Source organism: Binatus sp. (SeqCode) (assembly GCF_050013435.1).
Classification (GTDB): Bacteria; Desulfobacterota; Binatia; order Binatales; family Binataceae; genus Binatus.
In genome coordinates this window covers 1-41,449 of record NZ_JBEKFG010000024.1, presented here as the reverse complement: position 1 = coordinate 41,449, position 41,449 = coordinate 1, and the positions used below count along the sequence as shown (strand labels likewise).

The following is a 41,449-nucleotide window of genomic DNA, read 5'->3' as shown; positions in this document are numbered from 1 at the left end:
GATGCCACCGTTGACTCTGCGTGAACAGAGAAATCCGGAGCTGATGCGCCGCGCGACCGAGTTGCGACAACACATGACTCCCGAAGAGCGCGTCATTTGGCAGGAGCTTCGCGGTAATCGGCTAGGAGCGCATTTCAGGAGACAGCAGGTGCTCGCGCCATACATCGTGGATTTTTATTGTCATGCTGCGCGGCTCGTGGTGGAGATCGATGGAAGCCCGCATCGCGAGCAACAAGGATACGACGCAATGCGCGATGACTATTTCAGGCGGCTCGGGATCCGGGTGCTGAGGCTGCCGAACGCATCGGTGCGGGATGATTTGGCGTCTGCGATCGCCGCGATTCGCGCGGCGCTGCGTGGACAGAACCCTAACCCCTAGCCCCTTCCCCAGGAAAAATGGGGAAGGGGAAGCAGAAAAGTTATGGAATCGCGCTGTCCTATCCCCCTAGCCCCCTTTCCGGGGCGGAAAGGGGGAACTGGAATTGTCGCCAACCCCGAGCCTCTTCCCCGGGGCGGAAAGGGGGAAGCGGAAATTACTCCCGAGGCCCTTTCCAGGATGGAAAGGGGGAACCGGAAATGCCCGGCTAGTTAGAGCCGGTTGAGCCGAGCAGGTTGCCGTCCGGCGGCGCACCTCTCCCTAACCCTCTCCTCGGACAAGGAGAGGGTATTGGCAGAACAAGGAGAGCGTGCCGCAATGCCGGCTAGGTCGAGCCCGCTTAGTTCGAGCCGGTCGAGCGTGGAACCTGACGTGCAGCGCGGCAGAAATTTGCGCCGCATAAGGTCCCCCACCCTTACCCTCCCCCGTCGAACGGGGGAGGGAATTCGGAATTCGGACAGAAGTTGCTCCCGCCAGGTCGAGTCGGCTAGTTCGAGGCGGCTAGTTCGAGCCGGTTGAGCCCAACAAATTCCCGCCCAGCGTTGCGTTGCCGACCCTCACGTCGCCGACCACGTTGATCAGCGCCGGCTTGCCCGACTTGAACGCGCGCTCGAGCGCCGGAATGATCTGCTCGGCGGTCTCGACCTGCTCGCCATGGCATCCCATCTCGGCGAAGATTTTGTCGTAGCGAATGTTGGGCAGCATGTTGAACGGATCGGTGTTGCCCGCCAGCCCCGGCATCTGATCGAAATTCGGCCCCCATGAGCTGTTGTTCCACAGCACCGTGATGACCGGCAGCTTGTAGCGCGCGGCGGTCTCCATATCCCATCCGCCGATTCCCAGTCCGCCGTCTCCGCTGATGACGACTATCTGTTGTCCCGGCCGCCCGAGCTGCGCGCCGATGCCCATCCCGACGCCGTGACCGACGGGCGCCAGCGGGCCCGCGTCAACGATCTGGCCCATGAAGCGGCAGGTGAACGCGCGGCTCATCCATCCGGAGAGCGTGAAGCTGTCGATGACGGTGGTGGCGTTTTTGTCGAGCACTTTGATCAGGTCTTCGCACAGCCGCGCCGGATGAATCGGCTGATTCTTCGCGACCTTGGCGTTTTGTTCCTTGATCTGATTGTCAAAGCGCTGGCGGGTTTCCCAGACCTGCTTGACCCAGGGCGAAGTCTTGTTCTTGGAGAAGTCCAGCTTGAGTTCCTTGATCCGATTGATCATCTGACGCAGCACGAGCTTGGGATCGCCGACCATCGGCAGGTCCGCATTGACCTGCCATCCGATTCGTGTCGCCGTGGGATCGACCTGGATGTACTTGGCCTTGTCGGTCCAGGTCGGCGGCTGCCCGAAATGCTCGCCGCTCCAGAAGCGGAAGCCGATTGCGAGCACCACGTCCGCGTTGCCGGTGAACGGCTTCTTGAACGGACCACGAATCGCCAGCGGATGCTCTTCGGAAACCGCACCCTGACCGGCGCGGCGCGCGTAGATGGGGATGCTGGTCAGCTCGACGAACTCGCGCATCTCGGCGCCCGCCTGCGACCAGAACAATCCGTCGCCGCCGGCAATCAGCGGGCGCTCGGCCGCCACCAGCATCTCGAGCGCGCGATCGATCTTGGCCGGATCGCCCGCGGATCGGACGTCGTCGACGTTAAACCCGCGCGCGCCCTTGCGCTGCCGCGACTCATCGTCGTGGTGATAGAGAATATTTTGTGGAACCTCGAACAACGCGACGCCCTGCGGCGGCGAAATCGCTTCGCGGAACGCAGAGCGCAGATCGAACTGAATCGAGGACCAGTCGGTCACGCGCTTGGTGAACTTGGAGAAACTGTCAACGACTTCGGAACCGTAGGCTTCCTGGAAGGAGCCGAGATGGTCTTCGTCGTTGGGATGCTGTCCCGAGATGCAAACCACGGCGCTGTTGGTCAAGCCCGCGACGCACAGGCCCGTCACCGCGTTGGTCAGGCCGCATCCCGCAGTGACCATGCATACGCCGACCTGTCCGGAGGTGCGGGCGTAGGCGTCGGCCGCGTAGGCGGCGGCCTGCTCGTGGCGCATGTGGATGAGCTTGATGTCGTGGCTGCGCAACTGGGCGAGGATCGGAAACAAATGACCGCCGTTGATCGCAAAGCAATACTTCACACCGTTCTCGCGCATCACGCGCGCGATTAATTCGCCGCCGTCAGCTTTCGCCATTACTGCACTCCTTGATTGTGGAAATTCTCCCGCTGGTTCCGAATCCTTGCACATTTACGGCGTCGCCGAAAAGCGCGCGCGCATTTGCGACGATTCGATTGCCGGGTTGCGCCGATGAACGGCGGATCGGGAGGGTTGATTACAAGCGCCAAGCCTGTCAATTTTGAGCATCGTTCGGCGGAGCCGGCTTGCGCGGGTCCGAGCACTTGGACTGCGGATGGTGGTGTGGCGGAAGAGTAGCCGAATGCCAATAGGCGAAGGTTAACCCCAGGATTTCACGATGCGGCGCGTTCTCGCCTCACTTATCTTAATTACGGCGCTGGTTGCCGCGGCGCCGACGGCGCACGCCGACCCGGTCTCGATGTCCGCGACTCCGGTGCCAACATCGTCGGTGCCGACCCAGTCGTCCCGATTTTCGCTGATGGACCCCGGCACCTGGAGCTGGCCGCAGTACGACTGGAGCGCATTGCGGCTCCAGGATCCCAACTCGTGGCCGTTCATCCCGGTGCCCGAAGTTGCCACCGATCCCAACGGCGGAGTCACTTACGGCGTTCTGCCGGTATGGCTGTTCACCGACAACAAGAACGAGATCAACAGCATCCTGGCTCCCGATATCAACGCCAACAGCACGCTTGGACCGGGTGGGAATTTTCGCTACCTGGGCTATCCCTCGGCGGATACACAATGGTACGTGGAAGCGGGCGGGCAAGAGATCATCGCGCGTAAGGTCGATCTCGATTACCAGACCGGGCGCGAGCATAAGGAGAAGTGGTTCTCGTTTGAAGGGCGCTTCTATTTCGAGCACGATCCGACCGAGCGCTTTTACGGATCGGGCAATGACTCCCACTACGGCAACCAGACCAACTACACCACTAAGCAGATTTACGGCGAGGCAATTCTCGGCTTGAACATCACCGAGAGGCTGCAGCTGTCGCTGATGGAGCGCCCGCGCTACGTGCGAATCGGGGTCGGCGGCTTCAACTCGGTGCCCGACATCAGCCAGCTGTTCCCGCATCAGAAGGGCATCGACGGCGGCACCGAAGTTCTTTCGCAGGCGATGCTTCAATACGACTCGCGAGACTCGGTGGATATCCCGCGCTCCGGCACACTGGGGCGGCTGTACTACGGAAATGCGGATCGCAGATTCGGCAGCTCGGTTTCGTACAACCGCTTCGGCGGAGAATTGCGCCAGTACTACACCGTCGGCGAGCGCATCACCTTTGCCGGTCATGTTTTCAACGAGTACGAGCCGGCGGGCAACGAGATGCCGTTTTGGTCGCAGGCGCGGCTTGGCGGCGACGAAAGCTTGCTCACCGATCAGGAAACGCTGCGCGGTTACGGCGCCGGCCGATACATCGATAACAATCTGTTCGTCGTGAACCTCGAGATGCGCACTCGGGTGTGGGAGAAGAACGTCTTCGGCACTCACGGGATACTCGAACTGGCGCCGTTTGCCGAGGCCGGCCGCGTTGGCCATGAAATGAGCTACAACCCATTCGAAGATATGCACCCGGTCGGCGGAATTGGATTCCGGGGAATCGCGGAGCCGTTTGTGGTCGGGTTCGTTGACCTCGGATGGGGTGGCGAAGGCGCCGCCATCTTTTCCGGCATCAACTATCCATTCTAGTATCAATAGCTAGTCGCGCGCCGATCGCTTCCCCCGTCAGTCGAGGGCTGTCAGACGATGCGCGATTCGTTTCGCGCGCAAATCACGATTGCGCTTCACTTCAGATGCGGCTTTCCGAACTAGACTACGACTTGCCCGCAGAACTGATCGCGCAGGCACCGCTTGCGCGCCGCGACGAAGTGCGCCTGCTCGTGCTCGATCGCAAATCCAAATCGCTCGAGCATTCCCGCTTTTACAAACTCGCCCGTCATCTGCGCGAAGGCGACCTGATCGTACTCAACGACACCCGCGTGCTGCCGGCGCGGCTGTTCGCGCAGAAGGAATCGGGCGGGCGCGTCGAGTTGCTGATGGTGCGGCGGGCAGGAGCGCTTGAAGGTCCCGCCGGCGCATGGATCGCGCTGATCCGGACGCATCGCGTGCTCAAAGACAACGCGCGGCTCATCCTGAGCGACGGTCATGCACTGAGAGTAACCGGCTATGCGCGGCCGGGGCGCCCGATCGTCGTGTCCGAGGGCGGAGTTTCGATCGAACAGATAATCGAGCGCGCCGGCACGCTCGCGCTGCCGCACTATATTCATCGGATCGCCGGTCCCGCCGACCTCGACGACTACCAGACGGTGTATGCCGCGCGGCCCGGCGCGATCGCGGCGCCCACCGCAGGGCTGCATTTCACCGCCGAGGTCTTCAAGGCGCTGGCCGACGCGGGCATCCGCACCGCAACGGTGACGCTGCATATCGGTCCCGGCACTTTCGCTCCGGTGCGCGCCGTCGAGATCGAGAGTCACACGATGGAGTCCGAGTGGTACACGATTGCGCCGGCGACCCAGGCCGCCATCGAACATACGCGGCGAATCGGCGGGCGTATCATTGCGGTCGGCACCAGCTCGACGCGGGCGCTGGAGTCGTGGGCGATCACCGGCGACGTCGAGGGATTCACCGGGCTCTTTATTCATCCTGGCTTTCGCTTCAAGCTGGCTGACGCGATGATCACGAACTTCCATATGCCCCGAACCACGGTGCTCGCGCTGGCGATGGCGTTTGCGGGGCGCGATCAGATTCTTGCCGCGTACCGCGAAGCGATTCGCCATCGCTACCGCTTTCTCAGCTACGGCGACGCGATGTTGATTCTGTGATGAACGGGCCAATCGAATTCAGCGTTACCGCCGTGGACCGCGGCAGCGACGCGCGCAGCGGGCGGCTGGTAACGCCGCACGGCGCGGTCGCGACGCCGGCCTTCATGCCGGTGGGCACGCGCGCCGCGGTCAAAGCGATGGCGCCCGACGAGTTGTGGTCGATGGGCTACACGATGGTGCTCGCCAACGCGTACCATCTCGCGATTCGCCCGGGCGCCGCATTGATCGGCGAGCTGGGCGGTATCGCGCGCTTCATGGGATTTCCCGGCGCGGTGCTGACCGACTCGGGCGGTTTCCAGGCGATGAGCCTGGCGAAGATCAATTCGATCAACGAAGAAGGAATCCGTTTTCGGTCTCATCTCGACGGCGCGCCTTTGACGCTGACGCCTGAAAGCGCGATCGAGATTCAGCAACAGCTCGGCGCCGATATCATGATGGCGCTGGACGAATGCACGCCTTACCCCGCCGAGCATCGTCGCGCGCTCATGTCGCTCGAGCTCACGGCGCGATGGGCCGAGCGCAGCCTGGCGGCGCGGATCAGCACGACGCAGGCGCTATTCGGAATTATCCAGGGCAGTATTTTCGAAGATTTGCGCAGGACCAGTGCGTCGCAGATAACCTCGATTGGGTTCGACGGATACGCGGCGGGCGGACTTTCGGTCGGCGAACCGAAGGCGGCGATGCTGGAAATGGCGGCGCTGTCGGCGTCGATGATGCCGGGCGGCAAGCCGCGCTACCTGATGGGCGTGGGTACGCCGGCGGATTTGCTCGCGGCGATCGCGATGGGCTTCGACCTGTTCGACTGCGTGATCCCGACGCGAAACGCGCGCAACGGGTGCGCCTTCACCAGCCAGGGGCGCGTCTCGATCAAGCAGGCCGCGCATGCGCGCGACTCGACGCCGCTCGATCCGGCCTGCGATTGCCGCCCGTGCCGGACCCATTCACGCGCCTACCTGCGTCATCTATATTTGTCGGGAGAGATACTCGCGGCGCGCGCGCTGACGGAGCATAATCTTCACTTCTACGCGAGCTTGATGCGCGATTGCCAGGCTGCTATCGCATCGGGGAATTTCAAAGCGTACGCGAAGGATGCGTCGGCCGGCTGGGGCATCGACAACGCCGCCGAACCGGTTGAAGAATGATTGATTTCAGGCGACTTGAAGTCTGACCGGTCGAAGTTTCGCGCGAAGTTTGAACGATTGAAGTTGGTGAGGACGTGATCTGATGTTTTTTGAAGGCACCGCATGGGCGCAGGCCGCCGCTGGTCAAGCCGCCGACGCTCCGTCGTTTGTCCAGCAGTTGCTGACGGGTCCGGGGCCAATCATGGCGCTGGTCGTCGCCGTCATGTACTTCATGGTCTTCCGGCCGCAGAACAAGAAGGCGCAGGAGCTGGCGAAATTGCTGTCGGCGCTCAAGCGCAACGACGAGGTCGTGACCACGGGCGGACTGATCGGGCGGATTCATGAGGTCGGCGACAAGGTGATCACGCTCGAAGTTGCACCCAACGTCAGGCTGAAAGTCGAGCGATCGCAAATCGCCTCGATGTCGAGCCACAAGGCGTCGGCGAAGAAAGACGACAAGTAGAGGCTTCATCATAGTGGAACAGACTCAAAGTTTCGGACCGATCCTGATTCTGCTCGTGCTGATCGTGTCGTTCCTTTACATGCATTTCACCAACGGCAGCGGGCTCACGCGCATATACCTGGCGGGCGGTATCGTGCTGGCGGCGATACTGATTCTGCTGCCGAGCCTCAACGTCGAGCTGCCCGATTGGTTCAGGGCCGGGTTCGGCGCGACCAAAATCCAGCTCGGCCTCGACCTGCAGGGCGGCACGCATCTGCTGATGGCCGTGAAGCTGGACGAGGCGGTGAAAACCCAGTTGCATCGCCGCGGCGATGACCTCAAGGGGGAACTCAAGGCCAACAAAATAGATTTCACCGATGTCTCGGTCGATGATTCCGGCAATCTGACCGTCAAGCTGAAGTCGAGCGCCGATCGCACGCCGTTCCTCGACCTCGTGGCGAAGTCGTTTTCGGATTTGACCGTAGCGAGCAACAGCGATTCGTCCGGCGCCGGTCCTTCGTATTCGATGGCCTACAAGCCGCGCGAGTTGCTGACGATTCGGTCCAACGCGATGGACCAGGCGCTGGAAACGATTCGCAATCGAATCGACCAGCTCGGGGTGCGCGAAACCACCGTCGCCAAAGAGGGCGAAAACGAAATTTTAGTGCAACTGCCCGGCATCCAGGACCCCGAGCGCGCCAAGGAACTGATCGGCAAGACGGCGGTGCTCGAATTCAAACTGGTTGACGACTCGAAAAACGTGCAGGACGCGATCAAGGACGGCCCGCCTCCCGGCGACGAAGTCCTCTATGGCACCTCGGAGCGCGGCGGCAAGGAACCGTACCTGGTCGAGTCCCCGGTGCTGATGACGGGCGACGTCGTTACCGACGCGCGGGTGCGTCCCGGCGCGCGGCTGGAAGGTCCGTACGTGGCGGTCGAGCTCGACGCGCGCGGCGCGGAAATCTTCGATGCGATGACGGCTGAAAACGTCGGGCGGCGCCTGGCGATCGTGCTGGATAGCACGGTTTACTCGGCGCCGGTTATCAAGGAGCGAATTCCCGGCGGTCACGTGCAGATCACCGGACGCTTCTCGATGGACGAGGCGCATGATCTCGCGATCGTATTGCGCTCGGGCGCGCTGCCGGCGTCGGTCGAAATCGAAGAGGAGCGCACCGTGGGCCCGTCGCTGGGCCGCGATTCGATTCGCCAGGGCGAGATGTCGTTCGTGATCGGCGCGGGCGCAGTGCTGATCTTCATGGCCGTGTACTACAGCGGCGCGGGTCTGCTCGCGGATTTCGGCCTGTCGTTGAATATCCTGCTGCTGATCTGCGTGATGGCGGCGCTGGGTGCGACGCTGACCTTGCCGGGTATCGCCGGGATCGTGCTGACGCTGGGCATGTCGGTCGACGCGAACGTGCTGGTCAACGAACGAATGCGCGAGGAGTTGCGCGCCGGCAAATCGCCGCGCGAGGCGGTGAAGCTCGGCTACGATCGCGCATGGTCGGCGATTCGGGACTCGAATATCTCGACGTTCGCGGCGGGGCTGATCCTTTTTCAATTCGGAACCGGACCGGTCAAAGGCTTCGCCGTCACTCTGTGCGTAGGAGTGCTGACCGGACTGTTTTCCTGTATTGTGGTTACGCGCGCGTGGTACGACTACCGGATTTCGATTCGGAAGCTCACCAGGATTAGCGTTTAATGATTGTTAATGATGCTAAAAGATGTTAATTAAATTTTGATGACCGAGCCGCTTGGGGACTGTGGGCAAATTTCACGTAGCGCGGGCCTTTTACCTTGACTTGGGCGACGGGCGCATACTACAAAATCGCGTCCTCACAAAATCTCCGAGGAAAGGCGTCTTGTTGGACTCGTATGGCCGATAAGGACGACATACTGCTGAATTCCCGCGAGGTCGCGTTCCTGCTCGACCTGAGCCCGGACACGGTGAACGAATTTGCCCGGCGCAATATTATTCCGGCCTTCAAGAAGGGCCGCCAATGGCGATTTCGCAAGCGCGATATAACTTCTGTCAAACGTCAGTTGCGAGGAATCAACGCGGCGGCCTGACGCCACGCGCGCGAGTCACGTCGAACTCGCGTCGCATGCAGCCAAAATCGCCACGCTATAAAAATCCCGCCTCGCGCTGATCTCCTGGTCCGCATCGACCCAACGGAGTTTTCCAATGTCACAACCGCATGAGAGCCGTGTCTATTCCGACCTGGCGCGTTTCTATGATTTTTTCTTCGGCCGGGTTTTTGTCGATCGCGAGCATGAGGTTATCGAAGGCCTGAATCTCAGGCCCGGTAACCGCGTGCTCGAGGTTGGCGTCGGCACCGGAATCGCGCTGGACGCATATCCGCCGTACGCGCACGTTGTCGCGATCGATCCGTCGGCCGACATGCTCGAGCGGGCAAAAAAGCGCGTGGCGGAAAACGGATGGGGACATATCGAGCTTAAGCAGGGCGACGCGCTCAACCTCGACTATCCCGACAACAGCTTCGACTACGTTACCTCATTTCACGTTCTGACCGTGGTTCCCGATCCGTACCGGATGATGTCGGAGATGGTGCGGGTGTGTAAGCCGGGCGGGGGGATCGCGCTCACGACGCATTTCCAGAGCGCGAACCCGGTGGTCGCGTTCCTCAACACAATCGTCAATCCGATCACGCGGCAACTGGGATGGACCACCAGATTGCGCAAGCAGGACGTGCTCAAGGGACACCCGATCATGCTGGAGCACAGCAAAAAGATCAGCCGGTGGTCGGTGCACTCGTTGATCATCGCGCGCAAAAACGCGTGAGCCGCCGCGAGTAGCCGCCGCCGAGCGAGAAGACCAGCGCGGCATGGCTGATTCGAACAAACCCGCTCCTGATTCGCGGAGCAACGACGACCGGGTCGAGGCGTTGGCCAAAGAGCTCGCCGAGCGGCTGCGCGCGATGCCCAATCGCCAGGAACTCACCGACTACGCCGTCAGCATCCTCAAGGAAAGCAGCGAGAATGCGGGCCAGTCCGAGCAGGCGGCGGCGATGGTCGAGCGGGCGGCGCGCAACGATCCCTTCAACCCGATCGCGTTTGCAATTCCACTGCTGGTGATCGGCGCGATCCTGTGCGCGACGGGAATCCTGGCCGGCGTAGGGCTGGGCGTGATCGGGATCGCATTGCTGATGGTGGTCTGGGGATTGCTCGTCGCGTTCTTCGGCCGCTTCCGGCAGGGGTGACCCCTGCACTCAATGTTAAGGCCGCGCTCCGTTGTCGCGCGCGGCCCCTGCACACGGCTTAATACTGCGCTGCCGTCGCCACGGCCAGGGGCTGCGGCCCCTGCACCCGCAGCGGGAAGACGCGAAAATCTGCGCAGCGCATCTTTTCGCGACTACGCGGTAGAAGAGCCTTCGGGCCAGGGGTGAACCCTGCACCCAACGTTAGGAAGAAGATGCGGCCTGACGGCCGGTTGGAACTTTTTTTGTGTCATCCTGAGCGCAGCCGAAGGAACCCGGATCCGGGATTCTTCGCCACAGCAGCTTTCGCTCAGAATGACAGAAGAGGTCATTTCCCGCTTTTGGAGAGGAATTCGACTTAAGTCTGGCGCAGATGAATTTGACTTAACTCTGGCGCAAGGTTAGCTAATAGCCCAATAGTTTGCGACTGGTCCAGCCTCTTCTGAACGCTGCGAAGGGGGATCTCTGGTGGCAGTTCTGCACGAGCCTGGTTAGCAGAGCGATTGACCGTTCTGTCGATTTGGGTGAGCTGGGCCAATGACGAATCCGACAAGACCCTGGACCGAATTTTGGAGTGCAGCCTCCAAACGTCTGGCGCGAGCTTTGTCGCGAGCGGTTGCATCCGGCCACACCGCTTCGAGAGCGATCGTCCGGCCGGGATTGCTGATTGCCCTGCTACTGGCGTTCGCGCCGGTTTATCTCGTTCTGACCCAATCCGGGCTGCACGCGAGTAATACGATAACGGTCACTACGCTGGCGGACCCAACCGGGGTGGCGGGCACCTGCAGCCTTCGTCAGGCGATCACCAACGCCAACGGCGAAAACCAGTCAGGCTCAGCGAACTGCGCGGCGGGCACCGGAAACGACACGATTAACTTCACCGTCGGCGGCACGATTACCCTGGGCGGCATTCTCCCTGACATCGAAAACACTCTGACGATCGATGGCACCGGGCAAACTGTTACTGTCTCCGGCGCCGGTCTTTATGGCGTTCTGGTGGTGGACTCGGGCGCTACGCTGACCCTGAATGACCTGACGATTGCCGATGCCAGTTCGACAGCTGACTCATCCGACGGCGGGGGCGTCACCAACAGCGGCACGCTGACCGTCACCAACTGCACCTTCTCGGACAACGCGTCGGGTTGGGCAGGTGGCGCCATCTACAGCGAACTCGGCGCCGACACGCTGACGGTGACCAACTGCACCTTCTCCGGCAACGAAGGGACTTCGACTGGCAGCGGCGGCGCCATCAGCATCGGCGGCGGCACGGGTATCGTGACCGACAGCACCTTCTCGGCCAACAGCGCGTATCTAGGCGGCGGCATCGAGAACTTCAGCACGCTGACCGTAACCGGCAGCACCTTCTCGGGTAACACCTCGTCTGAAGGCGGGGGCATCTTCAACTACACCGTCGAAGCGAATCTCACCATCACCAACAGCACCTTCTCCGGCAACAGCGCGGGAACCGACGGCGGCGGCATCTATAACGGCTCCGGGGCAAGCCTCCACATCACCGACAGCACCTTCTCCGGCAACAGCGCGACAACCGGCGGCGGCGGCATCTACGGCGGCGCTATCAGCGTCACCAACAGTATATTGGCTAACAGCACCAAGGGCTCAAACTGCGCAGGAGGTACTCCGACCAGCTCCAGTTACGATATCTCCGACGACGCTTCGTGTGGTTTCGGTACCCCCACCGGCGCCAATGGCGATACGATAGGAGATAGCGTCCTCGATAGTAACATAGCGCTCTACTCCGGCGGTCTGGCGAATAACGGCGGGCCGACCGAGACTATTGCGCTTGAATCGGGCAGTTATGCGATCGCGGCGGTCCCGCCTGCCAATTGCACGGTGACTACCGACCAGCGCGGCTTGCCGCGACCCGCGCCCACATACACCGACTGCGATATCGGCGCGTTCGAATACGGTGACGTAGTTGCCACGCCTACGCCGACCGCCACTGCCACTGTGACGCCCACCGCCACGCCAACCAAAACTGCGACCGCAACGCCGACCGTGACATCGACGGCTACTCAGACGGCGACGGCTACTGCGACATCAACCGCGACGACAACATCGACAACGACGGCGACGCCGACGGTCACGTCAACCAAAACTCCAACTCCGACTGGGACGCCGACTGCTACGGCATCCGCAACGCGGACAGCGACGTCAACCGCCACGGCGACGCGGACATCGACGGTTACTGCGACTGCCACAGCAACGGCAACCGCGACATCAACCGCAACTGCCACAGCAACGGCAACCGCGACGCGCACAGCGACTGCAACTGCGACCGCCACGGCGACGCCAACTGTGACCGCAACTTCGACCGCCACTGCAACAGCGACACCGACGGCCACCGCGACTGCAACCGCAACTCAGACTGCCACCGCGACTTCCACGGCCACCCCGACCGCTACAGCAACAGTGACGGCGACTGCGACTGCCACCGCGACGCTCACAGCCACAGCCACTGCAACCGCGACCGCCACATCAACACCGACAGTTACCGCCACGCCGACTGCCACGCCGACGGCAGTGCCGGTCAAGCTGAAGATCAGTCCGGCGTCGCTGAACTTCGGCACGGTGAAGCTCGAATCGTCCAAGGGCCCGAAGAACATCACCGTGAGCAACCCCAAGGGCAGCAAGAAGAAGCCCGGTATTACGGTGGTGATGGAGGGGACTAGCCCAGCGAGCAGTCCGTTCAGCGTGACCAGTAATGACTGCGATGCACCGCTGTCGGCAGGCGGGAAGTGCAAGATCGGAGTCACGTTCACGCCGACCGCCGCGGGACCGTCTAGCGCCACCCTGACGATCATCGACAATGCGGAGAAACCCGATCCGCAGTCGGTGAGCCTCAAGGGCAAGGGCAAAATCAAATAGAAGAAGCCACGAGCGATGACGAGACCGCCGGGGCGAACTAATCGCTCCGGCGGTTCAACTTCTTCCGGCCGTTGGACTGCTGGCTTTCTTCCGTTCGAGCGTATAGAAATCCCGACTTGATTGGTCTACTTTGTTGCAGAACATCGGCGAAATTGGGTAGGCTTGCCTGAATTTCAGGCAGGCTTGCGATAAGGTCGTAAGAACTGCAATCTTTTACAGCGTATTTGTTCAGAGTGCGGTGGGCGCCCGTAGCGGGCAGCTCCCGGGAGTTTTAGTGGGTGGTAGCGGATGGCCAAGTTTGACTGGAACGAAACCAAGCGCCAAATAACCGATTCGCAGGCCTGGCAGTCAATATTCAGGCACGGATACGAAGACACGCCGCGCAACCGGATCCTGATGGTGTCCGGCAACGTGTGGCTCCATCTGCATCCGTCCAAAGTGCAAAAGCATGCGGTGCGCCTGCGCTTCACGTGGTGCATGGGCGGCATCACGTTTTTGCTTTTCCTGGTGACGGTGGTCACCGGCGTGTACCTGATGTTCTACTATCGGCCGACGGCGGAATACGCCTACGCGGACATGAAGTACCTGGAATTCGACATGCCGTTCGGGATGTTGATGCGCAACATGCATCGATGGGCCGCGCACGGGATGGTGATCGCGGTGTGGTTGCACATGTTCCGCGTGTTCATGACGGGCTCGTACAAACCGCCGCGCGAGTTCAACTGGGTGGTCGGGGTGATCCTGCTGGTGCTGACGCTGCTGCTGTCGTTCACCGGATACCTGTTGCCGTGGGATCAACTTTCCATCTGGGCGGTGACGGTCGGCTCGAACATGGCGCGCGCCACGCCGCTGCTGGGGCACGGCGGTCCGTTCCATGAAGTGCTCGGGGTGAATCCGGTTTACGACGCGCGCGCATTTATTTTCGGCGGCGCGGAAATCGGACCGCACACGCTGCTGCGTTTCTATATTTTGCACTGCATCTTTTTTCCGTTGATCGCGGGCATCTTCATGGCGGTGCACTTCTGGCGAATCCGCCGCGACGGCATGTCCGGGCCGCTCTAGGACGGGAGGAGGGCGGTCGATGGGAGGCGTATTCACATGGCTGTTGCACGAGGGAATCGTGCGCGTGCTGTCGGTGCCGATCGGGATGTCGATCATGCTGTATGTGATATACGTGCTGGCGGCGCCGACGCCGTGGAGCGACGACGAGGACGGAGCGCTGCATTAAGGGTTAATCATGGCAAGCGGGGAAGGTAACGAAGGCGCCGTCGCGATGCGCGCGGCGGGAGCGGCCGCGGGCGGAGCCGCCGCGAGGACGCCGGCCGGGGGCGGGTCGAAGCGAATCGAAGCTCCGGGCAAAAAGGCGGGCGTCGGCGTCGAAGAGAAGCTGCACACCTGGCCGTTTTTGGTGCGCAGCGAATTCCTGATGGCGATCCTGGTGATCATCGTTTTGACGGTGTGGTCGCTGTTGCTCAACGCGCCGCTGGAGCAGCCGTCGAACCCGACGCGCACGCCGAATCCGTCGAAGGCGCCGTGGTACTTTCTGGGCTTGCAGGAAATGCTGGTGTTCTTCGACCCGTGGTACGCGGGCGTGGTGCTGCCGAGTTTCATCATCGTGGGCCTGATGCTGATTCCGTATCTGGACATCAATCCGAAAGGCAACGGGTACTACACGTTCCGCGAGCGAATGTTCGAGATACTGACATTTTTCATCGGGTTCCACATTTTATGGGTCTCATTCATCATCATCGGCACATTTTTCCGCGGTCCCGGATGGAATTGGTTCTGGCCCGGGCAGGTCTGGGATCCGCACCTGGTGGAGGCGCTGACCAACGTCGATTTGCCGTACATGTTCGGCTTCCGCGACTACCTGGCGTCGGCGATTTTCGGATTGTCGCTGATAGTGGGCTACTTCGTGGTCGGGTACGCGGCGTTATATTACTGGATACGAGCGCGGCCCTCGGGCGATCCATGGTCGGCGTTTCCCGGCGGCGGTCCCGAGATATTGAAGAGATGGGGACCGGTGCGCTTCGGCATCACGGGATTTCTGCTGATCGCGATGGCCGGCGTGTTCATCAAGATGGCGCTGCGGCACGCGCTCAACATCAAGTACATCCTGGTTACGCCCTGGATTAACATCTGACGTGGCCGCGACCCCGGTGTTTATCCTGGCCAAAGTACTGCAGGCGCTCGGAATCGCCGACGTCGGCTTCGCGCTGTACGTCGGGATCAGCCAGCCGCACGGGATGGGGAAAGAATACGAGTTCACCGGGATCGGCATTGCGGTTTTTCTCGCCGGCTACATCGTCGAGGTCATGTGGGCTCGCCCGCATGAGTGACTATTGAGTATTTGAGTGAGTATTTGAGTAAGTATTTGAACGGCGGCATTCGCAGCTGAGAACAGGATAAGAGCAGATGGCAGGCAGACCGGGGCTTGATCCCATTGAAGAAGGAAAATCATACAGCGCGCTGTTCGTGCTGATGGTAGCGGTGTTGCTGGTGACCGCGGTCTGGTCGATTTGGGACGACAACATCTCGCGCCGTCCGTGGAAGGAATACCAGGTCCAGTGGGACCGGCTGGCGTACGACAAGTACATGAAGGACGCGGCCGACGAGCAGCATCGCCTCGACGCGGATTCCGAATACCAGAAAGTCTCGAAGGACCTGGCCGAGGCGCGCAAAGAACGCGACTCCGGCGCCAGCGCGGCCAAGCTGGCGGCGTTGCGCGGGCAGTTGACCGATCTGAACAACGTCGCCAACGACAAGGATCAGCTGGTCCGCTTCACCAAGTCGTATTTGACCGAGCGATGGTACGACTACAACCACGCCGTCCAGGAAAAGGAAAACCCGGCTCCGTACAAAAAAGAAATCGATCAGCTGAACGCGGAACTCGCGCAGGAAAATATCGTCTCCGACAAAGCGAAGGACAATCTGCAGGCGGTCAAGGATCAGATCGAGGCGCTCAACTCGAAGGTCGAGAGCCTGACAGATCAGATGAAGAAGCTGACCGCCAAGCGCGACGATCTGCTGGACAAGGCCGACACGTGGATGATCCCGGTCAAGTTCCGCAACACGGTCCTGCTGCGTTATCCGAAGATTCCGAAGATTGAGCAGACCGCGATCGACGACTTCGACCGCAACGCCTTCGACGAGGCGATCGCGCGGGTCGATCGATGCCAGAGCTGTCATATGGGCGCCGACAAGAAGGGCTTCGAGAACGCGCCCGAGCCGTTTCGCACGCATAGCAACTTCGATCAGATCATATTGAAGCATCCCCCCGAGAAACTCGGATGCACGCCGTGTCACGACGGACAGGGGCCGGCGGTGAGCTCGGTGCGGGTGGCGCATGGCGACGATCCGGATTGGGATTCGCCGATGCTCAGGGGCGACAAGATGCAGTCGCGATGCATCAAGTGCCACATCGACGTGGGCTCGCTGGTCGATGCGGCGGGCAAACCGATCGCGGTGAACTGGGTCGAGGGGGAACGGATGTTCCAGCAGATGGGATGCGCGGGATGCCATCTGGTGGCCGGCTACGAGGATCTGCCGAAGATCGGCCCGTACCTGAAACTCGCGGCGGCAAAGCTCGATCCGTCGTGGACGGTGCGATGGATCATCAGTCCGGATGACTTCCGGCGGTACACGCGCATGCCGGACTTCATGTTCTCGCGCGCCCAGGCGACTGCGCTGGCCGCGTTCATCCTGGACAGTTCGTCGAAGAATTCGAAGGAGTGGCTCGCGGCGCATCCCGAGCTTGCGACGCTGGAGGCCGACGTCACCAATCCGGCGTTCGTCGAAGAAGGCAAGGGGTTGTTTGAATCGGTCGGCTGCAAAGGATGCCACGCGATCGATCCGCGTGAGCATGCAACTCCGGTCGGCGTCGAATCGGCGCTGGGGCCGGGCCACGCGTTCACGGCCAAGGACTTCGCGCCCAACTTGAGCAAGATCGCGGAGAAGACTTCGGCGGCGTGGATATATACATGGTTGAAGAATCCACATGACTTCTCGCCGCACACGGCGATGCCGTCGTTGCGCCTGAGCGATCACGAAGCGGAAGCGCTGACCGCGTTTCTGATGGCGCATGGCAAGAAGCGGGAAATCCACGGCATCGAAACCGCGCTCAAGGATCCCGAGCAGATCAAGAAGGGCGAAGCGCTGGTGCGCAAATACGGATGCTTCGGATGCCACGAGATCGAAGGGATGGACAAGGAGTCGCGAACCGGCGTCGAGCTGACGACCTTCGGCTCCAAGCATCTCGACGAACTATTTTTCGGCAACCAGACGCAGATTCCCGAGACGTGGGATCAATGGACGTTCCATAAACTGCAAAACCCGCGTACCTACGCGACCAAGGACGTCGAGCAGTTGATGCCGAAGTTCCATTTCGCCAGCTCCGACATCAAGAACCTGGTCGTGTTCCTGGCCGGCCTGACGCAGGGCAGGGTGCAGGAGCGGTACCGGATGCCCGGCTCGGAGCATCAGACGCAAATCGTTGCCGGCCGGCGAATGGTCAATTACTACAACTGCGTCGGCTGCCATATCGTCGAGGATCGGGGTGGTTATATCCGCCGCTTCTACCCGGGAGATGAAATCAACTTTGCGCCGCCAATACTCAATGGCGAGGGCTTCAAGGTTCAACCCGAGTGGCTATTCGCATTCCTCCAGGGACCGACCCCGATTCGTCCGTGGCTGAAGATCAGGATGCCGACTTTTCATTTCACCAACGGTGAAGACGACACGGTCGTGAATTACTTCACGGCGCTGTCGGACGTGAACGTGGTGTATACCTTCATCGACACCAACCTGATTGCGCCGGCTGAGCTGGCGGCGGGCGTGAAGCTGATGACCAAGGACTACTTCAACTGCTTCAGCTGCCATCAGCAGGGCGACAAGAAGCCGGAGGGACCGCCGTCGGGATGGGCGCCCGACCTGGCGCTGGCGCATCAGCGGCTGAATCCGGACTGGATAACGAAGTGGATCGCAAATCCGTCGGCGCTACAGCCGGGAACCAAGATGCCGTCGTACTATCCGGGCGGCCCGGACGACATCCTGGGCGGTAACCAGGACAAGCAGATCCGCGCGCTAGTGGACTATATTTTCTGGTTTGGGACTCATCCGGGAGAGGCAATTCCGGTGCAGGCGGCGACGGCGCCAGTGAAAGGTGAAGTGAGTAAGAAGTAGGTTGTCATCGTTTAGTCGATTGAGTGGGCAACTGATTATTCGCTAAGCTCAGAGAGTTTGATGTATTTAAGTAAGACATATCGGCGATTTCGCAGGAGGGAATGGTAATGAACAAGTTTGGAGTTGTACTGGCGGCGTGTGCGGGTGTCGCGCTCAGCATGACCGTTGGCGCCAGCCTCGCGAGCGCTGCCGGCGGCACGATTAGCGGAACCGTCAAGTACGACGGCACCGCGCCCCCGCCCAGGAAGGTCGAGGTGACCAAGGACAAGGACGTATGCGCGCTGCATCCGCATTTCGAAGAGGAGCTGCTGGTCGGCAGCGGCGGCGGAATCGCAAACGCGGTTGTGATCGTGAAAGGCGCCAAGGGCGACGTGAAGCCCGGTGAAGTAAAGTTCGATCAGAAGGGATGTGACTACACGCCGCACGTGCTCGCGTTCCCGGCGGGCAGCACCGTGGATATCATCAACTCGGACGGGATTCTGCACAACATCCATACCTATTCGACCAAGAATCCGGCCTTCAACATGGCTCAGCCCAAGTTCAAGAAGGTAATCCAGCGAAAGATCGATCAGCCGGAAGTGTTCAAGGTCAGCTGCGATGCGCACGGCTGGATGCACGCATGGTGGTTCGCGACCGACACCCCGTACTTCGCGGTGACCGACGACAACGGCAACTATTCGATCGCAGGCGTGCCGCCGGGCAACTACGAAGTCGAAGTGTGGCAGGAAAAGCTCGGCACGGCGGATCAGAAAGTCGACGTGAAAGACGGCGCGACGGCGACCGGCAATTTCTCGATGAAGCCGAAGGGCTGAGCGGCTGGGCTGCGACGACAGGAGTCGCGGGGCTGGAGCAATCCGGCCCCGTTTTTCTTTGGAACGATCACAGGCGTCGCGACAAGATCCGCAACGATGATTAAACGCCTCGACACGCTCGAAGTCGCGACCTCGGATCTCGCGGACGCAGCGTCGATCTACCAGAAGAACTTCGGCTTTGCCGTTGCCAGATCGGCGGACGGCAAGTCGGCGTCGGTGAAGGTCGGCGGCGCGGAAATTCGCCTAGTCGCGGCGGCCGCGAGCGATTCGTCAAGCGAAGGAATGATCGGCCTGTGGCTCGAGGCCGACGACGTCGATCAGGTGATAGCCGATTTTCGCGCCGCCGGTCTTGAGGCGGGCGCGATTCGGATCGAGTCAGGACGCCGCGTCCTGACGATCGATCCGAAATTCGCGAGCCAGGTCCCGCTGTTCATCTTCGATCGCAAAGCCTGACCGGAGCGCGACCGTGCGCGCGCTCAGACCTCGGTGGTGAAAGTGGCGCGCACGGCTTCCTCGAGCTTGCGGGTCAACTCGGTGCGGTCGGCGCTGCGCATTGCGTCGGTCGCGATCGGCTTTCCAATCGTCATGCGCATTGCGCAGCCCGGGGTCACGACCTTCGCCAGGCGCGGGAAAATCAGGCCGGACCCGCTGATCGACATCGGCACCGCCGGCAATTTCGACAGGATCGCGAGCCACGCGGCGCCGTCTTCGAACTCGTGGACCCGGTTGTCGCTGAAGCGATGGCCCTCGGCGAAGACGCAGACGTCAAGGCCGCTGCGGATGATCGCAATCGCCTTGCGAATCGCCTTGCCGCCGGCCTCGCGGTCGATGATCACGTGACCGCCGCGTTGCATCGCGTAACCGACCACCGGGATTTTGAGCAGCTCTTTTTTGGCGACGAAACGAGGCTCGCCCGGAATGAACGCGGCCGCGGCGAAGATGTCGAAGAAGCTCTGGTGGTTTGCAACCAGGATGAACGATTTCAGACCGGCGAGATTTTCGAGCCCTTCGATTTGCACCTTGATGCCGCAAAGCCCGATTATTCCGCGGCCCCATGCGCGACTGATCACCGTGACCGCGTGCGGCTTGCCCATCGTGGCGGCGATCGCCGCGGCGATCGCGCAAGGCGCGGTCCACAGCACTGACAGAAGCGTCGCGACCAGCCCCCATGCGAGGTTGAAGATGCCGCGCGGCGCACCGGCGGCGTACGGCGAAGCCTGGGCGTGATTGGCCATGCCCGAATACTTTGCCCGCTGACGCCGCCGCGCTGCAAGCGCGCCGCGGATGCGGCGCTTGGCGGTGCGCGTCCGGCGGGGCGCGGAAAGTTGACACTGCCCTGACCGCGTTGTTACATCGATCGTAGCAAGACCAAGCCGAGCGTCGAGGGTTCAATGGGCCATATCAGCGGGTTTCAGCAGTTTCTCCAAATCCTGACCGTGCCGGACAACGTCCCGATCATCGGGATGATGATCCTGGTGATGTTCTTCACCTATGTCGCGCTGAAGCAGGGCCGGCGCAACGATCAGCTGATCGAGCACGGCCAGCGCGAGCGCATCATCGATGAGATGAGGAAATAGGCGCGGCGCGGATGCGGCTCGCGGCTGCCGCCGTTCTGTTTGCCACGCTTCAAACCACTCTGGCCGCCGGTTTACCCGCCGCGTCCGACGACAGCACCGAAGCGGCATGCGCCGAGATCAAGACTGCGCTTCATGCGATAGCCGGCGCGGAGCACGACGAAGCGTTGGCGCTCGATCTTGCTTCGAGCGGCGGCAATTCGACCGCGATCGTCGCGGCGCGGCTGTCGGTCCTGCTCGATCGCACGCAGGACTTGCGCGTCGCGCTCAGGCACGTGCGTCAAAATGCGGACGCGCGCGACCCGACGGTCGATCAATGCACGCGGATGGGGTTTCGCGCGCTGGTGATTTCCGAGAAGCTCACTTCCGACGTGGAAACCGTTTTGTTCGGCGGCGGCGATTCCGTGGCGCAAGCGCCCGAGCTCAAGTCTGACTCCGCTGCGCCTGCTGCATCGCCGCCCGCTCTGCACCCCTGACCTCTCGCGCGGCGGCGTTGCGTGGAACCAACACGGCGGCCGCCGCAAGCATCAGCAGGATCGCCTGCGCGCCGAGCGATTGAACGGTCGGGAACACCCCGAGCATCGGAATCGTCGGCGCGTAATTCACGAAGGTAGCCGATACCCTTGACGCCTCCTGCAAGCTCGCGACGCCCTGGCCGACAAAGACGATCGCCATCGCGTAGAGCAGAGTCGAGGTCACCTGGAAGAAGAACCTCATCGGGATTCGATCGGCGGCGCGCCTGATGACCACGAAAGTCGCGGCCAGTGCCACCGTGGCGACGACGATGCCGGCCGCCACCGCGTGACGCTCGACAGCCTCGGTCGCGCCGCTGGTGAGCGCCTGAAAGAAGACTATCGTCTCCGCGCCCTCGCGCATCACGGCCAGAAACGCGGTGAGTCCGAGCGCGATACCGGGAACCGCGCTGTGCTCGGCGCTCTGCAGTTTTTGCGAGATGAACTTCATCCAGCGATCGGCCTGGCCTTTCGAGGTCATCCACGAACTGACGTAAAAGAGGGTCGCGGCGGCGAACAGTTGGAAGACGCCTTCGAGCGTGTCGCTGGCGTCGTCGGTGATGAAATTGTTGACGACCCACGCCAGCACGACGCTGGCGGCGATCGCCGCCAGTGCGCCCGCGTAGATGTCGCGCGAGCGTCCGATTCGCCCCGCGCCGCGGGTGGCGGCCGCGAGCGCGACGATCACCAGCATCGCTTCCATGCCTTCGCGGAACAGGATGCCGAGCGAATAGAAGAAGTAGGCGACAGCGGTTTGATTGATCATAAGCTCAATTCTGAGAATGATTCTCAATTGCGACTGTAGCGCCGGCGGCCTGCCATGTCAACGATCAGGATTTATCCGTCCGCGGCGGGGGTCAGCCGCTCATACTTGCGAGCATCTACCGCCGGTAGTAACCTCGAAAATGAAGCGGGCCCGCCGATTTTTCGAGCGCACGGCCGCTTCAAGTTTTTTCAGGGCTTTTGCGGGGATGCGGGCCCTGCGATGCATTCGGGGGCCGATGCGATGCGCACTTTGAGGCGGTTAATCTCCTGATGCGATGCGTCTATTGCAGCAAGCGCGCCGGTTTGATCCGCCGCGTCTGCACGCCGTGCGCGAAAGTAGTGGCGATCGTGGACCGCGCCGGCGGCGAAGTCGGATTGGTCGGGCTGGTCGATATTTTCGTGGAAGAGGGTCTCACGCGGGAGCAGGTCGATGTGGTGCTCGACACGCAAGTCGGCGCCGAGCCAACCATCCGCGACCGGCTTACCTCGAACATGACGAACTTCCTGATGCGCAACCTCGGGATGGCGGGGCGCCAGTCGCCCGAAGACGTAAGGAAGGTGCGCACCGCGATGCAAAGCGGTGGCGGCGCCGGCACCTGGGTCGGTGGCGAGGAGCCTCCAGGGCATCATTGATTATATCCGGCACCTCCAGTTCACGGCTGAATAGTTTTCGGAGAGACGAATGAGTTTGCAGCGGATCGGGGTAATCGGGGCAGGGCAGATGGGTGCGGGAATCGCGCAGGTCGCGGCGCAGGCGGGAATCGCGGTCCTGATGCACGATATCACGCCGGAGCTGTGCAAGCGCGGCGTCGATTCGATCGCGCGCAACCTGGATCGGATGGTCGAGCGGGGGCGCTTCAAGCCCGAGGAGCGCGATCGCGTGATGCGCCGTGTCGAGACGTCCACCAGGCTCGAGGATCTGGCCGCGCTCGGCTTCGTGATCGAGGCGGTGATCGAAAACGAAGACGCCAAGATCGCGCTGCTGCAGAAGCTCGACAAGATCTGTCCGCCCGAGACGATTTTCGCCTCGAACACGTCGTCGATTTCGATCACCAAAATGGGGGCGCGGACTTCACGCGCCGGCCGCGTGATCGGGATGCACTTTATGAACCCGGTCCCGGCGATGAAGCTGGTCGAGATCATTCGCGGGCTGGCCACCTCGGAAGCGACTTTTCAGCAGACGCGGGAGCTCGCCGAGCAGCTCGGCAAGACCACGATGACGGCGCAGGATTTCCCGGGATTCATCGTCAATCGCGTGCTGCTGCCGATGATCAACGAAGCGATTTACACGATGTACGAAGGCGTCGGCGGAGTAACCGATATCGACATCGCGATGAAGCTGGGCACCAATCAGCCGATGGGTCCGCTCGAGCTGGCGGATCTGATCGGGCTGGACACCTGCCTTGCGATCATGGAGGTGATGCATCGGGTGCTCGGCGACGACAAGTACCGTGCATGCCCGCTGCTGAAGAAGTACGTCGATGCCGGATACCTGGGCCGCAAATCAGGCCGCGGTTTTTATGTATATGATGAGAAGGGTACTTTGATTCCGCCACCGCGCTGAACGCGGGTGCGCGCCGGGAGGAAACCAGCATGTCCGTAAAGGCATTCATCCTGATCGACACGTCGCCGGGAAAGGCGCGCGAGGTTGCGGCCAAGATTCGAGGCGTGAGCGGCGTTTCGGTGGCGCATGCGGTCACCGGGCCGCACGACATCATCGCGATCGCGGAGGCCGCGGACGTGACCTCGCTCGGCGAGCTGGTGGTGCAGAAGATTCAGAGCGTGACCGGCGTCAATCGCAGCCTGACTTCAATCGTCGCGGATTGAAGCGCGCAAAAGAGATTGCGGCAGCGCTCATCGGCGCGGCGATGGTATCGAGCAGGAAAAAGATCGCATTGAGGAAGTAGTGTATCGATGGCTGAATTACCGGTAATCAAGCGGCTCAGAAAAGACCTCGACACGCTCAAGCGCGAACTCACCGTGGACCTGCCCAAGGAACTCGAGCGCGCGCGCGCTCACGGCGACTTGTCAGAAAACGCGGAATGGGCAATGGCCAAGCAGCGCCAGGAGTTCCTGCGCGCGCGGGTGGGCAACCTCGAGGCGCGAATCGTCGAGCTCACGATGATCGATCTCGAGACGATTCCGCGCGACACCGTCGGGCTGGGCAGCCGCGTGCGGCTCGAAGATCTCGATGAGGGCGGTATCGCGGAGTTCGAGATCGTCGTGCCGGAGGAAGTTGACGGCGCGCAGAACCGCATCTCGCTGTCGTCGCCGCTGGGCCGCGCGCTAATCGGCAAGGCGGCGCACGACGATATCGAAGTCGTCACGCCCAAGGGCAAGCGCGCGTACATGGTGAAGCAGCTTACGACGATCCACGCGCTGCTGGTCGTCGAGAACGGGACGAAGTAGAAGAGGAAGTTAATTGAAATGCGGGGCTCCTCGCCCCGCACCCCCGGCAGGGGTGACCCCTGCACGCAGTGATAAGAATCAAAGATGCGGGCTGGCCAATGGCTAGATAAAACAAATGGTAGCCAGCCGCTTATTCGGATGAACTCGCAATCGCAGCCTTCTCCCTGGCTAGCCGTGCCTTTGGGATTGTTATTTATTGGGGTCGGAGTTCTGCTTGGCATTGCAGCATACGGGAGATTCGGTTCCCCCCCGGCTGCCGCGGCCGGCCAGATGCCCGGATGGGTTGCGATTTGCATCCCGCTGCTGTTTGGGTTGAGCGGCGCGGCGATAATCGTGGGTTCGACGGTGGCCGGAGGTTCTGGACCAGACGGTAATTTGCCGGCCGACGCTCCGCTGTGGGCGCGGTTGACGCAATATTTGCTGGGACTGGCAATCGTAGGCTCGCTCGGATCGGTATTCTCCTGGGTTGCGTTCGGTTCCGGACCGCGCGCCTTCACCACGTCATCCTCGATATCCGCGGTGCATCCGGCGAACCCGACGACGGGCCGAATCGCGTTTGGCTTCGGCGCCGGCTTGATATGGATCATTTTTGCGGCGATCGCCATTACCGGAATGCGCCGGTTATTCAACGCGGGCAAAGGCGGAAAAGTCAGTTCGCGGCTCGCGACGATTCCCGGCAACGGCGGACGGCGCGACGGCGAAAACACACCGGGCGCATAATTCATTGCCCAGGTCAGTCCCGGAAAATTCGCCGGATCAATCGCCGAACATCGCGTCGATTTGCTCCTTGAAGTGCGCCTGAACGATTTTGCGGCGCACCTTGAGCGAGGGCGTCAGCTCGCCATTTTCCTGGGTGAACGGCTGCGCGATGATCGTGAACCCGACGATCGCTTCCACGTCCGAGAGCTGCTTGTTGATTTCGCGAATCCGCTGGTGCAGCAGCGCCTTCAACGCCGGCGATTTCGCCAGCGCGTCGGGGTTTTTCGGGTCGAGCTGGTTTTCGCTTAGAAACTGCGCCAGGTTTTCGTAGTCCGGCACCAGCAGCGCGGCGAGATGCTTGCGGCGGTCGCCGACCACGCAGGCTTGCGAGATGAATTTGTCGCCGACGAGCTTGCTCTCGACGTAGGCGGGCGACACGTTCTTGCCGCCCGACAGCACGATGATTTCCTTTTTGCGGTCGGTGATCGCGATGTAACCCTCGACGTCGATCTTCGCGATGTCGCCGGTATGGAGCCATCCATTTTCGTCGATCGCTTCCTTCGTGTCGGCCTCGAGCTTGTAGTAACCCCTCATGATGTTCGGCCCGCGCAGCAGCAACTCACCGTCGGGGGCCGTTTCAACCTGGATGTGCGCCAGCGGCTGGCCCACCGTGCCGATTCGGGTCTTGGCGTGCAGATTGCACGCGACGACGGGAGCCGCCTCGGTCAGCCCATATCCTTCGACGATTGGAATTTCGGCGGCGGACAGGAAGCGGTTGATCTCGGTCGGCAGCGGTGCGCCGCCGGAAATGAGGTAGCGCATTCGATTTCCGAAGATCGCGCGCACTCGTGCGAAGACCAGGCGCCTGAACAGCGCCATCGACAGCGCCAGCATGGGCGGAAGCGGTTTGCCGCGATGGCGATACTCAGCCGCTTGCTCGCCCGCCGCCAGCGCCATTTTGAATAGTCGTTGGCGTATCGGAGGCGAGGACTCCACCGTGCGCATCACGCGGCTATGTATCACTTCGAGCAGGCGGGGCACCGTGAGCACCACGGTCGGCTCGACCTCCAGCAGGTTCGATGCGATCTGCCCCAGACTCTCGGCAAACGCGATCGTCCCTCCCGCCATTGTCACGGTGTAGTAACCCGCGGTCCGTTCGAACGAGTGCGCGATCGGCAGATGCGACAGCGTCATGTCGGTGTTGTTGAGCGTGAGTGCGGCCAGCGAGTCTTCGCAGTTGGCCAGGATGTTGCCGTGCGAGAGCATCACGCCTTTGGGCGTGCCGGTCGTGCCCGACGTATAGATGATTGTCGCGAGGTCGTCGCTGCGGCCCTCGACGATGGCCGCCGGCGCATCGCCGCTCACCGACGCCATCGTGATGATGGCGGGCGTAGCGTCCGCGGCGGGAGCGGACTGCGCGCCGTGATCCATCGCGACAATTGCCGTGACCTCGGGAATCGAACTGCCCAGTCCGAGAATTTTCTTGATCATCTCGGGCCCCTTGGCCGCGACGATTTTCGCTCCCGAGTCGCTGATGACGTGTGCGGTTTCCTCGAGTCCGCTGGTGGTGTAGAGCGGCACGACGATCGCGCCGAGACCCAGGATGGCCTGATCGGCGACGATCCATTCGGGGCAATTGTCCGAGAGGATCGCCACGCGATCGCCGGGGCGCACGCCCAGGCTGAGCAGACCGGCGCGAAGCTTTCCCGCAGCGTCGGAGATTTCGGTCCACGAGTGGTCGGTCCAGACTTTACCGGGCTTGTCCCTTAAGAATGCGCGCGCACCGTACTTGTGCGCGCGTGCCTCGAAGACCTGGGAAATCGTCGCCTCGCGATCAGCCATAAGAAATAAAAACCTCCTCTCCCCCGACTAGCCGTTGTAGCCCAAAGATTTGCTGGCGCCAATCGCGCGCCCATACCTGATGACCGGACGCGCGCCCGATGCGCTCATGGGACCACGACGCGCTTGAATTAACCAGCGAAATGTAGTGTTATGAGCGGCCATCAAGCGGGCGTATCGGTGGGTCGACAAAGATTTTCATTCCACTAATCGTTGCGCTAACGGGCATAATCACACTCAATTCATGAATCGGACGGTTTTGGAACGTTGCATCAGCCGCCTTGATCGGCGCGGCGAATGCTCGTCCGGAATTTACCCATTGATAGCGCAGAGGTGACGCGTCGATGCTCGAGTATCTGTATTTTCCGCACGACATCTCGACCTTCGGTCCCCAGATCGATCGGCTCTTCTTGCTGATCTTCTGGCTGGTGCTGGTGGTTTGGACAGCGGTGATGATCACGATGGTGGTCTTCATGATTCGCTATCGCGCGCGGCCCGGCCGCAAGGCGGAATATATTGAAGGCAATTCGCGTCTCGAGATCATCTGGACCACGGCGACCGCCGCGATCCTGATCGTTCTGGCGTTTATGAGCCGCTCGACGTGGGCTGATATCAAGGAGCATGGGCCTCCGGGAGATGTGTTCTACGCGGCGACCGGGAAGCAGTTCAACTGGGAATTCACTTATCCGGGGCCCGACGGCAAACTCGGCACCAAGGACGACATCATCGTCGAGAACGAGCTGCACGTGCCGGTCAACAAAGTGGTGCGGATCGATTTGACCTCGAAAGACGTCATCCACAGTTTTTACCTCCCGAACATGCGCCTGAGGCAGGATGCGGTACCGGGCCGCATCATCCACGTCTGGTTCGAGGCGACCGAAACCGGGCAATACGAAATTCCGTGCTCGCAGCTGTGCGGCTTCGGGCATTCGGGGATGAAGGGCAACCTGACGGTCCAGTCGCAGGAGGATTTCGACAAGTGGCTCAAAGACCTGTATGCAAACCCGCCTTCGCCGCCCTCGCCGACCGAAGGAGCTAGCCCAAAGTGAGCAGCACGGCAGCGGTTGCGACACACGGCGCACATGCGGAGCCTCATGCGCTCGGCTTTTGGCGCACGTATATCTTCTCCGAAGATCACAAGATGATCGGCAAGCAGTTCCTGTTCATGGCGCTGTTCATGATGGCGATCGGCGGCCTGATGGCGATGCTGATGCGGTGGGAACTGGCGTGGCCGGAGACCCAGGTGCCTGGATTTGGCTGGGTGCCCGAACCGTTCATGTACGAGGGCGCGATTCCGCCCAATACTTACAACGCGATGTTCACGATGCACGCCACGATCATGATCTTCTTCGTGGTGATGCCGATCCTGGTCGGATGTTTCGGCAACTTCCTCATCCCGCTGATGATCGGCGCGCGCGACATGGCGTTCCCCAAGCTGAACATGCTGTCGTTCTGGTTCGGCGCGCTCGCGGGCGTGATCCTGCTTTCCTCGTTCTTTGTAACTGGCGGTCCTGCGGCCGCGGGATGGACCTCGTACGCTCCCCTGAGCGCAGTGCCAATCTACACCGGCGTCGATTGGGGCCAGAACTTATGGTGCATCAGCATCATCGTGCTCGGCGCCTCGTCGCTGATGGGCTCGATCAATTACATCACCACGATCGTCAACATGCGCACCAGGGGGATGTACTTCTTCCGCCTGCCGCTGACGATCTGGTCGCTGTTCATCACGGCGATTCTGCTGCTGCTCGCGCTTCCGGTGCTGACCACGGCGATCGCGCTCCTGCTGTTCGATCGCCTGGGCGGCACTCATTTCTTTCTGCCCTCGGGTGGCGGAGAGCCGCTGCTGTGGCAGCATCTGTTCTGGTTTTTCGGCCATCCTGAGGTTTACATCATGATCCTGCCCGCGATGGGGATCGCCTCCGAGGTCATCGCGACGTTTTCGCGCAAGCCCATCTTCGGATATCGCGCGATGGCGTATGCGATGATCGCGATCGCGGGCCTGTCGTGGGTCGTGTGGGGCCATCACATGTTCGTGTCGGGGATGGATCCGGTGCTCGGCAGCAGCTTCATGATCACCACGATGATCATCGGAGTGCCGTCGGCGATTAAGACTTTCAACTGGCTCGGCACGCTCTACAAGGGCAACATCCATTACACGGCGGCGATGATGAACGCGCTGGCGTTCGTCGCGATGTTCGTGATCGGCGGAATGTCGGGAATCTGGATGGCGTGCACGCCGGTGGACATGTACATCCACGATACTTACTTCATCGTCGCGCATATTCACTACGTACTGTTCGGCGGCAGCCTGTTCGGGGTATTCGCGGGAATTACCTATTGGTATCCCAAGATGTTCGGCCGCATGATGAACGAGACGCTGGGCAAGATTCACTTCTGGATCACCTTCGTGGCGTTCAATTGCACCTTCTTCCCGATGCACATTCTGGGGATGGCGGGACACATGCGCCGGATTTACAATCCGCAGCAGTACGACTTTTTGAAGCCGATCATCCCGATAAACGAATTTATTTCGATCAGCGCTTTCGTGCTCGGCGCCGCGCAGTTCCTGTTGCTGGCCAATATCATCTGGAGCTATTTCAAGGGCGCCAAGGCCACTGAGAATCCGTGGTACGCCAATACTCTGGAGTGGACGACGCCTTCGCCGCCGCCGCACGGCAACTGGCCCGGACCGGTGCCGATCGTTTACCGCGGACCGTACGAATACAGCACGCCCGGGATTGCGGAGGATTATCTGCCGCAATCGCAGTTGCTCGAACACTCGACGGGCGCGGCCAACAAGCGAACGCACTAACAGCGAATGAATCAGTCGCAGTTGTCAGCCGGAGATGAGAGGACGCGCGGATTGCATCGCTTTGCGATGTTGACCGCGGCCGCGACTTTTTGCCTCATCTTCGTCGGTGGACTCGTCACCTCGACGGGTTCCGCGCTTGCCGTGCCGGACTGGCCGCTGGCGTTCGGCAAACTCATCCCGGCGTGGGAGGGCGGCATCCGTTTCGAATTTGGCCATCGCGTGGCTGCCGGAACAGTCGTAATTCTTACGCTGGTGCTGATGGCGTGGGCATGGCGCACCGAGCCGCGGCGATGGGTCCGCAAGCTGGTCGTGGTGGCGTTCCTGCTGATCGTCGTGCAGGCCGTGCTTGGCGGAATCACCGTGCTGTTCGAGTTGCCGCTGGCGATCGCGGTTGCGCACGCCGCTACGGCCCAGGCGCTGTTGTGCCTGATGGTATCGATCGCTATTTTCACCAATCCGTGCTGGAGCACGACCCCGCACGTCGATGATCCGCCGTCACGAATCCAGTTGCCTGCGCTTGCCGCCGCGACGACCGCCGTCATTTACCTGCAAATTCTGGTCGGCGCGCTGATGCGCCACATGAGCGCCGGGCTGGTAATCCCCGATTTTCCGCTTTCGTTCGGCTATCTGGTGCCGCCGTACTGGGACCCGTACATCGCGGTTAATTTTGCGCATCGATGCGGTGCGGTGGTTGTCACCGCGATGATTTATTGGACGGTCGCGCGTGTGCTACGGACGCATCGTGAGGTCGGCGCGCTGCGCCGCCCCGCGATCGGGTTGTTCGTGCTGTTGATTATCCAGATTGGTCTCGGTGCGTTCACCATCTGGAGCGAGCGCGCGGTGATCCCGACCACCAGCCACGTCGCGGTCGGCGCCGCGGTTCTGGCGACCAGCCTGACGCTGACGCTGCGTGCCTATCGCATCCTCTCCGCGCCGCCGCGCGCCCATGCGATCGAGTCGCATGCGAGTTCGCGCGTAATCGAACGGCAGGTGACCGCGTGAATGCCAAAGTGGCGATCGCTGAATCCGCGCTGACGCTGCCACACGGCCGCGTGAGCGATTATTTCGAACTGACCAAGCCGCGCATTGTCCTGATGGTGCTGGTCACGACGCTGGCCGGTTTCTATCTGGGTGGGCGCACGGGATTCGATGTTACGCTCGCGCTGAATCTGCTGGCGGGTACCGCCCTGGCAGCCGGCGGGACGCTGGCGCTCAATGAGTACGTCGAGCGCGACACCGACGCGATGATGGACCGCACGCGCCATCGTCCGCTGCCCGACATGCGGATGCGCCCGGCCGAAGCGCTGGTGTTCGGCGTGACCGCGACGGCCGCCGGCCTGGTTTACCTGACGCTGGCGACGAACCTGGCCTGCGCCGCGGTGATCGCCGCAATCACGACCGTTTATCTCGGCGTGTACACTCCGCTGAAGCGATACACCTGGATGTGCAACGTCGTCGGCGCGGTTTCCGGCGCTCTCCCGCCAGTGGCGGGATGGGCGGCGGCGCGCGGCGGGCTGGGCTTGGAGCCGATCGTGCTGTTTGCGATCATGTTCCTGTGGCAACTGCCGCATACGTTTGCGGTTGCGCGACTGTTCCGGACCGATTACGCCCGCGCCGGCATCCGGCTGCTTCCGGATGATACTGCGCGCGGCGGAAATCCTTCGAATCTGGTCGTAATTGCGGGGTGCCTCGGACTCGTCGCGGTGGGAATCATCCCGACCATGCTTGGCTTTGCTGGAATCCCTTACATGGTAATCGCATCCGCGCTTGGCCTGGGCATGTTGATGTTTGGATTTGTGATGATCCGTTCGCCCGGCAATACGCGGGCGGCGCGCCGGTTGTTGCTCGCGTCGCTGGTTTATTTACCCATCGTGTGGCTGGTGCTCGTGCTGGATCGCGTGTGAGAACCGCCGTGGCTGACCTGGTAAAGCGCGAGGAGCGCAAAGAGGAAATCTGGCGGACGCTGAAGATACTGGTCGGCGTGATGCTCCTGCTGGTAGCGGTCTCGGTCGTGACGATTCTGGTGAAGCATTGATATGACGCCCCGCATGACAGCATCGACCGCGAAAGTACTGCCGCTGGTGGCGCCGATCCGGCGCAGCCGATCGTCGGGCTCGAGCGCGGCCGGCGATCAGAGCGAGCGTCCCTTCATCAGCAGCGCGATGCTCGCGATCATGATGTTGATCGCGTCGGAGATGATGCTGTTCAGCGGTCTGATCGGGTCATTCCTGATCTTCCGCCTCCAAGCGGCCTTCTGGCCGCCGCCAGCGCTGCCGCGCCTGCCGATTGCGGTCACCTGGGTAAACACCTTCGTGCTGTTATCGAGCGCGCTCACGATGACGCTTGCGCTGCGCGCGGCGCATCGCAGCCGCCAGCGCCTGCTGCGCCGTTATCTATTGGCAACGCTCGCGCTGGGCGTGACGTTTCTTGCGGTGCAGGGCAGCGAATGGGTGCGGCTGGTCGCGCACGGCCTCAAGCTTTCCAGCGGGGTGTACGGCGGCACGTTTTATTTGCTGATCGGATGCCACGGCGCGCACGTGACGGCCGGGGTCATTTGGCTCGCGTGCGTGGCGATGGCTGCGATGGGCGGCAGGTACAACGCGCGCAACGCCGGCGGGATTGAGGTATGCGCGGTGTACTGGTATTTCGTCTGCGCGGTCTGGCCGCTGCTGTTTGGGCTCGTGTATCTGATGTAGTTTTGGGCGTGTGGCAAACGTGGCAGTGAAGAAGTGAAAAAATGAAAAAAAGACATCTCAAGGCCGCCGCCATAACGATAGCGGCTGCGATTGTCGCGGCGGCCCCGCGGCTGGCGAACGCGTGCGCGACCTGCGGGCTGTCGGATGACAGTCACGCGCTCCATGCGTACAAGAGCAGCGTGCTGTTCATGCTGGCGTCGCCGTATGTCTCGTTTGCCGCAATCGGCGGGATTACTTACTTCGTTTATCGGCGCTCAATCCGCCGCGGCGATTCAACTCCGCCGACGATCACGAAGCGCTGATTGGCGACGAGGGTAGTCATTTCAAGTGAGTATTGCCTATAGCCATTTGCCCCGAAGAGGATGGTTGCGATGAGCGAGGCCGCTGCAGCAGAGACCCACGATCACGGTGCGCTACCCGTCGATCAGCTGGAACCGTCGCTTACCCCGGGAAATCTCGGCAAGCTCGGGATGTGGACGTTCCTGGCCGGCGACGCAATGACTTTCGGCGCCGGAATCGCAGCCTACGGCGCGCTGCGCATCAACAATCCGAACTGGCCGACGCCTGCCGACTACCTCGGCATCACCACCACCGCGATAATGACGTTCATCCTGATCTGCTCGAGCGTCACGATGGTCGAGGCGCTCGACGGCATTCAACACGGGATGCAGTCGAAGTTCCGGATGTTCATGGGGCTGACCGTGCTTGGCGGGATCCTGTTTCTTGGGATGCAGGCGTTCGAGTGGCATCACCTGATCGTCGAGAAAGGGATGTCGACGCAGCGCGACCTGTTCGACGCGACCTTCTTCATCCTGACCGGCTTTCACGGCTGTCACGTTTTCGGCGGCGTGGTGTACAACAGCGTGCTGCTGATTCGCGGAATGATGGGCAAGATAACGCAGGCGAAAGCCGGCCTGGTCGAGATCGCGGGCCTGTACTGGCACTTCGTTGACCTGGTCTGGATACTGATCTTCACGTTCATCTACCTGATTTAAGGCGCCAGTTTTTACAACGACTACGGTCTGGAGATGAAATTCAAGCCATGACGACGCAAGCGGCGACTGGGGCGTACGAGGTTGAGCATAGTGGGCCGAACTACATTGCGGTCTTTATCTACCTGGCGGTTTTGACCGGCATCGAGCTGGGCGTGTATGCGATGGGCCTGCCGCACGTCGCCAAAGTCGGCCTGCTGATCGCGCTGGCGTGGGCAAAGGCCGTGCTGGTGGCGATGTACTTCATGCATCTGGCGATGGAAAAAAAGGCGCTGGCGATCATCGCGATAATTCCGGTGGTGCTGGTCACCTTTCTGTGCTTCATGCTGCTGCCCGATCTGACGACGCGGATGTGGACGAAGTTCGATCACAAGATCAAGGTGACGAATCCGGCCGAGATGGGTGCGAATCCGATCGCACCGCCGCCCATGCAAGTGCCGCAGAAATAGAACAGTGAAAAACCTGGCAACCTGATTGGATTCCTACCATTCGCTGGCCCCGCTCAACGCGATCCTCAACGGATGCGCGACGGTTCTGCTGCTCGCGGGATTCATCTTCATCAAGAACGGATGGGTGCGAGCGCATCGCGCATGCATGCTCGCCGCGATGGGTTTTTCCGCCGCTTTCCTGACCTCATATCTCGTCTATCACTACAACGTTGGCAACGTGCACTTCAGCGGCGAGGGGTGGGTTCGCTCGCTGTACTTCGCGATTCTGATTCCGCACGTGACCCTGGCCGGCGTAATCGTGCCGCTTATATTCGCGACGATTTGGTTCGCGCTGCGCGGCAAGTTCAGCCGCCATCGGCGAATCGCGCGATGGACCTGGCCGCTGTGGATGTACGTGTCGGTGACCGGAGTGATTGTTTACCTGATGCTGTACCGGATCTACCCGCCGATATATCCGCCGATGGCGGCGGCCGTCGCGCAATCCGCTTCGCGCTGAAAAAATCGGGGCGGTCCGCGTCATGCGAACCGCCCCAATCTCCGGTCAGGCTTCGATGAAACGAATCGGCGCTAGCAGGCTGTTGAAAAAGTAATTTTCAACGCCTGCTCCCTCTCTCTTGTCTCCCCCAAAGGGGGTTTTTTACTGGTCTCCCCCTTTGGGGGAGATGTTGTAGGTAAGAAGCCATCTTTTACGCAGGGTGTTGAATAGTTCAAGACCCGAACTGCCCTTCGATTTGAGTTATTCAACACCCTGCTAGGCCTTGGCGCTGGGACGGCTCGATACCGCCTGATGCCATCGCGCGAGGTTCTTCTGATTGTCCTCGACCTTGATTCCGGTCAGCCGGCCGAAATCGATTCCGATCAGCGCCGTGATGTCCGCAATCGTGTAGCGCGGTCCCGCGATGAATTCGCGATCGGCGAGCACCGTGTCGAGCCATTCCAGCCGTTTGAGCGCCGCGGTTCGACAGATCTCGCCGTATTCCTTGACTTGCGGGATGCGTCCCTTGAAGAAATCGCTGGTGTTGCGGAACGCGCCCGCCGTCATCATCAAGATCTCGAACTCCATCCGCCGGTTCCACATCTCGACGACGGCCTTGTCCTTTGCATCCACGCCCATCAGGCGCGGCTCGGGCTTGGTTTCCTCGAAGTAGCGGCAAATCGCGACCGACTCCGCGATCCGAGTGCCGTCGTCAAGTTCGAGCACGGGCACCCCGCCCATCGGATTAATTTTCAGGAACTCGGGCTTGCGATTTTCGGCAGTGGCAAGATCGATCTGCTGGTAAGGAACGTTGATGCCTTTTTCCGCGAGAAAGACGCGCACGCGGCGTGGATTGGGAGCCATGGTGAATTCGTAAATTTTCATAGTTGCAATTTAAAACTGTGCCGTGTCTCAGTCAACTCCAAAAAATTATTGCGCTCAGCCGTGCGACGGTCAGCTCAGCCGCTCGCGATGCCAGGCGAGATAGATCGCGGTGCCGATCGAACCGATCAGCGCGATCGCAAGATAGCCCACGATGAACGGAATCGATCGAGGCCCCGGCGGTTGCGTGTACCAGAACAGCACCAGGTTGTAGGGGACGTAAAACGCATAGACGATCGCAAGCGGCAGCACCCACGCGCGCAAGTGCCAGATGCCGTGGGCGTAGATGAGCAACACGACGCCGAACAACGGACCGAGCACGAGGTTGTTCGCGACGCCGTGGAACTTGTGACCGAAGACCACCAGGCCGCCTACCGCTGGATTGTTCGCGAATTGGAGCGCCTTGGTGAAATCGGAAAGTGCCAGGACGACAAACAGCACCGTCATCACGGTAAGGAACCATCCAAGCGGCGCGCGAGCGGAATCCGACGTTTCATTTGCCATGCGGGGTCAACCCTTGAGGAATTTTACGATGGCGCCGACCAGCGCGTCGCGCTGCTCGTACATCACCATGTGGCCTGCATTCCTGATTATCTCGAGCTTGCTGTTCTTGATGCGGCTGGTGAACTCCCTGGCATAGGCCGGCGCAATCAACTTGTCGTCGTCGCCCCACAGGAGCAGGGTTGGCGCGTGAATGCGGTAGGCGCGCTTCTTGAGGCCGCGGTCGGGGATCGGCCACAGAAATTTGCCGGCCGTCGCCAGCCGTTTCACCCGCTCGACGTACATCGTTTCGAGCGCTTTGAAGTCCGACGGTATCGCGGTCATCATTTGCGCCGCGGGCGAATTGGGATCGTGGAACAGCAGCCCCGCAATCTCGGTAAGCTGCGCCGCGAACAGGTCGGGGATCGGCACTTCGTCGATCCAGAAACCGGCCGGCGCGATCAGCACCAGCTTTTTTGCGCGATGCACGTCGAACGCCGCGACCTCCGCCGCCAGCATCCCACCCATCGAATGGCCGACGAGGTTGGCGGTCGGGATGCCGAGTTCATCCATCAACTCGTGATAGAACAGCACCGCGTCCGCGATGTCGTCGATATGCTCGATCCCCGTGGATTCGCCGTAGCCGGGGAAATGCGGCGCATAGACTTTGAAGTGTTTGCCGAGATCCTCCAGGAACGGCTCGACGGGCATCAGTCCACCAGCGCCGTGCAGATATAGGAGGGGCTCGCCGCTCCCATAGACCTGCATCTCGAGCGAGAACTTTCCGTTTAGAAGTTTCTGCGTCGTGTTCATTTCGCGCTGCGCCCCTCCGCCGCGCCCACCGATCCCGCGCGCGGCTTGCCGTTGACTTCGGTCTTCTGGAAATGGACGGCGGCCGGCATCGCGATCTCATCTTGCGCCATCCGCTTTGGCGACCACTTGTCCTCAAAGCCACTCCATAGGTCGCGCAGGTGCGGCATGACCTCGGTGGCGAACAGGCTGGTGCTCTTGCGCACCAGTTCCGGAGGCATCGAGCCAACTTGCATGATCATCATCAGATGCCCGCAGTTGAGCGACTTCATCGCCTCGCGCAGACGGTCGCGCACCGTCTTGGGCGATCCCGCAATCACGAAGCCCTGATCGACGAAGTCCTTCCAATCGAGACCTTCACGCTGCATCGATGCCTGCGCGCCGACCTGGCCCAGCATTCCAGCCTTGATCGTCTTCACCGTGCGATAGCCCGGCGCGTCGGCGAATCCGTTATAGACGTGCAGGCATCGGTTGTAGAAGTAATCCATGTGCGGGGCGTAGTCCTTCTCCGCCTGCTCGTCAGTCTCCGAAACCGCGACGACCTGCGCGAAGCCAAGGCTGTAAGGATTCAACTCCTTGTTCTTCTTCGCCATCACTTCCCAATAGCCGTCGGCGACCTTCTTGCCCGCGATGTAGCCGAAGTAGGAAAGGAAGCTGTACTGATAGCCGTGGTCGGCGCAGAAGTCGTAGGTCTCGACCGAGCCGCCGCCCGGAATCCAGATAGGAGGATGCGGCTGCTGGAGCGGTCTTGGCCATAGGTTGACGTAGCGCAGCTTGGTGAACTTGCCGTTGAACGAGAAGACATCCTTCGCGGTCCACGCCTTGATGATCAGGTCGTGGGCCTCGTAGTACTTCTCGCGAATCGTGGCCGGGATCTCGCCGTAACAGAAGTTGGTATCCATCGAGGTGCCGACCGGGAATCCCGCGACCAGCCGGCCGCCCGAGATCACGTCGAGCATCGCGAATTCCTCGGCGACGCGAATCGGCGGATTGTAGAGCGCGATCGAGTTGCCGAGCACGACCAGGCTGGCGTTGCGCGTGCGCCGGCTGAGCGCCGCCGCCATGATATTCGGCGACGGCATCAGCCCGTACGCGTTCTGATGATGCTCGTTGACGCCCAGCCCGTCGAAGCCCATCGCGTCGGCGTATTCGAGCTGATCGAGGTAGTCATTGTAGAGGCGATGCCCGACTTTCGGATCGTACAAGTCGCGCGGAATATCAACCCACACGCTGTGATACTTTTGCTTGAAGTCTTCGGGCAGGAATCGGTACGGCATCAGATGGAACCAGGTAAACTTCATAAGCCTTTCTCCTTCGTGGCATTAGGCCGGATCGCTCCCGTCGCGATTACACGGGGGCAGCAACGCCGGCCTGCTGCCGCTTCGAGTCTTTCCCGATTGCCTGAAAAGTGTCAAACGGCGCAAACGGCGGCGTCACTTCGAGATGCTGCGGTGGTCGAAGAGCCCAACGGTTGACATGGCGCTCAAGCCGCGTAGTGTTCATTGAGAATCGCCCGGGGAAGCCGGTGAGAGACCGGCGCTGCCCCGCAACTGTAAGGCTGAGCGCCGCCACGAAAGGCGAAGAATCAAATCGCGGCGCTCGTCGAGTCAGGCGACCGGGTGAATCGATGGAGCCGAAGGAACCTTCGCGGGAGAGGGAGGCTTCAGGAGTCTTTTCAGTGACTACTGCCGGCGCCGTACTGCCGCGTAGTCGTTCGTCGCTCCTGGCCGCTTCCATTCCGATCCGCGAAGCTTCGGCCGGGCTGGGCGACGTTGGACGAACAGAACAAATCGCAATCTTCCTACGATGCGACCGGGGCGCGCCCGGGTCGTCATGTGGCGTCGTTTGCAGCTTCGATAGCGGCTCACGCGGCAATTGTCGGTTTGATCTTGTTTTTTGCGTCGCCAGTGGCGAGGGTGCCTGGCGATTGGGTTCTCGCCTATCTCGTCGAGGGGACAGAAGACGCTGCGGGACGCGGCGGCGCGCGCGCTGGCGCGGGCGCCGCCGCTGGCGCCGCGTCGATTCATGTGGCGACGCGGCCGGCACCGCCGCGGGCCGCTCGCAAGCCGCGACCCCGGATGGAAGAACCGGATTCCGAAGTCGCTAGTCTGGCTCCGGTGCGCTCGGTCGCGCCCGCGCGATCGGCAGATTCGGAGCATGACGAGCATTCGCACAGTCGTGACGACTCACCGGGCGGCGCGTCTGGTGCTTTTTCGGCGGCCGTCGGCGCCGTCGGCACCGCCGCGGGACCAGGCGGCGGAGCAGGGGCAGGTGCCGGCAACGGCGACGGCGGCAATGGCAACGGCAACGGCGGCGATCCAAATTCGATCGCCCACGCCGATTACGCGAGAAATCCTCCCCCCGCTTACCCTGCCGTCGCGCGGCGACGCGCCGAGCAGGGTACCGTGACAGTTAGCGTGCTGGTCGGCGCTGACGGTTCCGTCGAGCGCGCCGAAGTTGCGGATTCGTCGGGTTTCGACACTCTCGACGCCGCTGCGCTGGAAACAGTTCGGTCGCGATGGCGGTTTGTGCCGGCCCGCCACGGCGGAATTGCCGTCGAGAGCTGGGTCCTGGTGCCGATACGCTTTGCGCTGATTGAGGCAAAGCGCTGAGCTTGTCATTTTTCGCTGTCGCAGTCGTGCTAATCCGCAGAAGCCGTGATATAAGCCGAAGCCGAGGAGGGTAGGAAAGATGGCTGCGAAACCATGTACTGCTCTGGTGGCGGCGGGGCTGATTGTCGCGGCGATTCTTGCGCCCAACAGCGCACGCGCGATCGAAGTCAAGAAGGACCTTTACATCAACAGCGGCGCTGCCGGTTCGGGGGCTGCCGGTCCCACTGCTAACGGTCCCGCCAAAGAGAATCCCATTCCCAAGGCGCAGCAACAGGCGCTGAGCGATACTATCGCGAGCGAATCCGATAGCTACCTGGGTGACGAGAGCGAGAAGAAGGCGTCGGGCAAGCCGTACGTCGATCTCGAGCACGCAAAGTTCTTGTATCTGCCGACGATGAAGGAGGGACACTGGACCGTGCTCGCGAAGCTGCAGGCGGCCGAGTACACGCCCTCCAAGAGCGGCGAGGGCAAAGGCAGGGCGACGGGCAAGCAAAAGATATTGGTATTCACCTACCGTCTCGACGGTAGCAAGTGGACCGAAGTCGAACCTCCGAAGTGGCAAGATGTCGACACCAAGGGCACGGCGACGGCAGCGCATAAGTAGCTTTTCAGTGACGCGGACTTACTTCGCGTCACTGATTGCGCGAACCGCAATTGCCCCCACGCCGGCCGCGTTGGGTTTGATCGCTACGGCGCGAAGTAGATTCGCGTCACTGAAAAAATGAAGAGCAAGATTCAGGACGATCTCAAGGCCGCGATGAAGAGCGGCGACAAGCTGCGCATGATGGCGTTGCGCGGCGTGTTGTCCGAAATTTCGCGGCTGGAAAAAGACGTTCGCCGCGACCCCAACGACGCCGAGATCCTGCAAATAATCAAGCGCGAGCGGGCCAAGCGCGAAGAATCGCTGGAATTTGCGCGCAAAGCGGGCCGCCAGGACCTGATCGAGCAGAACGAGACCGAGGCCAGGGTCCTCGAATCGTATTTGCCCGCCGCGGCCTCGCCCGATGAAGTGCGCGCGGAAATTGCGGCTGCGATTGCGGCGGGCGCGTCGCAGATAGGCCCGATCATGAAGGCGCTGCGCGACAAGTTCGGCGCCGGCCTTGACGGCAAAACCGCCAGCGAGCTTGCCAAGGAAGCGCTCGCGAAGAAGTAGGATCGGAGGCATTTGCGCGACGGTTTCACGCGCGCGGCGACCGGCGCGCGTGAGTCTCAGGAGTGGCCGCGGAGGTTCTCATGGGCGGTGGCAAAATCGAGCCGTTCCGCGTCGAGGTGCCCGACGAAGTGCTCGCCGACTTGCGCGCGCGGCTCAATAACACGCGCTTTCCCGACGAGGTTCCCGATACCGCGTGGGAGTATGGAACCAATCTCGCCTACCTCAAGGAACTGGTCGAGTACTGGCGAACCAAATACGACTGGCGCGCGCATGAGCGCGAAATCAATCGCTTCGCGCATTTCAAGGCGCGCGTTGACGGGCTCGGAGTTCACTTCATTCACGAAAAGGGCAACGGGCCCAATCCCAAGCCGATCCTGCTGATTCATGGATGGCCGGGATCGATCTGCGAGTTTATGGAACTAATCCCGATGCTCACCGATCCGGCGGCGCACGGCGGCGACCCAAAAGATTCGTTCACCGTGATCGCGCCGTCGATCCCCGGCTATGGGTTTTCGGACCGTCCGCGGGCTCGGGCGATGAATATCCAGGCGATGGCGGAGATGCTTCACAAGCTGATGACCGAAGTGCTGGGCTACCGGCGCTACGCGGTGCAGGGCGGAGACTGGGGCGCTGCGATCGCGTCGCGAATCGGCGAAGTGCACGCCGACAGCGTCTTCGGCATCCATCTCAACATGATTGCGATCGGGCCCGCCGAAGGACGCAACGCGCCCGAGCTTACGCCCGAAGAGAAAGTGTTTCTCGGCGACATGGAAAAATTCCGCACCGCCGAGACCGGATACCAGTGGATCCAGGGCACCAAGCCGCAGACGCTCGCCTACGGGCTGAACGATTCACCGGCCGGACTGGCGGCGTGGATCGTCGAGAAATTCCGCACCTGGAGCGACTGTCACGGCGACGTCGAGCGGAGCTTCACCCGCGACCAGCTGTTGACCAACGTGATGATCTACTGGGTCACGCAGACGATCAATTCCTCGACGCGGTTGTACTACGAAGCGCGCCATCATCCGTGGCGGCTCAAGCCCGGGACGCGAATCGAGGCGCCCACCGGAGTCGCGATGTTCCCGGCGGAGCTGGTGCGTCCGCCGCGGCATTGGGCCGAGCGCGCGTACAACGTGCGGCGATGGACCGCGATGCCCAACGGCGGGCATTTCGCCGCGATGGAGCAGCCGCAGCTGCTGGCCGCCGACATTCGCGAATTTTACCGGGAGTTGAGCTGAGCGCGGGCTTGCCTGGCGCGCTCACGCGGACGCGGCTTCGTCGAACTTGACCAGGTCCGCGTAGAG

At 61.5% G+C, this 41,449-nt stretch carries 46 protein-coding genes and 1 riboswitch; of the genes, 38 read left to right on the top strand and 8 right to left on the bottom strand.

Features of this window, described 5'->3' with window-relative positions; genetic code table 11:
- Positions 1-379: endonuclease domain-containing protein (locus ABSB13_RS06965; protein ID WP_428106828.1), on the top strand; the 379-nt coding region annotated here is incomplete at its 5' end.
- 498 nt (positions 380-877) lie between these two features.
- Here the strand turns inward: ABSB13_RS06965 and ABSB13_RS06960 are convergent.
- The gene (locus ABSB13_RS06960) at positions 878-2,569 is read right to left on the bottom strand and encodes a thiamine pyrophosphate-binding protein (RefSeq protein ID WP_428106826.1); all 1,692 of its coding nucleotides are present in this window, start codon (positions 2,567-2,569) and stop codon (positions 878-880) included.
- 280 nt (positions 2,570-2,849) lie between these two features.
- Here ABSB13_RS06960 and ABSB13_RS06955 point away from each other — a divergent pair, with 280 nt between their 5' ends.
- The 16 genes from ABSB13_RS06955 to ABSB13_RS06880 all read left to right on the top strand — a co-directional run bounded on the left by ABSB13_RS06955 (position 2,850) and on the right by ABSB13_RS06880 (position 19,439).
- The gene (locus ABSB13_RS06955; RefSeq protein ID WP_428106823.1) at positions 2,850-4,196 is read left to right on the top strand and encodes a BamA/TamA family outer membrane protein; all 1,347 of its coding nucleotides are present in this window, start codon (positions 2,850-2,852) and stop codon (positions 4,194-4,196) included.
- 104 nt (positions 4,197-4,300) lie between these two features.
- Entirely contained in the window at positions 4,301-5,329 is a 1,029-nt protein-coding gene (gene queA, locus ABSB13_RS06950) for a tRNA preQ1(34) S-adenosylmethionine ribosyltransferase-isomerase QueA (protein ID WP_428106821.1), read from the top strand.
- Positions 5,329-6,471, top strand: coding sequence for a tRNA guanosine(34) transglycosylase Tgt (gene tgt, locus ABSB13_RS06945; protein ID WP_428106818.1), 1,143 nt, complete (start codon positions 5,329-5,331; stop codon positions 6,469-6,471). Before queA ends, tgt begins: the two co-directional genes overlap by 1 nt.
- Positions 6,472-6,553: 82 nt before the next feature.
- The gene (yajC, locus tag ABSB13_RS06940) at positions 6,554-6,913 is read left to right on the top strand and encodes a preprotein translocase subunit YajC (RefSeq protein WP_428106816.1); all 360 of its coding nucleotides are present in this window, start codon (positions 6,554-6,556) and stop codon (positions 6,911-6,913) included.
- 13 nt (positions 6,914-6,926) lie between these two features.
- The gene (gene secD / locus ABSB13_RS06935) at positions 6,927-8,591 is read left to right on the top strand and encodes a protein translocase subunit SecD (protein WP_428106813.1); all 1,665 of its coding nucleotides are present in this window, start codon (positions 6,927-6,929) and stop codon (positions 8,589-8,591) included.
- Between the two features lie 173 nt (positions 8,592-8,764).
- A complete protein-coding gene (locus tag ABSB13_RS06930; protein WP_331963721.1) occupies positions 8,765-8,959 on the top strand; it encodes a helix-turn-helix domain-containing protein in 195 nt (64 codons plus the stop codon).
- Positions 8,960-9,074: 115 nt separating this feature from the next.
- The gene (locus ABSB13_RS06925; protein WP_428106810.1) at positions 9,075-9,692 is read left to right on the top strand and encodes a class I SAM-dependent methyltransferase; all 618 of its coding nucleotides are present in this window, start codon (positions 9,075-9,077) and stop codon (positions 9,690-9,692) included.
- A 43-nt stretch (positions 9,693-9,735) separates the two neighbouring features.
- On the top strand, positions 9,736-10,110 hold the full coding sequence (locus tag ABSB13_RS06920) for a hypothetical protein (protein ID WP_428106808.1): 375 nt from the start codon (positions 9,736-9,738) through the stop codon (positions 10,108-10,110).
- 600 nt (positions 10,111-10,710) lie between these two features.
- Positions 10,711-12,993: a choice-of-anchor Q domain-containing protein gene (locus ABSB13_RS06915; protein WP_428106805.1), complete on the top strand. Its 2,283-nt coding sequence runs from the start codon at positions 10,711-10,713 to the stop codon at positions 12,991-12,993.
- 288 nt (positions 12,994-13,281) lie between these two features.
- On the top strand, positions 13,282-14,055 hold the full coding sequence (locus ABSB13_RS06910; protein ID WP_424672222.1) for a cytochrome b N-terminal domain-containing protein: 774 nt from the start codon (positions 13,282-13,284) through the stop codon (positions 14,053-14,055).
- A 19-nt stretch (positions 14,056-14,074) separates the two neighbouring features.
- The gene (locus ABSB13_RS06905; RefSeq protein ID WP_428106803.1) at positions 14,075-14,221 is read left to right on the top strand and encodes a hypothetical protein; all 147 of its coding nucleotides are present in this window, start codon (positions 14,075-14,077) and stop codon (positions 14,219-14,221) included.
- Between the two features lie 9 nt (positions 14,222-14,230).
- Positions 14,231-15,136, top strand: a complete 906-nt coding sequence (locus ABSB13_RS06900) for a cytochrome C (protein WP_428106801.1) — start codon at positions 14,231-14,233, stop codon at positions 15,134-15,136.
- A gap of 1 nt (position 15,137) precedes the next feature.
- Entirely contained in the window at positions 15,138-15,332 is a 195-nt protein-coding gene (locus tag ABSB13_RS06895) for a hypothetical protein (RefSeq protein ID WP_428106799.1), read from the top strand.
- Between the two features lie 76 nt (positions 15,333-15,408).
- The gene (locus ABSB13_RS06890) at positions 15,409-18,174 is read left to right on the top strand and encodes a c-type cytochrome (RefSeq protein WP_428106796.1); all 2,766 of its coding nucleotides are present in this window, start codon (positions 15,409-15,411) and stop codon (positions 18,172-18,174) included.
- 107 nt (positions 18,175-18,281) lie between these two features.
- Positions 18,282-18,986, top strand: a complete 705-nt coding sequence (locus ABSB13_RS06885) for a carboxypeptidase regulatory-like domain-containing protein (RefSeq protein WP_428106795.1) — start codon at positions 18,282-18,284, stop codon at positions 18,984-18,986.
- A gap of 96 nt (positions 18,987-19,082) precedes the next feature.
- Complete coding sequence (locus ABSB13_RS06880) at positions 19,083-19,439, top strand: VOC family protein (protein WP_428106793.1); 357 nt, start codon at positions 19,083-19,085, stop codon at positions 19,437-19,439.
- Between the two features lie 23 nt (positions 19,440-19,462).
- On the opposite strand, the gene ABSB13_RS06875 is transcribed toward ABSB13_RS06880, so the two are convergent.
- Complete coding sequence (locus ABSB13_RS06875) at positions 19,463-20,221, bottom strand: lysophospholipid acyltransferase family protein (protein ID WP_428106790.1); 759 nt, start codon at positions 20,219-20,221, stop codon at positions 19,463-19,465.
- A gap of 156 nt (positions 20,222-20,377) precedes the next feature.
- Here ABSB13_RS06875 and ABSB13_RS06870 point away from each other — a divergent pair, with 156 nt between their 5' ends.
- The gene (locus ABSB13_RS06870; protein WP_428106789.1) at positions 20,378-20,563 is read left to right on the top strand and encodes a hypothetical protein; all 186 of its coding nucleotides are present in this window, start codon (positions 20,378-20,380) and stop codon (positions 20,561-20,563) included.
- A gap of 11 nt (positions 20,564-20,574) precedes the next feature.
- Positions 20,575-21,036, top strand: a complete 462-nt coding sequence (locus ABSB13_RS06865) for a hypothetical protein (protein ID WP_428106787.1) — start codon at positions 20,575-20,577, stop codon at positions 21,034-21,036.
- Here the strand turns inward: ABSB13_RS06865 and ABSB13_RS06860 are convergent.
- Positions 20,984-21,838 (bottom strand): FTR1 family iron permease, encoded by an 855-nt coding sequence (locus ABSB13_RS06860; protein WP_428106784.1) that lies wholly within the window; start codon positions 21,836-21,838, stop codon positions 20,984-20,986. The genes ABSB13_RS06865 and ABSB13_RS06860 overlap by 53 nt on opposite strands.
- 269 nt (positions 21,839-22,107) lie before the next feature.
- On the opposite strand from ABSB13_RS06860, the gene ABSB13_RS06855 reads away from it, so the two are divergent.
- From ABSB13_RS06855 to ABSB13_RS06835, 5 genes are all read left to right on the top strand, one after another.
- Entirely contained in the window at positions 22,108-22,470 is a 363-nt protein-coding gene (locus ABSB13_RS06855; RefSeq protein ID WP_428106783.1) for a hypothetical protein, read from the top strand.
- 49 nt (positions 22,471-22,519) lie between these two features.
- Positions 22,520-23,401 (top strand): 3-hydroxybutyryl-CoA dehydrogenase, encoded by an 882-nt coding sequence (locus ABSB13_RS06850; protein ID WP_428106781.1) that lies wholly within the window; start codon positions 22,520-22,522, stop codon positions 23,399-23,401.
- A gap of 29 nt (positions 23,402-23,430) precedes the next feature.
- Positions 23,431-23,664 (top strand): Lrp/AsnC family transcriptional regulator, encoded by a 234-nt coding sequence (locus ABSB13_RS06845; RefSeq protein WP_331963785.1) that lies wholly within the window; start codon positions 23,431-23,433, stop codon positions 23,662-23,664.
- Positions 23,665-23,751: 87 nt separating this feature from the next.
- Positions 23,752-24,246, top strand: a complete 495-nt coding sequence (locus ABSB13_RS06840; RefSeq protein WP_428106779.1) for a GreA/GreB family elongation factor — start codon at positions 23,752-23,754, stop codon at positions 24,244-24,246.
- 270 nt (positions 24,247-24,516) lie between these two features.
- Positions 24,517-24,966: a hypothetical protein gene (locus ABSB13_RS06835; RefSeq protein WP_428106777.1), complete on the top strand. Its 450-nt coding sequence runs from the start codon at positions 24,517-24,519 to the stop codon at positions 24,964-24,966.
- Positions 24,967-25,002: 36 nt separating this feature from the next.
- Here the strand turns inward: ABSB13_RS06835 and ABSB13_RS06830 are convergent, their stop codons facing one another.
- On the bottom strand, positions 25,003-26,787 hold the full coding sequence (locus ABSB13_RS06830) for an AMP-dependent synthetase/ligase (RefSeq protein WP_428106776.1): 1,785 nt from the start codon (positions 26,785-26,787) through the stop codon (positions 25,003-25,005).
- A 341-nt stretch (positions 26,788-27,128) separates the two neighbouring features.
- Here ABSB13_RS06830 and coxB point away from each other — a divergent pair, with 341 nt between their 5' ends.
- The 10 genes from coxB (at position 27,129) to ABSB13_RS06780 (ending at position 34,229) form a co-directional block, all read left to right on the top strand.
- Positions 27,129-27,833 (top strand): cytochrome c oxidase subunit II, encoded by a 705-nt coding sequence (gene coxB, locus ABSB13_RS06825; RefSeq protein ID WP_428106773.1) that lies wholly within the window; start codon positions 27,129-27,131, stop codon positions 27,831-27,833.
- Positions 27,830-29,596: a cytochrome c oxidase subunit I gene (locus tag ABSB13_RS06820; RefSeq protein ID WP_428106771.1), complete on the top strand. Its 1,767-nt coding sequence runs from the start codon at positions 27,830-27,832 to the stop codon at positions 29,594-29,596. Before coxB ends, ABSB13_RS06820 begins: the two co-directional genes overlap by 4 nt.
- A 6-nt stretch (positions 29,597-29,602) precedes the next feature.
- Positions 29,603-30,598 (top strand): COX15/CtaA family protein, encoded by a 996-nt coding sequence (locus ABSB13_RS06815; protein ID WP_428106768.1) that lies wholly within the window; start codon positions 29,603-29,605, stop codon positions 30,596-30,598.
- Entirely contained in the window at positions 30,595-31,500 is a 906-nt protein-coding gene (gene cyoE / locus ABSB13_RS06810) for a heme o synthase (protein WP_428106767.1), read from the top strand. The genes ABSB13_RS06815 and cyoE overlap by 4 nt, the downstream gene beginning before the upstream one ends.
- A gap of 8 nt (positions 31,501-31,508) precedes the next feature.
- Complete coding sequence (locus tag ABSB13_RS06805) at positions 31,509-31,631, top strand: hypothetical protein (protein ID WP_428106765.1); 123 nt, start codon at positions 31,509-31,511, stop codon at positions 31,629-31,631.
- Positions 31,632-31,644: 13 nt separating this feature from the next.
- Positions 31,645-32,292 (top strand): cytochrome c oxidase subunit 3, encoded by a 648-nt coding sequence (locus ABSB13_RS06800; RefSeq protein WP_428106763.1) that lies wholly within the window; start codon positions 31,645-31,647, stop codon positions 32,290-32,292.
- 41 nt (positions 32,293-32,333) lie between these two features.
- On the top strand, positions 32,334-32,594 hold the full coding sequence (locus ABSB13_RS06795; protein WP_428106760.1) for a hypothetical protein: 261 nt from the start codon (positions 32,334-32,336) through the stop codon (positions 32,592-32,594).
- 69 nt (positions 32,595-32,663) lie between these two features.
- Complete coding sequence (locus tag ABSB13_RS06790; RefSeq protein WP_428106759.1) at positions 32,664-33,287, top strand: cytochrome c oxidase subunit 3; 624 nt, start codon at positions 32,664-32,666, stop codon at positions 33,285-33,287.
- Positions 33,288-33,334: 47 nt separating this feature from the next.
- Positions 33,335-33,733 (top strand): cytochrome C oxidase subunit IV family protein, encoded by a 399-nt coding sequence (locus ABSB13_RS06785; protein ID WP_428106756.1) that lies wholly within the window; start codon positions 33,335-33,337, stop codon positions 33,731-33,733.
- A gap of 25 nt (positions 33,734-33,758) precedes the next feature.
- Entirely contained in the window at positions 33,759-34,229 is a 471-nt protein-coding gene (locus ABSB13_RS06780; RefSeq protein ID WP_428106754.1) for a DUF420 domain-containing protein, read from the top strand.
- A gap of 255 nt (positions 34,230-34,484) precedes the next feature.
- On the opposite strand, the gene ABSB13_RS06775 is transcribed toward ABSB13_RS06780, so the two are convergent.
- The 4 genes from ABSB13_RS06775 to ABSB13_RS06760 form a co-directional block, all read right to left on the bottom strand.
- Entirely contained in the window at positions 34,485-35,093 is a 609-nt protein-coding gene (locus ABSB13_RS06775) for a glutathione S-transferase family protein (protein WP_428106752.1), read from the bottom strand.
- A 69-nt stretch (positions 35,094-35,162) separates the two neighbouring features.
- On the bottom strand, positions 35,163-35,594 hold the full coding sequence (locus ABSB13_RS06770; RefSeq protein ID WP_428106751.1) for a hypothetical protein: 432 nt from the start codon (positions 35,592-35,594) through the stop codon (positions 35,163-35,165).
- 6 nt (positions 35,595-35,600) lie between these two features.
- The gene (locus tag ABSB13_RS06765; protein ID WP_428106749.1) at positions 35,601-36,383 is read right to left on the bottom strand and encodes an alpha/beta fold hydrolase; all 783 of its coding nucleotides are present in this window, start codon (positions 36,381-36,383) and stop codon (positions 35,601-35,603) included.
- Positions 36,380-37,681 (bottom strand): LLM class flavin-dependent oxidoreductase, encoded by a 1,302-nt coding sequence (locus ABSB13_RS06760; protein ID WP_428106747.1) that lies wholly within the window; start codon positions 37,679-37,681, stop codon positions 36,380-36,382. Before ABSB13_RS06760 ends, ABSB13_RS06765 begins: the two co-directional genes overlap by 4 nt.
- Before the next feature lie 215 nt (positions 37,682-37,896).
- Positions 37,897-37,997, top strand: a riboswitch (cobalamin riboswitch).
- Between the two features lie 299 nt (positions 37,998-38,296).
- On the opposite strand from ABSB13_RS06760, the gene ABSB13_RS06755 reads away from it, so the two are divergent.
- The 4 genes from ABSB13_RS06755 (at position 38,297) to ABSB13_RS06740 (ending at position 41,383) form a co-directional block, all read left to right on the top strand.
- Positions 38,297-38,992, top strand: coding sequence for an energy transducer TonB (locus tag ABSB13_RS06755; protein ID WP_428106745.1), 696 nt, complete (start codon positions 38,297-38,299; stop codon positions 38,990-38,992).
- A 79-nt stretch (positions 38,993-39,071) separates the two neighbouring features.
- Positions 39,072-39,596 carry a hypothetical protein gene (locus ABSB13_RS06750; protein ID WP_428106742.1) on the top strand — a complete coding sequence of 175 codons (525 nt, stop codon included), beginning with the start codon at positions 39,072-39,074 and terminating at the stop codon, positions 39,594-39,596.
- 117 nt (positions 39,597-39,713) lie between these two features.
- A complete protein-coding gene (locus tag ABSB13_RS06745) occupies positions 39,714-40,145 on the top strand; it encodes a GatB/YqeY domain-containing protein (protein WP_428106741.1) in 432 nt (143 codons plus the stop codon).
- 80 nt (positions 40,146-40,225) lie between these two features.
- Positions 40,226-41,383, top strand: coding sequence for an epoxide hydrolase family protein (locus tag ABSB13_RS06740; protein ID WP_428106739.1), 1,158 nt, complete (start codon positions 40,226-40,228; stop codon positions 41,381-41,383).
- Positions 41,384-41,449: the final 66 nt, after the last annotated feature.

Bases quoted from the DNA above. Each gene is read 5' to 3' on its own strand.
- ABSB13_RS06850 (WP_428106781.1), top strand. From the start codon at position 22,520: ATGAGTTTGCAGCGGATCGGGGTAATCGGGGCAGGGCAGATGGGTGCG.
- ABSB13_RS06925 (WP_428106810.1), top strand. From the start codon at position 9,075: ATGTCACAACCGCATGAGAGCCGTGTCTATTCCGACCTGGCGCGTTTC.
- ABSB13_RS06750 (WP_428106742.1), top strand. From the start codon at position 39,072: ATGGCTGCGAAACCATGTACTGCTCTGGTGGCGGCGGGGCTGATTGTC.
- ABSB13_RS06845 (WP_331963785.1), top strand. From the start codon at position 23,431: ATGTCCGTAAAGGCATTCATCCTGATCGACACGTCGCCGGGAAAGGCG.
- ABSB13_RS06855 (WP_428106783.1), top strand. From the start codon at position 22,108: ATGCGATGCGTCTATTGCAGCAAGCGCGCCGGTTTGATCCGCCGCGTC.
- ABSB13_RS06920 (WP_428106808.1), top strand. From the start codon at position 9,736: ATGGCTGATTCGAACAAACCCGCTCCTGATTCGCGGAGCAACGACGAC.
- tgt (WP_428106818.1), top strand. From the start codon at position 5,329: ATGAACGGGCCAATCGAATTCAGCGTTACCGCCGTGGACCGCGGCAGC.
- ABSB13_RS06785 (WP_428106756.1), top strand. From the start codon at position 33,335: ATGACGACGCAAGCGGCGACTGGGGCGTACGAGGTTGAGCATAGTGGG.
- ABSB13_RS06900 (WP_428106801.1), top strand. From the start codon at position 14,231: ATGGCAAGCGGGGAAGGTAACGAAGGCGCCGTCGCGATGCGCGCGGCG.
- ABSB13_RS06745 (WP_428106741.1), top strand. From the start codon at position 39,714: ATGAAGAGCAAGATTCAGGACGATCTCAAGGCCGCGATGAAGAGCGGC.
- yajC (WP_428106816.1), top strand. From the start codon at position 6,554: ATGTTTTTTGAAGGCACCGCATGGGCGCAGGCCGCCGCTGGTCAAGCC.
- ABSB13_RS06880 (WP_428106793.1), top strand. From the start codon at position 19,083: ATGATTAAACGCCTCGACACGCTCGAAGTCGCGACCTCGGATCTCGCG.
- ABSB13_RS06870 (WP_428106789.1), top strand. From the start codon at position 20,378: ATGGGCCATATCAGCGGGTTTCAGCAGTTTCTCCAAATCCTGACCGTG.
- ABSB13_RS06905 (WP_428106803.1), top strand. From the start codon at position 14,075: ATGGGAGGCGTATTCACATGGCTGTTGCACGAGGGAATCGTGCGCGTG.
- ABSB13_RS06930 (WP_331963721.1), top strand. From the start codon at position 8,765: ATGGCCGATAAGGACGACATACTGCTGAATTCCCGCGAGGTCGCGTTC.
- ABSB13_RS06790 (WP_428106759.1), top strand. From the start codon at position 32,664: ATGAGCGAGGCCGCTGCAGCAGAGACCCACGATCACGGTGCGCTACCC.
- ABSB13_RS06865 (WP_428106787.1), top strand. From the start codon at position 20,575: ATGCGGCTCGCGGCTGCCGCCGTTCTGTTTGCCACGCTTCAAACCACT.
- ABSB13_RS06890 (WP_428106796.1), top strand. From the start codon at position 15,409: ATGGCAGGCAGACCGGGGCTTGATCCCATTGAAGAAGGAAAATCATAC.
- queA (WP_428106821.1), top strand. From the start codon at position 4,301: ATGCGGCTTTCCGAACTAGACTACGACTTGCCCGCAGAACTGATCGCG.
- ABSB13_RS06875 (WP_428106790.1), bottom strand. From the start codon at position 20,221: ATGGCCAATCACGCCCAGGCTTCGCCGTACGCCGCCGGTGCGCCGCGC.
- ABSB13_RS06955 (WP_428106823.1), top strand. From the start codon at position 2,850: ATGCGGCGCGTTCTCGCCTCACTTATCTTAATTACGGCGCTGGTTGCC.
- ABSB13_RS06795 (WP_428106760.1), top strand. From the start codon at position 32,334: ATGAAAAAAAGACATCTCAAGGCCGCCGCCATAACGATAGCGGCTGCG.
- ABSB13_RS06740 (WP_428106739.1), top strand. From the start codon at position 40,226: ATGGGCGGTGGCAAAATCGAGCCGTTCCGCGTCGAGGTGCCCGACGAA.
- ABSB13_RS06770 (WP_428106751.1), bottom strand. From the start codon at position 35,594: ATGGCAAATGAAACGTCGGATTCCGCTCGCGCGCCGCTTGGATGGTTC.
- ABSB13_RS06960 (WP_428106826.1), bottom strand. From the start codon at position 2,569: ATGGCGAAAGCTGACGGCGGCGAATTAATCGCGCGCGTGATGCGCGAG.
- ABSB13_RS06800 (WP_428106763.1), top strand. From the start codon at position 31,645: ATGACAGCATCGACCGCGAAAGTACTGCCGCTGGTGGCGCCGATCCGG.
- ABSB13_RS06760 (WP_428106747.1), bottom strand. From the start codon at position 37,681: ATGAAGTTTACCTGGTTCCATCTGATGCCGTACCGATTCCTGCCCGAA.
- ABSB13_RS06815 (WP_428106768.1), top strand. From the start codon at position 29,603: ATGAATCAGTCGCAGTTGTCAGCCGGAGATGAGAGGACGCGCGGATTG.
- ABSB13_RS06860 (WP_428106784.1), bottom strand. From the start codon at position 21,838: ATGATCAATCAAACCGCTGTCGCCTACTTCTTCTATTCGCTCGGCATC.
- ABSB13_RS06910 (WP_424672222.1), top strand. From the start codon at position 13,282: ATGGCCAAGTTTGACTGGAACGAAACCAAGCGCCAAATAACCGATTCG.
- ABSB13_RS06840 (WP_428106779.1), top strand. From the start codon at position 23,752: ATGGCTGAATTACCGGTAATCAAGCGGCTCAGAAAAGACCTCGACACG.
- ABSB13_RS06765 (WP_428106749.1), bottom strand. From the start codon at position 36,383: ATGAACACGACGCAGAAACTTCTAAACGGAAAGTTCTCGCTCGAGATG.
- ABSB13_RS06830 (WP_428106776.1), bottom strand. From the start codon at position 26,787: ATGGCTGATCGCGAGGCGACGATTTCCCAGGTCTTCGAGGCACGCGCG.
- ABSB13_RS06775 (WP_428106752.1), bottom strand. From the start codon at position 35,093: ATGAAAATTTACGAATTCACCATGGCTCCCAATCCACGCCGCGTGCGC.
- ABSB13_RS06835 (WP_428106777.1), top strand. From the start codon at position 24,517: ATGCCCGGATGGGTTGCGATTTGCATCCCGCTGCTGTTTGGGTTGAGC.
- ABSB13_RS06885 (WP_428106795.1), top strand. From the start codon at position 18,282: ATGAACAAGTTTGGAGTTGTACTGGCGGCGTGTGCGGGTGTCGCGCTC.
- coxB (WP_428106773.1), top strand. From the start codon at position 27,129: ATGCTCGAGTATCTGTATTTTCCGCACGACATCTCGACCTTCGGTCCC.